We start from the raw sequence: 57,671 nt of genomic DNA on the forward strand, positions 1-57,671 counted from the left end.
GGGGGGGGGGGGGGGGGGGGGGGGGGGGGGGGGGGGGGGGGGGGGGGGGGGGGGGGGGGGGGGTGGGGGGGGGGGGGGGGTGGTGGGGGGGGGGGGGGGGGGGGGCGGTGGGGGGGGGGGGGGGGTCGAGTTGCTGGTGCGGCAGGTGGGGCACTGGCAACAGGGGCGATGGTCGGCTGCCGCCTCGGTCGGCAACGTGTCCCGGGCCGATCTGGTGCACCGGCTGGTCCAGGACATCGCCGACCTGACGGCCGACGTGGAGGGGAAGCCACGGCGGGCCGTACCTCGGCTCGACAACCACCTGGCCCTGCCCGACCAGCTTCGGGTGGTCACGGCCGACCTGCTCGCCGTCGACCCGTCCGAAGAGGCACTGGCCCGGGCCGCGGCCGAGGTGGCCACGACCCGGGCCGCGCTCTAGCGACCGGCGCGTCAGCGGTCGCGGTGCTTGCCGGACCGTCGGTGCTTGCCGGACCGCGCTCAAGGGCCAGCCGGAACCGTCGATCGTGGCGGGTGGCCCGCCAATCCCGGGCCGGGCGGTGGCCCGCCAATCCTGACCGGGCGGCTCAGCTGAGCCGTTCCAGCACCATCGCCATGCCCTGCCCGCCGCCCACGCACATGGTCTCCAGGCCGATGGTCTTGTCGTGCCACTGCAGGGCGTTGAGCAGGGTGCCGGTGATCCGGGCGCCGGTCATCCCGAAGGGGTGGCCGACGGCGATCGCGCCGCCCATCACGTTCAGCTTCTCCTCGGGGATCCCGAGCTGACGGTACGACGGGATCACCTGGGCGGCGAACGCCTCGTTCATCTCGACGAGGTCGACGTCGTCGATGCTCATCCCGGCCCGCCGGAGCGCCTGCCGGCTCGCCTCGACCGGGCCGAGTCCCATGATCTCCGGGGACAGTGCGGTGACGCCGGTGGAGACGATCCGGGCCAGCGGGGTGATTCCCAGTTCGTCGGCCCGCTGGGCACTCATCACCACCACGGCGGCGGCGCCGTCGTTGAGCGGGCAGCAGTTGCCGGCAGTGATCCGGCCGTCCGGCCGGAAGACCGGCTGCAAAGCGGAGACCGCCGCCAGCGTCACCCCCGCGCGGGGGCCGTCGTCGGTGCTGACCACCGTGCCGTCTCCGGTGGTGACCGGGGTGATCTCGCGGGCCCAGAAGCCGTCCGCGATCGCCTTCTCGGCCAGGTTCTGGCTGCGTACGCCGAACTCGTCCATGTCGGCGCGGGACACGTCGTACACCTGGGCGAGGTTCTCGGCGGTCTGCCCCATGGACAGGTAGATGTCGGGAAGCGCACCGTCGGCGCGGGGATCGGTCCAGGTGGGGGCGCCGGCCTCGGACCGGGCCTGGGAACGTTCCTGTGCATCGGCGAAGCGCGGGTTCTCCCAGCGGCCCACCAGCGCCTGCGCCTCCGTGGGCAGCCCGTCGGAGCTACCGCGAGCGTACCGGGAGACGGTCTCCACGCCGGCGGAGACGAAGACGTCGCCCTCGCCGGCCCGGATCGCGTGCATGGCCATCCGGGTGGTCTGCAAGGAGGAGGCGCAGTACCGGGTGGTGGTGGCGCCGGGCAGGCCGTCGAGCCCCATCAGTACGGCGACCACCCGGGCCAGGTTGAAGCCCTGTTCGCCGCCGGGCAGGCCGCAGCCGAGGTACAGGTCGTCGATCTCCCGCGGGTCGAGCTGGGGCACCTTGGCCAGCGCCGCCTGCACGATGGTGGCGGCGAGATCGTCCGGGCGGAGGTCGCGGAGGGACCCCTTGTGGGCCCGACCGATGGGGGAGCGCGCGGTGGCGACGATCACGGCGTCGCGGGACGACTCAATCGGCATGGCACCAACGTTAACCCGCCGGTAACTTGTGGCGGAAGCTGCCCGTCCGGCGGAAGCTGCCCGTCCGGTGGGAGCTGCCCGTCCGGTGGGAGCTGCCCGTCCGGCGGGAGCTGTCACCGGCTGGCGACGCGGGTGACCCCGTCACCACCGGGCGGCCCAGGGCGGACTCAGCGGCGCGGAGGCCACCACTGGGCCCGGGGCGGGCTCAGCGGCGGGGGGCCACCGCGGCCGCGGCCGCCACCGCGGGCAACAGCGCGTGTGCCCAGACCCGGTAGCCGTCGGCCGAGGGGTGGAAGCCGTCGTGGCAGAACGCGCCGGCATCGGCCCGGAACACCGGGCCGGTCTCGGTGGCCAGGTCGACCACCGTGCCACCGGCGTCGAGTACCGCCTTCGTCTGGGCCTGACCGACCCGGCGGCCCATCCAGCCGACGACCTGGCGCAGTGGGGGCGCGATGGCCCGTACGGCGCCGAGATCCGGGCAGGTGCCGACCACGACCTCGACGCCGGCCTGGCGTAGCCGGTGCACCGCCGCGCCGAGGTAGGCGGCGGCGTCGGCGGGCCGGCGCAGGCTGGTCGCGTCGTTCGCGCCGACCAGCACGACCGCCACGTCCGGCCGTTCGCCGAGCAACGCGCGGGCCACCTGGGTGGCCAGGTCGGTGGAGCGGGAACCGGAGACGCCGACGCTGGACAGGCGTACCTGCCGACCGGCCGATCCCTCGGCGAGCAGGTCGGCCAGTTGCCCGCCGATGGTGTCGCCGAGGCGGTCGACGCCGACCCCGAGGGCGGACGAGTCGCCGAGCAGCACCAGGCGCAGTGGCGGTGCGTCGACCCGGCCGACCGTCGCCCGCAGGGCGAGCCCCAGCTCCGGCTGGGCGTACCTGCGGTTGCGGGCCACGACGGCCTGACCGGCGAGCACGGCCGCGCCGCCGAGGGTGCCGGCCAGCAGCGAGACGGCGGCGGTACGCGCGACCCGGGCAGCGGCCCGGGCACCGGGAGACCGGACGATCATCTCGTCGCCGCCCGCCCGCCCGTGCCGGCGGGGTGGTGGTGCCTGTTCCGCTGGGTCATGTGAGTCCCTCCACTGCGGGTGTGTCGGTCGCGGGAGCCGACTGCGCCGCCGCACCGACTCCGAAGAGCCGTCGCCGCCGCAGCTGCGCCCAGCGGCCGCCCGGACCGCTCTCGCTACCCCGGACCTTCGTGCCGCTGACCTCCGTGCCCGGATGCCGCGCGGCGACGTGAGCAGCCTTCGGCAATGACCGTACGCCTTCCAGGCGGGTCGGCGAAGGCCTGCGTTCGGCGCCGTGGCCGAGTGCGGAGAGCACGGTGGGCAGTAGCGCGGCGGCGGCCGCCGCGTACCCCTCGGCGGACGGGTGGAACCGGTCCCAGGCGAACATCCGCCCCGGCTCGGCGTCGAAGCGTGGGCCCAACAGGTCGCCGAGGGAGACCGTCCAGCCGCCCGCCGAGACCACCGCCACCGTCTGCGCGGCGGCCAACTGCCGGCTCCACCGACGGGCCAGCCAGCGCAGCGGCGGTTGGATGGGACGGATCGCGCCCAGGTCCGGACAGGTGCCGACGACCACCTCGGCGCCGGCCGCCCGCAGTGCGCGGACCCCCTCGACGAGGTAGCGCACGGCCAGGGCGGGCGGCGTACGGTTGGTCACGTCGTTGGCGCCGATCAGGATGACCGCGACGTCGGGGTCGCACTCCAGCGCCGCCTCGACCTGGAACCTGAGCGCGGCGGAGATGGCGCCCACCACGGCGAAGCGGTGCAACCGCACCGGCCGCTGGAGCCGCCGGGACAGGCCGGTGGCCAGCAACGCGCCGGGCGTCTCCCGGCGCCGGTGCACGCCGTAACCGGCGGCGGAGGAATCGCCGAGCACGACCATGGTGACGGCGGCACCGGGGAACTTGGCGCCGTACACCCCGTCGCAGCGTGGCGGCGGTGCCTCCGCCATCGGAATGGTGCGGCGGGCCTGCCGGGCCTGGCCGAGCAGCACGCCGGTCGCGGCGGCCCCGGCCGCCGCGGTGGCGCCGGTGCCGAGCGCTGCCAGCCGGGCCACCCGCCACGCGCGGTGCCAGCGCGGACGGTCCGGTACGACGGAACCAGCGACCCCCATACCGCGACACTAGCGCGCCGGTCCGACGCCCCGCTGTCGTCGGGCCGCCGGTCGCGGTGCCTGGAAAACGTCGGATCTGGGTACTTGAATGGCACTGTTGCGTCGGGTCGTCACGCTGCACGTGGAGAGGAGCAGGACGATGGCTAAGACGTTGAAGCGGGGTGCGGCCTTCGTGGCCCTGGCCCGGGCGTTGACCGCCGGTGCCCGGGGTGGCCCGTCGCTCGGCGCCCGGGTCGGCGCGCTGCCCAGGATGATCGCCGCGACCGCCCGCGGGCGGTACGACGGCGGTCTCCGGCTGGCCATGATGACAGCGGCGACGGCGTACATCGTCTCTCCGATCGACGCGGTGCCGGAGATGTTCCTGACCGTCTTCGGGCTGATCGACGACGCGGTGATGGTCACCTGGCTGGCCGGGGCGGTGCTGGCCGAGACCGAACGCTTCCTGGAGTGGGAGTCGCGTGGCGGGCCCGTGGTCCCCGGCCACGTGGTGCCCTGACCCGACGTACCCTGGGCGCGGGAATCTCGCGAGCAACCCGCCCGGCCTGCGACGCCGGCGCCGGAGGAGAAGGGCACAACGAGGTGCAGTACTACGACAACGTCGTCGACATGATCGGCAACACCCCGCTGGTGCGGCTGCGCAACGTGGCCGAGGGCATCCAGGCGACGGTGCTGGCGAAGGTGGAGTACCTCAACCCCGGCGGGTCGGTGAAGGACCGGATCGCGCTGCGGATGGTGGAGGACGCCGAGGCCGCCGGAATCCTCCGGCCGGGTGGCACCATCGTCGAGCCGACCAGCGGGAACACCGGTGTCGGGCTGGCCCTGGTGGCGCAGCTCAAGGGCTACAAGTGCGTCTTCGTCTGCCCCGACAAGGTCAGCCAGGACAAGCAGGACGTGCTGCGGGCGTACGGCGCGGAGGTGGTGGTCTGCCCGACCGCCGTCGCGCCGGAGGACCCGCGCTCGTACTACAACGTCTCCGACCGGCTGGCCCGGGAGATCCCCGGTGCCTGGAAGCCCAACCAGTACGCCAACCCGGCGAACCCCCGCTCGCACTACGAGAGCACCGGTCCGGAGCTGTGGAAGCAGACCGAGGGTCGGATCACCCACTTCGTGGCGGGCGTGGGTACCGGCGGCACCATCTCCGGCATCGGCCGTTACCTCAAGGAGGCGTCCGGCGGCGCGGTCAAGGTCATCGGCGCCGACCCGGAGGGTTCCGTCTACTCCGGCGGCACCGGCCGGCCGTACCTGGTCGAGGGGGTCGGCGAGGACTTCTGGCCGGAGACCTACGACCGGGGCGTGGCCGACGAGATCATCGAGGTCTCGGACAAGCAGTCCTTCGAGATGACCCGGCGGCTGGCCCGCGAGGAGGGGCTGCTGGTCGGCGGCTCCTGCGGCATGGCGGCGGTGGCCGCGCTGCAGGTGGCGCGCTCCGCCGGCCCGGACGACGTGGTCGTGGTGCTGCTGCCGGACGGTGGCCGGGGCTACCTGTCCAAGATCTTCAACGACAGCTGGATGGCCCGCTACGGGTTCCTCGACAACTCCGGCTCAGAGCCGACTGTCGCCGAGGCGCTCGCCAGCAAGCCGGGTGGCCTGCCCGAGTTGGTGCATGTGCACCCGACGGAGACGGTCCGCGACGCGGTCGACTACATGCGTGAGTACGGCGTCTCGCAGCTGCCGGTGCTCAAGGCCGAGCCGCCGGTGGTCACCGGCGAGGTGGCCGGTTCGATCGCCGAACGGGATCTGCTCGACGCGCTCTTCACCGGCCAGGCCCAGCTGCACGACACGATCGAGCGGCACATGGCGGCGCCGCTGCCGATGGTCGGCGGTGGCCAGCCGGTCAGCGAGGCGGTCAACCTGCTGGAGAAGTCCGACGCGGCGCTGGTGCTGATCGACGGCAAGCCCAAGGGCGTACTGACCCGCCAGGACCTGCTCGCCCACCTCGGCGCCCGCTGAGGCGGGTGCGGCACGGCCCCTGCCTGACGCCTCGCGGACGGCAGGGGCCCGGTCGACGTCCGCCGCCGAGTGGCACAGCGGATGCACAAGTGCGGCAAAGTCTCCACCCATCCGTCCTGCCTAGCGTTGCCGCCAGGCACGACGACGGGAGGCAACGATGGGGTACGACCACCATGAGGGTCAGCGGGTCAGTCGGCGGCGGGTGATCGCCGGAATCAGCTCGGTGGGGCTGGCCGGGTTATTGGCCGCCTGTGGGCGGGGCAGCGGGACCGTCACCACCTCGACCGGTGCGACCGCCGCGCCGCAGGCGACCACTGCCAACGACCTGACCGCGCTCTTCGACGGGGTGAACACCTGCACCCTGACGGCGAGCACCACCCAGGGGCCGTACTACTTCGACGCGGACAAGATCCGTAGCGACATCCGGGAGGATCGCGAGGGCACCCTGCTCCGGCTGGCCATTCGGGTGCAGGACAGCGAGCAGTGCGGTCCGCTGCCGAACGCGGTGGTGGAGATCTGGCACTGTGACGCGGCGGGGCTCTACTCCGGGGCCGAGGCGCAGTCGTCCGGCGCGAACGGTGCCTCCGGCGGCGGCACCGCGCCGGGTGGTGGTGCGCCGAGTGGCGCCGCGCCGGGTGGTGGTGTGCCGAGTGGCGCCGCGCCGGGCGGTGGCCCGGGTGGCGCTCCCGGCGGCTCCCCGGGCGGGGGCGACACCCGAGGGGGCGACATGGGCGATCTGACCCCGACCGACGACCAGCGTTACCTGCGGGGTGCGCAGGTGACCAACGCCGACGGCATCGTCGAGTTCACCACCATCTGGCCGGGCTGGTACCGGGGACGTACGGTGCACATCCACGCCATGGTGCACCTCGACAACGCCCGGGTGCTGACCAGCCAGGTGATGTTCGACGAGGCGCTGAACTCGAAGATCTACGCCAGCCAGCCGTACGCGGCGCACACCGGGCGGGACACCTTCAACGACAACGACTCCATCTACGCCGACAGCATGCTGCTGACGGTACGCGAGGACGGCGACGGGTACCTCGGCGTGATCAACTTCGGGGTCGACTCCGACCAGGACGGAACCTGAGATCGACGCCGAGCTTCGGCGCGCGGTGGCCACGAACTCGTGGCGACCGATGCGCGGGCGTATCGGGACGGTTTCCTGCCGGCTGCCAGCGCGGTATCAACGCCGAGCCCGGACGCAACGCCGATCCTGGACAGCAGAGAAGGGTGGCGAGCTGCCCGACATGATCGACGCAATGTTCGAGATCTTGGACAGTTGCCGTCAGCCGCCGACGGAAACTGTCCAAGATCTCGCGGCGTTCGGTCCCGCGCCGATAGGGAATCAGAGGGGGCGGCTGTAGCGCAGTTGCGGGGTTTGCGTGGTGCCGATCAGCTCGATGCGCTCCACTCCGGTGGGGGACCAGCCGCCACGTTCGTAGAAGCGGCGGGCGGTGGTGTTCTCGCGCAGCACCCAGAGCACCGCGTGGCGCCAGCCCCGCGTCCGCATGCCGGCCAGCGCGTCGACCATCAGCTCCCGGCCGACGCCCCGGCCGCGCTCGGCCGGGGCCAGATGAATCGCGCAGAGTAGGCCGGTGTCCGGTTCGTTCTCGTCGTCCGGGCCGGAATAGCTGAAACCGGCCAGGGCATCGCCCCGCATGGCCAGGATCATCCGGTGGCTGTCGCGCTCCCAGGTCCATCGCTCGACCCAGTATTCGCCCATGGCCTCGGGGGTCGGGTCGGCCAGCGCCTCGGGCGGCAGGAACGACGAGTACGCGGCGACCCGGGAACGCTGGTGCAGCCGGCCCACCGCCCGCAGATCGTCGGCGGTCGCGGCACGCAGCGTGACAGTCACCCAGCCGAGGTTACCCGCCGCGGAGGGACCTGCACGGTGGTCAGATCCTCGGCGATCACCAGGTCACCGTCGAACTGGGTACGTGCCTCGTCGGCGAAGCGGCGCGGGTCGGCGTACCGCTGGGAGAAGTGGGTGAGCACAAGTCGGCGTACCCCCGACTCGGCCGCCACGCGTGCGGCCTGGCCGGCGGTGAGGTGCCCGACCTCGGCGGCGAGTTGCGCCTCCGAGTCCAGGAACGTTGCCTCGATCACCAGCAGGTCGGCGTGTTCGGCCAGGGCGTACACCCCGTCGCAGAGGCCGGTGTCCATCACGAAGGCGAACCGCTGCCCGGGGCGGGGCACGCTCACCTCGTCCCGGGTGATGCGGCGCCCGTCCAGGTCGAGGTGGCCGACGCGCTGCAGCTCGCCGACGGCCGGCCCGCCGATGTCGTACGCGGCCAGTTGCTCCGGCAGCATCCGGTAACTGTCCGGCTCCACCAGCCGGTAGCCGTACGTGTCGATCGGGTGCCGCAGCCGGCGGGCCTCCAGCGTGCCGCAGCGCAGCGGGATCCGTTGCCCGTCCGCCTCGATCGGCGTGACGGCCAGTTCGGCGGTCTCGTAGAAGGAGCTGGCGTGCCGCAGCCGGGCGAAGTACTCGGCACCCTCGGCCGGGAAGTGCACCGCGACCGGACGCGACACCCGGTCCAGGGAGAGCCGCTGGATGGTGCCGGGCAGGCCGAGGCAGTGGTCGCCGTGGAAGTGGGTGACGCAGATCCGGGTCAGGTCGGTGGCGGTGACGGTGGTGTGCAGCAGCTGCCGCTGGCTGCCCTCGCCCGGGTCGAAGAGGATCACCTCGTCGTCCCAGCGCAGCACGTACCCGTTGTGGTTGCGGGCCCGGGTCGGCGCCTGGCTGGCCGTCCCCAGCACCACCAGCTCACGCATCGACACGGGGACCTCCAGGGCTGACCCGGACAAAGGGCGACCCCCGGGGTGTCCGCGCTGGCGCGGGCCGACTGGACTGGGTCGGCACCCCGGGGGTCGGGTGGCTTGTCGTGGATTCGCCGCACCGCTGCCACACGGTCTCGACGCTTGTTTCTGCCCGCCTGCGAACAGACGGTCACTGTCGAGGACAGCGGCTAGCGGACAGCCACCTCACGAGTCCGATTGCTATACAAGTCTGGACCACCTCCTTTCACGTGTACCGCCACGTTATCCAGCGGCGGCCCCGCCGGCAACGGATTTCGATCACATCGGTGGGGAGGCCCGTGCCGGGGCGTCGCGGTCAGTCCTGGGCGATGCCGATCGGGCCATTGCGGGGGCCGTCCGCGCTGGCCGGCTGCACCGCCAGTGACGGGAAGTCGGCCAGGTCACCCTCGGGCTCGGCGTCCCACTCCGGGAACACCAGGTCGCTCTGCAGGTAGAGGCAGAGCAGTTGGGTCAGGTGGTGCAACCCGTCGAGGTGGGTGCGTTCGTGCCCGTGGGTGGCGTCGACGCCGAAGCCGAGCAGGGCTACCCGGGCGTGGGCGCCCGCCTCGACCGCCGCCGCCACGTCCGAGCGGTAGTAGTCGAAGACGTCCCGGACCAGTTCCACGTCGTGTTCCCGGGCGATGGCGGCCAGGTTGCGGGTGAGGTGGTAGTCGAACGGGCCGACGCCGTCGCCCATGGCCAGGGTCGCGACGTTCTCCCGGGACTGCTGCCCGGGGGCGACCACCGCGGCGTCCACCGAGACGATCTCGGCGACGTCCGGGTCCAGGCCGTGCGAGGCGCCGTGGCCGATCTCCTCGGTCACGGTGATCAGCAGGTGCGCGGTGACCGCCGGCTGCACCCCTGCGTCGATCATGGCCTTCATCGCGGTGAGCACCGCGGCCACCCCCGCCTTGTCGTCCAGGTGGCGGGACTTGACGAACCCACTGGGCGTGATCGTCGGGTTGGGCAGGAACGCCACGAAGTCGCCCGCGTCGATGCCGAGCGCCCGCAGGCCGGCGATGTCCTCCACCGGCTCGTCGACGCGCACCTCGACCTGCTCCCAGCCGATGCCCTGCTCGTCGACCGCATCGTTGTAGCGGTGGCCGCTGGCCTTCAACGGCAGCACCTGACCGGTGACCACCCGGTCCAGGTCGTCGGTGAAGATCCGTACGTGCGCACCCTCCGCGAACCGGGCGCTGTGCGTACCGATCGGCTTCAGCTCCAGCCGGCCGTTCTCCTTGAGCCGCTTGACCATCCCGCCGATGGTGTCGGTGTGCACCACGATCGCCCGGTCCGCACCGTGCTCCCGAGGGCCGGGCAGGCAGGCGCTGAGGGCACCCCGACGGGTCAGCGTCGAGGGGATGCCGAGCGCCGACAGCCGCTCGCCCACGTACTGCTGCACGTGGTCGGTACGCCCCGACGGGCTGGCGATGTCCAGCAGTTCCACCAGCACCTGGCGGAGGTAGTCGAGGTCGATCGGCAACGGCGTGATCTTGCGTACGGTCATGCCCCAGATGGTGCCGCACCCGCCGGGGTCCAGAGCCGTTGCGGCGCGCGAGTCCCGGGGAAAAGGAGATCCACGAACCGTTCGGCGGTGGGCTGCGGCTCGTGGTTGGCCAGCCCGGGCCGCTCGTTGGCCTCGATGAAGACGTGCTCGGGTCGGTCCGGGGCCGGTACCAGCAGGTCGAGACCGGTGACCGGGATGTCCAGCGCCCGGCTGGCGGCCACACACGCCTCGGCGATCACCGGGTGCAGTTCACCGGTGACGTCGTGGATGGTGCCGCCGGTGTGCAGGTTGGCGGTCCGCCGCACGGCCAGCGTCTGCCCCTCGGGCAGCACGTCGTGCAGCTCGTAGCCGGCCTCGGCGACCACCTCCCGGGTCATGTCGTCCAGCGGGATGCGGGACTCGCCGCCGGTGGCGGCGGCCCGGCGCCGGCTCTGCCGCTCGATCAGCTCGGCGATGTCGTGCACCCCGTCGCCGGTGATCGCGGCGGGGCGGCGTACCGCGGCGGCGACCACCTCGTGGTCGATCACGATCACCCGTAGGTCCTCACCGGTGCACAGCTCTTCGAGCAGCACCTCCGGGCAGAACCGGGCGGCCAACTCGATCGCGGCGGCCAGCGCCTCGGGGCTGCGTACGCCGACGGTGATGCCGTTGCCCTGCTCGCCGCGGGCCGGCTTGACCACCAGCTGACCCACCTCGGTCAGGAACTCGGCGTCGGCCGAGTCACCGGTGGCGGTGCGCCCACGCGGCACCGACAGGCCGGCCTCGGTCAGGATCCGGCGGGTGACCCGCTTGTCGTCGCAGCGGCTCATCGCCACCGCCGAGGTCAGCTCGGAGAGCGACTCCCGGGTGAGGATGGTCCGGCCGCCGCTGGTCAACCGCAGTTCACCCCACTGCGGGTCGGTCACCTCCACCCGGATGCCGCGCCGCATCGCCTCGTCGGCGACGATCTTCGCGTACGGGTTGAGCTGGTCGTAGCCGACCGGCATGGCGGGCAGGAACAGCCGCTCGTTGATCGGGTTCTTCCGCTTCACGCAGAGCGTGGCGGTGCGGTAGAAGCCGAGCCGTTCGTAGAGCCGGATCGCGCCGAGGTTCTCGGCGAGCACCGACAGGTCGACGTAGGCCCGGCCCCGGGCGATCAGCCGGGCGGCCAACTCGGTGATCAGGGCCTGGCCGGTGCCGGGCGGTGCCTGGTTGAAGTCGACGGTCAGGCACCACAGGCTGGCGCCCTCCTCCGGATCGTCGAAGACCGCCACGTGGTCGACGCCGGTGATGGTGCCGACGATCTCACCGGTCGTCGCCTCCGCGACCAGGTGCAGGAACCGGTCGGTGGCGGCATTGTCGACCAGCACCTCGACCGGCGCGGTGACCATGCCGTTGGCGGCGTAGATCCGGTTGACCGCGTCCGCGTCGGCGGCGTCGCGGAGCCGGCGGATGCGTACCCCGGGCAGTTCGGGACGGCCGTCGAAGGCGGCCGGCGGGTCGGCGCGGCCGGCCTCCCCGGCGCGGCCGGCCTCCCCGGCGCGGCCGGCCTCCCCGGCGCTGCCGGTGTCGGGGCGGAAACCGGTCAGCGGCAGCCGGTAGGTCAGCGACGGGTCGATGAACAGCTCGTCGGGCAACCGGGAGACCAGTACGTGCGGGTCACGGAGGTAGATGCAGATGTCCCGGGCGCCCGCGGCCTCGGACCGCAGCACGTCGGCGACGGCGGCCTGGTCGTGGAAGGTCTGGCCGAAGACCAGCCGTCCCCAGCCACAGTCGAGCACCACACCCTCGTCGCCGCGAGGGTGCTGCTCCTCCCCGGCACCGTCGGTGCCGCCGCTCACCGCGACCGGATCACCACCCGGCCCGACCCGTTCGTACCGCCGTCCGGCGCCCCGACCTCGGTCGGTCCGGGCCACCCCGGTCGCCAGGGTGTCGGTCACGCTCAGTCGATTCCGTGGCTCTGGAGCCACATTTCCAGGAGTCCGAGTTGCCACAGCTTGTTTCCGTTCAACGGGGTCAGTTCGGCGTTGGGGGCGTCGAGCAGGGCGTTGACGTAGTCGGTGCGGAACAGGTCTCGGCGGCGGGCCTCGGGCGCGTGCAACGCGTCGCGGACCCGGTCGAGGAGCTTGCCCTCCAGGTGGGTGAGGCCCGGCACCGGGAAGTAGCCCTTCGGCCGGTCGATGACCTCGTGCGGCAGTACCCGGCGGCCGATCTCCTTAAGCACGCCCTTGCCACCCTGGGCCAACTTCAGCTCCGGCGGGCAGGCGGCGGCCAGTTCGACGAACTCGTGATCCAGGAACGGCACCCGGGCCTCCAGCCCGTGCGCCATGGTCATGTTGTCGACCCGCTTGACCGGGTCGTCGGTCAGCATGATCTGGGTGTCGATGCGCAGGCCGGCGTCGACGGCGGTCTGCGCGCCGGGCTGGGCGAGGTGCGCCGCGACGAACTCCCGCGCCGGATCGCCGTCGGCGAGCCAGTCGGGGTTGAGCACCTCGGCCAGGCCGGCCCGGTCGCGGTCGAAGAAGGCCCGAGCGTACGTGTCGAGGGCCTGCTCGCGGTCGACGTGGTGCAGCGGCGGATACCAGTGGTATCCGCCGAGGATCTCGTCGGCGCCCTGGCCCGACTGGACCACCTTGACGTGCCGGGACACTTCCTGGCTGAGCAGGTAGAACGCCACACAGTCGTGGCTGACCATGGGCTCGCTCATCGCGGCGACGGCGGCCTCCAGCGGCGGCACCAGATCCTGTGCGGCGACCCGGATCTGGTGGTGGTCGGTGTCGAACGTCTTGGCGACCACGTCGGAGTAGCGGAACTCGTCGCCCTCCCGACCGCCGACGGTGTCGAAGCCGATGGAGAAGGTGGAGAGCCCGCGCTGCCCCTCACCCGCGAGCAGCGCCACCACCAGGCTGGAGTCCAACCCGCCGGAGAGCAGTACGCCGACCGGTACGTCGGCCACCATCCGCCGACGTACGGCGGTGGTCAGCGAGTCGAGCAACGCGTCCTGCCAGTCCTGCTCCGACCAGTCGGTGTGCTCGGCGCGCCGCAGGAACGGCGGGTTCCAGTAGACCCGCTCGTGGCTGCGGCCGTCGGCCTCGTACACCCGGACGGTGGCCGGCGGAAGCTTGCTGACGCCGCGCAGGATGGTGCGCGGCGGCGGCACGATGCTGTGGAAGCTGAGGTAGTGGGCCAGCGCCACCGGGTCGATGGTGGTGTCCACCCCGCCGCCGGCCAGCAGGGCGGGCAGGGTGCTGGCGAAGCGCACCACGCCGGGGGACTCGGCGAGGTATAGCGGCTTGATGCCGAGCCGGTCCCGGGCGAGCACCAGCCGGCCGGTGTCCCGCTCGCTGATCGCCACGGCGAACATGCCGATCAGGTGGTCGACGAAGTCGAGCCCCCACTCGGTGTACGCCTTGACCACGACCTCGCTGTCGCCCGTGGAGAAGAAGTGGTGGCCCTTCGCGGACAGCTCGGCGCGCAGTTCGCGGTAGTTGTAGATGCAGCCGTTGAAGACGGCCGCCAACCCGGTGGTGGAGTCGACGATGGGTTGCCCGCTGGCGGCGGAGAGGTCGATGATCTTGAGGCGGCGATGCCCGAGCGCGACCGGCCCCTGGGACCAGATCCCGCTGCCGTCGGGCCCTCGGTCGCACATCGTGGCGGCCATCCGCTCGACCGCCGTCACCTCGGCACGCGTCGCGTCCCGTCGGAATTCCCCAGCCAGCCCGCACATGCCAGCCCATGCTGCCAGAGGTTGTTGCGATCCGCCTGTTGAGACCATGACGGTCGGGTAACAGCCTTGCTAGAATCCGCGCCCCACGCGATCAACGTGTGCACCGGATGTTCATGATCGCGGGAGCTTTCATCCGGTAGCTGGCCTTGTTTACCAATCGCCCGACCGGCTGCTCTGTGACGAATGCCCTAATTCTTGCCAGCTCCGCCGCGTACTCGCCCCCGATCGAAGATCGGCAATGCAGGTCGGCCGCCCGAGGGCATCGACCGAACGGTCGGTAATCCATAGTGGATATCGGGATGCATCGAGATCTTGGTGGCCCGTACGGTCTGATCCTCACTGATTGCTAACGGGGGAGGACCAGTGGGTAGTCCCACACGTGTGCCCAGATCGCCGGCGCGGCTGTTGCCCAGGGCGAGACCGGGAATGCGGCGACTGATCGCCGTCGGCCTGTCCGCGGTGCTGACCGCCACCATGGCGGACTGGGTGGTCACCCGGCCGGCGCAGGCGGCGACCGCACCGGAGCCGGTGCAGCCCGCCGCGTCGACCACGGCGCAGATCCTGGAGCGGCCGGACGAGGCCGCCGCGATCCACACCGCTCGACTCACCGGCAGGAAGGTCCGCATCGGCGGACTCACGTCGGAGACGTCCGAGTTCTGGGCGCTGCCCGACGGGCGCGTCGAGGCCGAGGTCCACCTCGGGCCGGTACGGGTCCGCGACGACTCCGGCGCCTGGCAGGCGGTCGACTTCGACCTGGCCCGCCAGCCGGACGGCTCGGTGCGGGCGAAGGTCCACCCGAACGGGCTGCGGCTCTCCGGCCCGGCCGGGGCGGGCGAGCACGACCTGGTGACCGTCGGCCGGGACGGCGACCAACTGTCGCTGGGCTGGTCCGGTGCCCTGCCGGCGCCCGAGGTGGACGGCACCCGGGCCACCTACCCCGAGGTGCGTCCCGGCGTGGACCTGGTGGTCGAGTCGACCCGGACCGGGTTCGAGCAGTACCTCGTGGTGAAGAACCGTCGTGCCGTCGCGCAGGTCCGCAGCATCTCGCTGCCGCTGCGCGGCAAGGGGCTCAAGGCGGTCGCCGACGACCAGGGTGGCTTCGAGATCCGGGACGCCTCCGGCGAGACCGTCGGGGTGTCACCGGAGCCGCTGATGTGGGACGCCCGGGTGGACCCGCTCTCCGGTGAGCGGTTGCGGCAGACCCGGGTCGGCAAGAAGGTCGGCGCCGCCCGGGGCGGCCGGCTGGCGGTGACCCTGACCCCGGACGAGACGTGGCTGGCGGACCAGGCGACGACCTTCCCGGTGACCATCGACCCCGCCGTCACGCTGAAGCCGAACTACGACGCCTTCGTGCAGATCGGCTTCACCAGCGACCAGTCCGCCGCCACCGAGCTGAAGCTCGGCACCTACGACGGCGGTACGACCAAGGCCCGCTCCTTCCTCAGCTTCCACAACATGGAGTGGTTGCAGGGCAAGCAGGTCCAGGCGGCCACGTTGTACCTGTGGAACCACCACTCCTGGTCGTGCACCGCCCGGCAGTGGGAGACCTGGCAGACCAACTACGTCACCACCTCGGCGCGGTGGACGAACCAACCGACCTGGATCAAGCGGCTGGGCTACACCACCGCGACCAAGGGCTACAACTCCTCCTGCGCCGCCGGTCGGGTCAACGCGTCGGTCACCACGGCCTTCGCGGACCTGGCCAACGGGGTCACCTGCTGCAGCACCGTCAACATCGGACTGCGGGCCGCCTCCGAGACGGACAACCTGGGGTGGAAGAGGTTCCACTCGATGGAGGGGGCCAACGACCCGTACGTGACGCTGACGTACCAGACGCTGCCCACGGTGACGGCGCGGGCGACGGTACCGTCGCTGCCCTGCGCGACCGGGACGAGCACGCCGTACGTCAACACCCGGACGCCGCAGCTGCGGGCGCAGGTGACCGACGCGGAAGGTTCGCCGGTGCGGGCCGAGTTCGAGTGGCTCACCGGCGGCGGCACCCGGATCGGCGGCACCACCGTCGGCCCCGGTGCGTCGGGTTCCTGGCTGGCCACGGTGGTGCCGTCCGGTGCCTTCGCCGAGGGCAGCACCTACTCCTGGCGGGCCCGGGGCAACGACGGTAACGGCAACGGACCGTGGACGGGCTACTGCGCGATGATCATCGACACGGTCGCGCCGTCGGCGATGCCGACGGTCACGTCGACCGCGTACCCGGCCGGGCAGTGGGCCGGTGCGGCCGGGACGGCCGGCAGCTTCACCCTCGGCGCGGCGGGCGTCTCCGACGTGTCCGCGTACGAGTACGGGCTCAACGTCAACCCGCCCAACCAGACGGTCAACGCGGCCAGCCTGGGTGGTAACGCCACCGTCTCGATCACGCCCACCACGGATGGGCCGCAGACGCTGTACGTGCGTTCCCGGGACCGGGCCGGCAACCAGTCCGCCATCCGGGCGTACTCGTTCAACGTCGGATCGGGAGCGGTGACCTCGCCCAAGGAGGGCGACATCACGGCGGCGAAGGTGGCGGTCACCGGCGTCGGCCAGGCGGCGGCCACCGGGGTGACCTACCAGTGGCGGCGCGGTGACGCCGACACCTGGGTGAACATTCCGGCCGGCCACGTCACGATCGCGGCCGGCGGTGGTTCGGTCAGCTGGCCGTTGCCGACCACCGGCGGTGGCAACTTCGCCAAGCTGAACTGGGACGTGGAGGCCACCCTCACCGCGGTCGACGCGGAGTCCATTCCCCGCAACGGGCCGTTGCAGGTGCGTGGCACGTTCGTCGGCGGCACCGGCGGCACCTCCAGCCCGGTGAAGATCACCTTCGACCGGGACCAGGCGTCGGCGGCAGCGGAGGAGGTCGGCCCCGGCTCGGTCAACCTCATCACCGGCAACTTCAGCCTGTCCGACACCGACGTGTCGGTGGACTCCTACGGCACCGACCTGACGGTGACCCGGTCCTACAACTCGCGGCGGGCGGCCGAGGCGGACGCGGCGAACATGTTCGGGCCCGGTTGGGTGTCCGGGGTGACCGTGGAGGAGGCCGACGCGCCGTACACGTCGCTCACGGTGTACGGGTCACTGGTGCAGGTGGGGTTGCCGGACGGCGACACCATCGGGTTCACCCGGCGTACGGCCAGCGCGTTCGACCCCGAGGTCGGGATGGAGTTCCTGCGGCTCTCCCACACCAGCGGCAGCGACTCGTACTCGCTGATCGACGAGGACGGCAACCACGTCACCTTCACCCGGGTGGCCGGCACGGCGGCGGGCAAGTACTTCCCGACCTCGGTGCTGGTGCCCGGTAACAACCAGACCACCACGCTGGGCTGGGAGAAGGCCACCGTCGCGGGCAAGGAGGTGGTCCGGCCGGTCCGGATGCTGGCGCCGGTCGTCGACGGGGTCAACTGCGCCACGCTGACCCGGGGGTGCCGGGCGTTGACCTTCAGCTACGCGACCGCCACCACGGCCACCGGCACCGGCGAGACCGGCTGGGGTGACCACACCGGTCGGCTGAAGGAGATCGCCTTCGTCGCCTGGGATCCGGACCTGGCCACCCCGGCCATGCGGACCGTTCCGATGGCCCGGTACGCGTACGACAACGCGGGCCGGTTGCGGGCCGTCTGGGATCCGCGACTGGACTGGAACGACGGCGGCACGGTCCGGCAACTGCGGGAGACCTACGACTACACCGCCGCCGGGATCCTCAGCAGCGTGCGGCCGGTGGCGGAGGAACCCTGGCAGCTGAGCTACACCACCCTCCCCGGCGATCCGGGGGCGGGCCGGCTGCACACGGTGACCCGCTCGGCGCTCACCGCCGGGACGGCGACCCAGACCGTCGTCTACAAGGTGCCGCTCTCCGGCGCGGGCGCGCCGTACGACCTGTCGCCCGCGCAGACCAGCCGGTGGGCGCAGCCCGAGGCACCCACCGACGCGACGGCGGTGTTCCCGGCCAACCAGGTGCCGACCGGCAACCCGGTCACCGGCGCCCTGCCCTCCTCCTACGAGCGGGCCACGGTCACCTATCTGGACGCCAACGCCCGCGAGGTGAACACCGCCACGCCGGGCGGGCACATCAGCGCCACCTGGTACGACCAGTGGGGCAACACGGTACGGACGCTCACCGCCGGAAACCGGGCCCGCGCGCTGAACGCCAGTACGACCGACGACGCGGCGGCGGAGAGCATGCTCGCCCGCAGCCGCTCCACCCTCAACACCTACTCCGTCGACGGGCAGCGGCTCACCAGCACCCTCGAACCGGAACACGACGTCATGCTGAACACCGGCGTGGTGGTCCGCGGGCGGAAGCACACCATGAACACCTTCGACCAGGGTGCACCGACCACCGGCGGACCGTACAACCTGGTCACGAAGCAGGAGGTGGGCGTCCGGATCTGGGACGCGGCCGGCCGGGAGAGCGACCACGACATCCGGACCACCACCACCGCGTACGACTGGGGTCTGCGGCAGCCGACGGTGGTGACCGTGGACCCGGGCGGGTTGGCCCAGGCCACCCGGACGTCGTACGACCCGATCACCGGCCTGGTCACCTCGACCACCACCCCGGCCGGCGGCACCAGCACCACCACGCCGGCCACCCGGCGGACGATCCACTACCGGGCCACCGCCGGCTCCGGCTACGCCGAGTGCGACCTGCGGCCGGAGTGGGCGAACCTGCCCTGCCGGGTCCAACCGGGCGGACAGGCCGCCTCCGGCCCGGAACTGCCGACCCTGGTGACCACCTACGACATGTACCAGCAGACCCGGGTGGTGACCGAGAAGACCAGTACCGGAACGTTGCGGACCGTCACCACCACGTACGACGGCGCCGGCCGCACGTACGAGAGCAGCGTGGCCGTCGCGGCCGGACTCGGCACGGCGGTCCCGATCACCCGCAACGTCCACGACCAGGCCACCGGCCGGCTGAGCCGGGTCCAGTCCGTCGTCGGCGGGCTGGCGACCGCACAGGTGGTCACCGTCCACGACAGCCTCGGCCGGCAGATCTCGTACACCGATGCCGACGGGGTCACCGCCACCACCACGTACGACTTGCTCGGTCGGGTGGTGACCAGCAACGACGGCAAGGCCACCCGGACGCACACCTACGACGGCGGCACCGAGCGGCGTGGCCTGCTCACCTCCGTCACCGATGCACAGGCCGGCACCTTCGCCGGCAGCTACGACGCCGACGGCAACCTGACCACCGAGACCTGGCCCAACGGGGTACAGGTGACCAACGAGACCGACGAGACCGGCACCCAGGTCGGCCTGACCTACGTCAAGCCGGGTTGTGCCGCCGACGACTGCACCCTGTACGCGGAGAGTGTCGTCGAGTCGGTGCACGGGCAGTGGCGCGAACGCGCGTCGACGCTGTCCGAGCAGAGCTACGGCTACGACCAGGCGGGCCGGCTCACCTCGGTCCGGGACACCCTCGGCGGCCAGTGCACCACCCGGTCGTACGGGTTCAGCGCGTCGGCCAACCGCACGTCGGTCACCGAGTACGGACCGGGTGCCGACGGCACCTGCCAGAGCACCACCTCGGCGTGGTCGAGGAGTTGGACGTACGACACCGCCGACCGGGTGAACACCACCGGCTACGGCTACGACGCGCTCGGCCGTACCACCACGGTGCCGTCGGCCGACACGTCCGCGACCGGTGGGCACGTGACGATCACGTACCACTCGACCAATCTGGTCGACAGCATCACCCAGGCTGGCCGGAGCACCGACTACACCGTCGACGTGACCGGTGAGCGGGTCCGGTCGTGGACCGACAACACCAGCGGCACCGTCGTGCAGTCGGTACACCACTATGCTGGCGACGATGACCGCCCTTCCTGGACACAGGAGACGGACGAACGGTTCACCCGACCGGTCGCCGGCATCTCCGGGCTGGCCGGCACGTTCGACAGTGAGAGCGGGCAGGTCGACTGGCAGTTGGCCAACCTGCACGGCGATCTGGTCGCGGCGATCGACGGTGACGACGAGGGTCTCTCCCGTACCAGCGAGGCCACCGAGTACGGCACCCCGCGCGACGCCGCGAACGCCGGCACTCAGCGGTACGGCTGGCTCGGTGCCAAGCAACGGGCGGCCGACACCCCGTCCGGCATGGTGCTCATGGGAGTGCGCCTCTACAACACCGTCACCGGTCGCTTCCTCCAGGTCGACCCGGTACCCGGGGGCAGCTGCAACCCCTACGAATACACCTGCGCCGACCCGGTCAACCAGGAGGACCTGGACGGCAAGGCCATCCCCATCATCGCCGGCCTGGTGCTCCTGGGGCGTGCCGTATGGACCGCGTGCCGGGTGTCGAAGGGATGGTGTGCGCGGGCCGGAAAGTACGTCGCCAAGCAGGCATGGCGGGGTGCGAAGGCTGGTTGGCGGGCCGCCAAGTCCCGTTGGCCCTCGGTCAAGGCATGGGGCAAGCGGAGCTGGGACTACTCGGCCAAGTGGGCGGGCCGTGGTGGCGCCGCGGGCGCGGTCGCGGGTTACGGAAGCTGTGTCTACCGCACCAGGAAGTGGGGCAGATGTGCTGACCAGGCGTCGAGCTGGGGCGGCTACGGTACGGCGTACGGCGCCGGATTCGGTGTGGCCCGCGGTGCGTACAAGGTCGGCCGCCGGTTGTGGCAGCGCTGGCGGCGCTGAGTGATCGGGCGCGAACTGCCGCGCCGGCCCTGGTTTCGTCACCGGGGCCGGCGCGGCGCGCTGTCCGTGTGCGCCGGTCTGCTGCTGCTCGTCGTGGTGCTGATCGTCAGCAGTCGCTGGGAGAGTGCGGACTGGGCCGGCGCCGTTCGGCTCGCCGTCGGGTCGCCGTACGCCTGGCTGGCCGTGCTGGCCTACCTCGTCCGCCATCTGGTCGGTCCGGAGCGACCGGGTTCGTCCGGGCCGTGGCGCAACGCGCTGACCGTCGGCTACTGGCTGCTGCTCGCGCTGGTGGTCTTCACCGCGGTCTTCGCCGGAAGCATCTTTCCGGACCGCTGGTACGGCGACGCCGTCAAGGCGCTGCTCGCCGTCCTGGGTGCCACGTTCGTGGCCGACTCGGCGCATCGGCTGCTGGCCCCGCCCGAGCCGGGGCCGGCCGTCCCCGACGACCGACCCCGATGACTCGGCTGCTGGTCAGCCGGCGGTGCGCGCCACGCCGACCGGGCAGCTCAGCCCGTTCGGGCCGTGGTTGCAGTACCCGTTCGGGTTCTTGGTCGGGGCGAGGTACTGCTGGTGGTAGTCCTCGGCCAGGTAGTAGTCGCCCAGCCGACCGATCTCGGTGGTGATCTCGCCCTTGCCGGCGCGGGCCACGATCGGCGCGAACGCGTCCCGGGACGCCTCGGCCGTGGCCAGCTGGTCGTCGGTGGTGGCGTAGATCGTCGAGCGGTACTGGGTGCCCACGTCGTTGCCCTGGCGCATGCCCTGGGTCGGATCGTGGTTCTCCCAGAAGACCTTCAGCAGGTCCTCGTAGCTGATCTTCGAGGGGTCGTAGACGACCTGGACCGCCTCGGTGTGACCGGTCATCCCGGAACAGACCTCCTCGTAGGTCGGGTTCGCGGTGTAACCACCCGCGTAGCCGACCGAGGTGGTGAACACCCCCGGCAGGGTCCAGAACAGCCGCTCGGCGCCCCAGAAACACCCCATACCGAAGACCGCGACCTGCGAGCCCTCGGGGAACGGCCCCTTCAGCGGGGTGCCGAGCACCTCGTGCCGGTCGGCGACCGGCATCGCGATCGGACGACCGGGCAGGGCCTGGTCGGGAGAGATCATCTCGGCCTTCATGCGGCGGAGGAACACGGTGGGACTCCTTTCGTCCTTCCCCGCGTGCAACACGGGCGGACCCGGTTTCCTTACCCGCCTGGCCGACGGTCAGGCCCGGCTCCGCCGTCGGCCTGGTCACCGCTGTCGGACCGGGCACGCCGTCGGCCCGGTCACCCTGTCGGCCCGGGCCCGCCGTCGGCGGCGGCGCGGAGGCGATCCGCGTACCCGGTGGCCTCGGCGTCGTCGGCGTACCGGGTGCGGGGCCAGAAGAAGCCGCGTAGTCCGTCGCCCCTGGTCCGGGGCACCACGTGGGTATGCAGGTGCGGGACCGACTGGGACACCCGGTTGTTCATCGCCACGAAGGTGCCGCCGGCGCCCAGACCGGCCTCGACGGCGACGGCCAGCCGGCGGACCAGCCCGAAGTAGCCGCCCAGCGCCTCCGGCGGCAGGTCGGCGAGGGTGACCAGGTGGGTGCGGGGCACCACCAGCAGGTGTCCCTTGAACACCGGCCGGGTGTCCAGGAACGCCACCCCGTCCGCCTCGTCGACCACCCGGAACGCCGGCACCTCGCCCGCCACGATCCCGCAGAACACACAGCCTGCCACCCGCCCAGGTTAGGCGTCCGCGTCCGGCCCGGCAGGGTTCCAGACCGTGGGAAGGGGTGGACGACTAACGTCTGCGTAATGACCCACGGCTTCGACACTCTCGCCATCCACGCCGGCCAGGATCCCGAGGCCCGCACCGGCGCGGTGATCCCACCGATCTACCAGACCAGCACGTACGCCCAGGACGCGGTCGGCGCGCCCCGGCTGGGCTACGAGTACAGCCGCTCGGGCAACCCGACCCGCGACGCGCTCCAGGAATGCCTGGCCGCGCTGGAGGGCGGCGCGGTCGGGCTCGCCTTCGCCAGCGGCCTGGCCGCCGAGGACGCGGTGCTGCGTACCGTCTGCGCCCCCGGTGATCACGTGGTCATCCCCGACGACGCGTACGGCGGCACGTACCGGCTCTTCGCGAAGGTCGCCCAGCGGTGGGGTCTGGCGTACACCCCGGCGAAGGTCTCCGACCCGGATGCCGTGCGGGCCGCGATCCGCCCCGGCAGCACCAGGATCGTGTGGGTGGAGACGCCGACCAACCCGCTGCTCGGCATCGCCGACATCGCCACCCTCGCCACCGTGGCGCACGACGCCGGTGCGCTGCTGGTGGTCGACAACACGTTCGCCTCGCCCTACCTGCAGCAGCCGATCGCCCTCGGCGCCGACGTGGTGGTGCACTCCACCACCAAGTACGTCGGTGGACACTCCGACGTGGTCGGTGGCGCGCTGGTCACCGCCGACGCCGCGCTCGGCGAGGAACTGCGGTACCACCAGAACGCGATGGGCGCGATCAACGGACCGTTCGACGCCTGGCTCACCCTGCGCGGGATCAAGACCCTCGGGGTACGGATGGACCGACACTGCGACAACGCCGAGCGGATCGCCGGCTACCTCGACGGGCACGCCAAGGTCGCCCAGGTGCTCTACCCGGGGCTACCCAGCCACCCCGGGCACGAGGTGGCGGCCAAGCAGATGCGCCGGTTTGGCGGAATGATCTCGTTCCGGGCGGCCGGCGGCGAGGAACACGCGGTCGAGATCTGCAACCGGGCCAAGCTGTTCGTGCTCGCCGAGTCGCTCGGCGGGGTGGAATCCCTGATCGAGCACCCGGGTCGGATGACACACGCGAGCGCTGCCGGCTCGCCGCTTGAAGTTCCCGGCGATCTCGTGCGACTGTCTGTCGGCATCGAGACGGTCGAAGATCTGCTCGCCGATCTGGAGCAGGCGCTGGGCTGACCGCTGGCTGGGGAGGGTGGCCGTGCAGGACATCATGCCGACCTGGGTGGGGGCGACCGCCAAACAGATCGCCCGCGGGGTACGCCGAGGCGATGTCTCGGCCACCCAGGTGCTGGCCGACCATCTGGACCACATCGCCAAGGCCGACGCCGACCTCGCCGCGTTCCGCACCGTACGCGGCGGGGAGGCGGTCACCGAGGCGGAGAAGGTCGACGAGCAGGAGGACCTGGCGAACCTGCCGCTGGCCGGGGTGCCGGTGGCGGTCAAGGAGAACACCCCGGTGGCCGGCATGCCCACCTGGAACGGCTCGGCCGCCGTGCGTACCGCGGTGGCGGAGGCCGACCACGAGGTGGTCCGCCGACTACGCGGCGCGGGTGCGGTGATCCTCGGGGTGACCCGGATGCCCGAACTGGGCCTGTGGGCGGCGACCGACGACGACAGCGCGGTGACCCGTAACCCGTGGGATCCGCAGCGCACCCCCGGCGGCTCGTCCGGCGGGGCGGCCGCCGCGGTGGCGGCCGGGCTGGTGCCGATCGCGCACGGCAACGACGGGTTGGGCTCGATCCGCATCCCGGCGGCGTGCTGCGGTCTGGTCGGCCTGAAGCCCGGACGTGGCGTGGTGCCCTGCCAACTCGGCGCGGAGGACTGGTTCGGACTGACCGAGCACGGCATGCTCAGCACCACCGTCGCCGACGCGGCGGTCGGCTTCCAGGTGCTCGCCGGCCGCGCGCAGGAGAAGCTGGTCCCGCCGCAGCGGCTGCGCGTCGGTGTGTCGTTGCGGTCCCCGGTGCTCGGCGTCTCGCCCGACGCGCCGAACCGTGACGCGGTCGCGGCTGCCGGCCGGCTGCTCGCCGCAGCCGGGCACGACACGGTACCCGCCGACCCGGTCTACCCCACCGCCCTCGGGTTGCAGGGCATCGCCACCTGGTTCGCCGCCGCCGCGGCCGATGTGCGGGCCGCCGGGATCGACCGCCGCAGCCTGCAACCCCGCAGTCGGCGGCACGTCGGCTTCGGCGAGTGGGCGTGGCGCCGCGGGTACGTCCGGGAAGCCGACCGGCTCGCCTGGCGTGAGCGTTCCATCGGGTTCTTCGCCGACCACTCGGTGGACGTACTGCTCACCCCGGCGTTGGCGGCCGCGCCGCCACCGGCGGCCAGCTGGTCGGCGCGCTCCTGGCGGGCCAACATGCTGGTCAACATCCGGTACGCCCCGTACGCGGCACCCTGGAACGTCGCCGGCCTGCCCGCCCTGGTGGTGCCGGTCGGTCGCCGACCCGACGGGCTGCCGCTGGCCGTGCAGCTGGTCGGCCCGCCGGGCTCGGAGCTGCTGCTGCTCGGCATCGCCGGGCAGTTCGAGATGCAGGCACCCTGGCCCCGGCACGCCCCCGGCTATCCCCGGGTCGGAACGGGGTCCCCGACCACCGCGTGATCATCTACGCTCCCGGTGCCGAGCACCGAGAGGACGTCGACCATGCGTTGCCATACCTGCGACACCGAGACCGACCCGCGTACCAGAGAATGCCCGAGGTGCCGAACACCGATCGGCGCACCGGCCCTGCACCCCGGCGCCCGGCTCCACCCGGTCGAGGGAGTCGGCCGGGCCGCCGCCGTGGCCGTCGGCGCGGTGGTCCTGGCGTCGCTGGGCGTGCCGACGGTCCAGCTGGTCAACGTGCTGCTCGCCCGGCAGGCGGCCGGCGCTGCCGATGGTGACGAACTCCTGCTCGTGGCCGGTCTGCTCGAACTGGGGGTCGGGCTGGCGCTGACCGTGGCGCTGCTGGTGGCGGCCGTGCTCGTCATCATCTGGAGCTGGCGGGCCCGGAGCAACCTGGACGCCTTCCCGGGCGCCGGCCCCACCCTCGCCAGCGGCTGGGCGATCGCCGGCTGGCTGGTGCCCTTCGTGAACCTCGTCGTGCCCTACCGGGTGGTGGCCAACATCGCGCGGGAGAGCCTCTGGCGGTTGAGCACCCCCTGGTTGGTCAAGCTCTGGTGGGGCGCCTGGCTCGGTTACCTGCTCACCGACCGGATCAGCTCGCGCTCGACGATCGAGGAGTTCGACGCGCTGCCGTACCCGCAGACCTCGGCCGACTTCGAGGCGTACGTCGACTACTACGCCACCACCAGCGGGACGTACCTGCTGCCCACGCTCGCCTGCGTGCTGGCCGGCGTGCCGCTGATCGTGTTGATCCGGCAGATCTCCGCCGCCCAGACCGCCCGGATCGCGCGCGGCATGCCGACCGGCCCGATCATGCCGGGGATGACCCTGGGCGGCACCACCCCCGCCCCGGCCACTCCGGCGCTGGCTGGTTCGGCGTCGGCTGGTTCGGCGTCGGCTGGTTCGGCGTCGGCTGGTTCGGCGTCGGCTGGTTCGGCGTCGGCTGGTTCGGCGTCGGCTGGTTCGGCGTCGGCGGCGAGCGTCTCCCCGGAGACCCCGCCGCCGACGGCCGCCGCCGGCCCGGGTGGCACGATCGGGGCATGACGGAACTGGTCAGCCTGGACGACGTGCGAGCAGCTCGGGAGCTGGTCACCGGCGTCACCCGCACCACCCCGCTGGAGCCCTCCCGCCCGCTGAGCGCCGCGCTCGGCGGCCCGGTCTGGCTCAAGTGCGAGAACCTCCAGCGGGCCGGGTCGTACAAGGTGCGCGGCGCGTACGTGCGGATCGCGCGGCTGTCGACGCAGGAACGGGCCCGGGGCGTGGTCGCGGCGAGCGCCGGCAACCACGCCCAGGGGGTGGCCCTGGCCGCCGGGCTGGTCGGCACCCATGCGACGGTCTTCATGCCGGTGAACGCACCGCTGCCCAAGGTCGCCGCCACCAAGGGGTACGGCGCCCAGGTCGAACTGGTCGGCGCCACGGTGGACGAGTCGCTGGTCGCGGCGCAGACGTACGCCGAACGGACCGGCGCCGTGCTGATCCACCCGTTCGACCACCCGGACGTGATCGCCGGCCAGGGCACGGTGGCGCTGGAGATCCTGGAGCAGTGCCCGCAGGTGCGGACGATCGTCACCGGAGTCGGTGGCGGTGGACTGATCTCCGGGATGGCGGTGGCGGCCAAGGCGCTGCGCCCCGATGTCCGGGTGGTCGGTGTCCAGGCGGCCGGTGCCGCCGCCTTCCCGCCGTCGCTGGTGGCCGGCGAGCCGGTCCGCCTGCCCGCCTTCGCCACCATCGCCGACGGCATCGCGGTGGGCCGGCCCGGCGAGGTCACCTTCGCGCACGTCCGCAAGCTCGTGGACGAGGTCGTGACGGTGTCCGAGGAGGACATCTCGCGGGCGCTGCTGATGCTGCTGGAGCGGGGCAAGCAGGTGGTGGAGCCGGCCGGCGCGGTGGGGGTGGCCGCACTGTTGGCCGGTGCCGTCGAGGTGGAGACCCCGGTGGTGGCCGTGCTCTCCGGCGGCAACATCGACCCACTGCTGATGCTGCGGGTGATCGAGCACGGCCTGGCGGCGGCGGGCCGCTACCTGCGGGTCACGGTGCGCTGCTCCGACCGGCCGGGGCAACTCGCCTCACTGCTGGGGGAGATCGCCGAGCAGCGGGCGAACGTGGTGGACGTGGAGCACCAGCGGGCCAATCCGCATCTGCGCCTCGGCGAGGTCGAGGTGGCGTTGTCGGTGGAGACCCGTGGTGTCGAGCACTCCGACAAGCTGATCAGTGCCCTGCGGGCCAGCGGTTACCAGGTGACCATCGCGCCAGAGGTGTGACCCGGGTCGGCGGCACACCTCTGGCGACGGTGGTCGGACGGCCTCGGTGCGTGGCGCCGGTCAGCCGGAGAACGGCTCGAAGCTGACGACGGTCACCTTGATGTCCGCGCCGCTGGGGGCGGTGTAGGTGCAGGTCTGCCCGGCCTTGCCACCCAGGATCGCCTTGCCGAGCGCCGACTCGGGGCTGTAGACCGTCAGGTCGGTGGTGGCGGCGATCTCCCGCGAACCGAGCAGGAACGTCTCTGTGTCGTCGGCGTCGTCGTCGAAGTAGATCGTCACGACCATCCCGGGCGCCACGGCGTCGACGGTCGGCGCCTCGCCGACCTGGGCGGTGCGGAGCAACTCCTTCAGATAGAGGATGCGGCCCTCTGCCTTGCCCTGCTCCTCGCGGGCGGCGTGGTAGCCGCCGTTCTCGCGCAGGTCGCCTTCCTCACGCCGGGCGTTGATCTCGGCGGCGATGACCGGCCGGTTGGCGATCAACTCGTCGAGCTCGGCCTTCAGGCGGTCGTACGCGTCCTGGGACAGCCAGGTGGCGGGCGCCTCGTTGCCATTGGACACAGGCGGTCCTCCTCGTTCTGCGTGCTGGCTGACAGGTGAACCTTTAAGTTACCAGTGCCGTACGACAAGGAGTGTCGGTGATCACGTCCCGGATGCCCGTCCAGAGGTGCGGCCGACCGGACGGGCGGCGGCCCCAGGTGGACGGTCGGGCGTCCTCAGGCTGGCGGCCGGCAGCGGATGACCTCGCCGATGAAGGGGCGGGCGTCGGTGACGAGGCGGTGTCGGACGGTGATCTGACGTTGCCCGGCTGCGGCAGCCACCGCGACCTCCTCCCGGCCCACCTCGGCGCCGGCACTGTCCCGGGCGCGCAGCAGGCACACCGCCGATCCGCCCTCCGGCAGGTTCACCCGGAAGTCGACCACGACCTGCGTGTCCGTGATATCCGTGTAGGTGATCAGCTGGGTGTCGTACGCGGGATCGCCGTACTGCCGGTAGAGCCGGACCGAGATCGCGGTCAGGACGGCGACCAGGGCCACCAGCAGGATCGCGGTCAGCACCGGGCGGCGGCGACCGGGTTCGCGGCGGCGACCGTACCGGCCGGGCGGGAACATCGGCGTCCCCGGTGGAATTGTGGCGTGCGTCTCGGTCACCGGCGGGTATCTCCCTGGCGTTGTTGTCTGCGGCATCGGCAAGAATGGCGGTGGTCCGTCATTCCTGCCCGGTTCGTGCGCCGAGCCGGTCCGTCAGCGGAGCCGGTCCGTCAGCGGAGCCGGTCCGTCAGCGGAGCCGGTCCGGTCGGCAGAGATGACTGGTCAAATATGACAGGCCGGCGCGGGGTGGTACCGCGACGGGGAGGAATCCGGCAGGTCGACGGTGGGTCCCGGGTGGGCCGACCGGTCTGCAGAGACGAGGAGCGCCGACGTTGGCAGAGCAACTTCGACTCATGGCCGTCCACGCGCATCCCGACGACGAGTCGAGCAAGGGCGCCGCGACCACGGCGAAGTACGTCGCCGAGGGAGTGGACGTGCTGGTCGTGACGTGCACCGGCGGTGAGCGCGGCAGCGTGCTCAACCCCAAGCTCGACCGGCCGGACGTGTGGGCCAACATCGCCGACATCCGCCGGGCCGAGATGGACGCCGCCCGGGCCATCCTCGGCATCGAGCAGGCGTGGCTGGGTTTCGTCGACTCCGGCCTGCCCGAGGGCGACCCGCTGCCCCCGCTGCCCGAGGGCTGCTTCGCCCTCCAGGACGTCGAGGTGGCCGCCGGCCCGCTGGTACGCCTCATGCGTGAGTTCCGTCCGCACGTGGTCACCACGTACGACGAGGAGGGCGGATACCCGCACCCCGACCACATCATGTGCCACAAGATCAGTGTGGCGGCCTTCGATGCGGCCGGTGACGCGGCCCGCTATCCCGAGCTGGGCGAGCCGTGGCAGCCGCTGAAGCTCTACTACGACATCGGCTTCTCCAAGGGCAAGATCCTCGCGCTGCACGAGGCCATCCTGGCCGGCGGCGCGGAGTCGTCCCCGTACGCGGAGTGGCTGACCCGCTGGGACGATCGGCCGGACAAGGGGCCCCGGATCACCACCCGGGTGGAGTGCGCCGAGTACTTCCCGGTCCGCGACGACGCCCTGCGCGCTCACGCCACCCAGGTGGACCCGGACGGTTTCTGGTTCCAGGTGCCGATGGAGTTGCAGCAGCGCGCCTGGCCCACCGAGGACTTCCAGCTGGTCCGGTCGCTGGTCGACAGCCCGCTGCCCGAGTCCGACCTGTTCGCCGGAGTCCGGGAGACGGCCCATGCCCGTTGATCCGGCGGCGGGCTACCCTGGTCGAACACCGCACTCCGGAGGAATCCCATGCTGACCGCTGCCCAGGTGCTCGCCCAGAACAACTTCGGTGACACCCGTACCGGCGGCCTGGCCGGTCCGATGGGCCTGTTCCTGCTGTTGGTCCTGGGCACCGCGACGGTGTTGCTGATCCGCAACATGAACACCCGGCTGCGTCGCCTGCCGGACCAGTTCCCGGCGCAGCGGTCCGCCACCGAGGCGGACGCGGCGGGCCAGACGGTCGGTGATCCGACAGATGAGACCGTCGCGGCGGATTCATCCGGTCCCGCTCCCAATGCACACCAGCAGCACCGCGAGGGCTGATCGGGGCATGATTCACGTCGAACCGGATGGTCGCCCCCTGTTGCGACCACCGGGATTGGCTTAGCCTTCCGCCGGGGGGACCAGAAGTCCCCTGAGCCGCGCGCGGGAGGGGGCGCCGATGACCATGGCACTCGTGTCCGCCCGCCGGGTGTCCGTCGGCGGGCCGGCAGGAGGGGGTCGGTGACCTCCGGCAGGGCCGGTCATCCGAGCGACCGGTCCGCCCGCGGTGGCCCGCCACTCGGTGTCCACCTGCTCACCGCCGCCGTGCTCTGTACCGCGTTGATCGCCGTCGTGGTCGGCCTGAGCCTGCCGGCGCGGCTGCCGGCCGAGGATCCGCTCGGCGGGTCGGCGCGGTTCGGTCTCGCGGTCGCCCTGTTCGCGCTGGCCCAGTTGGCCCGGCTGCGGTTCCGGGCCGCGGCCGGCACCGTCAGCGTCACCTGGGGCGAGGCCGCGTTGATCGTCTGCCTCTATCTGGCACCGCCCGGCTGGCTGCCCGCCGCGGCGCTGATCGGCGTCGGGTTGGCCTGGGCGGTCCTGTCCATCGTCGACGAGGGGCGGACCACCTGGGACGTGGTCCGCATCGCCGGGGTACAGACCGCCGCCGTGGCCCTCGGCATGGCGGTCGCCACCGCTCTCGGCCAGCCGCTGCTGGCCGCCCCGACCCCGTCGCTCGTGCTCGCGGTCACCGCCGGTGCGGTCGCGTACCTGTTGGCCGGCGTCTGGCTCGGTGGGATCCTGCTGGCGTTGCGGCACAGCATGCCGGTCGGTCGCCCACTACTCGCCGCGCTGCGCGGCAAGCTGCTGATGTTCGTCGGCAACCTGGTCGTCGGCGTGCTCGTGGTCGTGCTGATCGAGACCGACCCGCGCTGGCTGCTCCTGCTGCCCGCCCCGCTCTGGCTGCTGCAACAGACCTACCGGCAGCGGCTGCGCGACGACCGGGAACGGCGGACCTGGCGGTCCTTCGCGGAGGCGACGGCCGCACTCAACCAGTTGGACGAGCGCGGCGTTGCCACGGCGGGCGTGACCGGCGCCCTGGCGCTGTTCGAGGCGGAGATCGTCGACGTGGAGGTGGTCCGGGGCGACGGCCGGTGGCGGCGCTACCGGGGTGACCCCGGCGGCCAGGTGGTCGACCGGGAGATACCGCCACCGGGCGACGGCGAGCCCGACCCGGAGGATCTGGTCCGCGACCTGTCGGTGGGCGAGGCGCGGGTCGGACGGCTGCGGGTACGGCTGCCACGGACCGCTCCGGCGACCGGGCGGGAACGCGATGCCCTGGCCGCGTACGCCGACGCCCTGGCCGCCGCGCTGCACGACGCGGCGACGCACCGGGAGCTGCGGCTGGTCACCGCGCGTTCGTCGTACGAGGCGGTGCACGACCCGCTGACCGGCCTGGCCAACCGGGCGGCCATGCTCAGCCAGGGTGACCAGGCACTCCGGCAACTGGCCCACGATCACCCCGTCGCCCTGCTGCTGCTCGACGTCGACCAGTTCAAGGAGGTCAACGACACCCTCGGGCACGCGGCCGGCGACCAGCTGTTGCGGCTCACCGCCAATCGGCTCGGCGCGCTGGCCCGCTCCGGCGACCTGCTGGCCCGGCTGGGCGGTGACGAGTTCGCCCTGCTGTTGACGTCCGTGCCGGTGGTGGCGGATCGGGTCGCGCCGGTGACGTACGCCCTGCGTCAGGCACGGGAGATCGCCGAGCGACTGGCCGCGCCGGCCGAGGTGGCCGGGGTGCGGATGTCCGTCGAGGTCTCCGTCGGGGTGGTGGCGGCCACCGCGGGCACCGCCGATCTGACGGAGCTGCTGCGACGCGCCGACATCGCCATGTACCAGGCCAAGAACGGCGGCGGCAGCGTGGCCACGTACGACAGCACGCGGGACGCGGCCAGCACCGACCAACTGGCGCTGCTGGCCGAGCTGCGCGAGGCGTTGCAGGCTGACGACCAACTGGTGCTGGTGCTGCAGCCCGCCGTCGACCTGAGCACCGGCGCGCCGACCGGCGTGGAGGCGTTGATCCGCTGGCGGCACCCGCGTCGCGGTTGGCTGAGCCCCGGCGACTTCATCCGCCCGGTGGAGAACAGCGACCAGCTGGGCACCTTCACCCGGTACGTGCTGGACAAGGCGCTCGCGGTCGCCGCCGGTTGGGCCCGCGACGGCCTGGACGTTCCCATCTCGGTCAACCTCTCCGCCCGCAGCCTGCTGGACCACCGCCTACCGACGGAGATCGCCGAGGCGCTGCGCCGGCATCAGGTACCGGCCGACCGGCTGGTTCTGGAGATCACCGAGACGGTGGTGATGAGCGATCTGGAGGTCATCGACCAGGTGCTCACCAGCCTGCGTTCGATGGGCGTGCAGCTGGCCGTGGACGACTTCGGCACCGGCTTCTCCTCGCTGGCCTTCCTCACCCGGGTACCGGTGGACGAGTTGAAGGTCGACCGGTCGTTCGTACTCCGGATGGGTGACTCCCCGGAGGCGGCGGCGATCGTACGGACCACCGTGGGACTGGCCCACGAGCTGGGGTTGCGGGTGGTGGCCGAGGGGGTGGAGACCGCCGCACAGCGCTCGGCCCTGGCGGAGCTGGGCTGTACCTCGGCCCAGGGCTACCACTTCTTCAAGCCGATGCCCGCGGACAAGATCGGTGCGGTACTGACCTCCCTGGCCCGCCAGGCCCCCACCAACGTCCTCCCCCTCCGCGCCGACGGCGCCTCCTAACCCCGACCCCCACCCACCCACCCACCCACCCACCCACCCAGCCAGTCGGCTGGTTGATCATGAGGTTGGCGGCGCTCGTGGCGACCAGAACCGCCGCCAACCTCATGATCAACTCGGCCGGGTCGGAGGTTAGGCGTGGGGGAGGGTGCGGGGGAGGGGGCGGGGAGGGGTGGGCAGGCCAGTGCGACCGTGATGGGCGCCGACAGGGACCGGAGTCTGCGCATGACGGGACCTCCTCGTCGCGGCACCGGTGAGAGTCGCCGGAGGTGTGTACAGATATAGATGGATGAAGGTGAACTGCGGAAGACCGTCCGGGGCACGACGTCCGACCGGCGGCCGATGGCCGGGCTGGATATGGTCGTCGGGTGAACCGACTCGCGGACGCCACCAGCCCCTACCTGCTCCAGCACGCCGACAACCCGGTCGACTGGTGGCCCTGGTGCGACGAGGCGTTCGCCGAGGCGAAACGCCGCGACGTGCCGGTGCTCATCTCGGTCGGCTACGCCGCCTGCCACTGGTGTCACGTGATGGCGCACGAGTCGTTCGAGGACGAGGCGGTCGGCAAGCTGCTCAACGAGGGCTTCGTGTCGATCAAGGTGGACCGGGAGGAGCGGCCGGACGTCGACGCGGTCTACATGACGGCGACCCAGGCGATGACCGGCCAGGGCGGCTGGCCGATGACGGTCTTCGCCACCCCGGACGGCACCCCGTTCTTCTGCGGGACGTACTTCCCCCGCCCGAACTTCGTCCAACTGCTCCAGTCGGTCGGCACCGCCTGGCAGGACCAGCGGGAAGCCGTACTGCGCCAGGGGGCCGCGGTGGTCGAGGCGATCGGCGGCGCCCAGGCCGTCGGCGGCCCCACCGCCCCGCTCACCGCCGACCTGCTCGACGCCGCCGCAACCCAGCTGGCCAGCGAGTACGACGAGACCAACGGCGGCTTCGGCGGGGCGCCGAAGTTCCCGCCGCACCTGAACCTGCTCTTCCTGCTGCGTCACCACCAGCGCACCGGCTCGGCGCGGAGCCTGGAGATCGCCCGGCACACCGCCGAGGCGATGGCCCGTGGTGGCCTGCACGACCAACTCGCCGGCGGCTTCGCCCGGTACTCAGTGGACGGGCACTGGACCGTGCCGCACTTCGAGAAGATGCTCTACGACAACGCCCTGCTGCTGCGGGTCTACACCCAGCTGTGGCGGCTCACCGGCGACGCGCTGGCGTTGCGGGTGGCCCGGGACACCGCCCGGTTCCTCGCCGACGAGCTGCACCGGCCCGGGCAGGGCTTCGCCTCCGCGCTGGACGCCGACACCGAGGGCGTCGAGGGGCTCACCTACGTCTGGACCCGGACCCAGCTGACCGAGGTGCTGGGCGCCGAGGACGGCCGCTGGGCCGCCGACCTGTTCGACGTCACCGACGCCGGGAACTTCGAGCAGGGCGCCAGCGTACTGCGGCTGGCCCGCGACGTCGACGACGCCGACCCGGCGGTGCGGCAACGCTGGCAGGAGGTGGTGGGTCGGCTGCTCGCCGCCCGGGACACCCGCCCCCAACCGGCCCGCGACGACAAGGTGGTGGCCGCCTGGAACGGTCTGGCGATCACCGCGCTCGCCGAGTTCGTCCGGCTGGTCGAGACCGCCGGGCGGATCGGCACCGAAGGCGAGGCGAACCTGCTGGAAGGGGTCACCATCGTCGCCGACGGCGCGCTGCGGGACACCGCCGAGTACCTCGCCCGGGTGCACGTGGTGGACGGCCGGCTGCGTCGTGCCTCCCGCGACGGCCGGGTCGGTGAGCCGGCCGGCGTGCTGGAGGACTACGGCTGCGTGGCCGAGGCGTTCTGCGCCATGCACCAGGTCACCGGCGAGGGCCGCTGGCTGGAACTGGCCGGGCAGCTGCTCGACACCGCGCTGGCGCACTTCGCGGCGCCCGGCGGGGCGTTCTACGACACGGCCGACGACGCCGAGCAGTTGGTCACCCGGCCGGCCGACCCGACCGACAACGCCACCCCGTCCGGCCGGTCCGCGATCGCCGCCGCGCTGGTGGCGTACTCGGCGCTGACCGGGCAGACCCGCTACCGGGAGGTTGCCGAGGCCGCCCTGGCCACCGTCGCGCCGATCGTCGGACGGCACGCGCGGTTCACCGGCTACGCGGCGACGGTGGGCGAGGCGCTGCTCTCCGGGCCGTACGAGATCGCGGTGGTCACCGCCGATCCGGCCGGTGATCCGCTGGTCGCGGCGGCGTACCGGCACGCCCCGCCGGGTGCGGTGATCGTGGCCGGTCAGCCGGACCAGCCGGGGGTGCCGCTGCTGGCCGACCGGCCGCCGCTCGACGGCCGGGCCGCCGCGTACGTCTGCCGGGGTTTCGTCTGCCAACGGCCGGTCGGCACCGTCGAGGAGCTGGTGACGCAGCTCGGCTGAGCCGGATCCGGCGGACGGCGGCCGGGCCCGCCCCGATAGGCTGGCGCCGCTATGGATTCCCGTACCGGTCTGCCGGTGGTCGGCATGGTGGGCGGCGGCCAGCTGGCCCGGATGACCCACCAGTCCGCGATCTCCCTCGGCCAGTCGCTGCGTGTGCTCGCCCTCACGCCGGACGACGGCGCGGCCCTGGTCGCCGCCGACGTCCAGTACGGCGACCACACCGACCTGGCCGCGCTGCGTACCTTCGCCAAGGGCTGTGACGTGGTCACCTTCGACCACGAGCACGTCCCGACCGAACACATCCGTACCCTCGCCGCCGAAGGGGTGAAGCTCTTCCCCCCGGCGGACGCCCTGGTGCACGCCCAGGACAAGCGGGCGATGCGGGAACGGCTCGACGGTCTGGGGGCGCCGAACCCGGCCTGGCGGCCCGTCGAGTCGCCGGCCGAGCTGGTCGCCTTCGGTGACGAGCTGGGCTGGCCGGTGATGGTCAAGGCGGCGCGCGGCGGCTACGACGGGCGTGGGGTCTGGCCGGTCGCCGACGCCGCGCACGCCACCGAGCTGGCGGAGACGCTGCTCGCCGGTGGCACGAAGCTGATCGTCGAGGAGCGGGTGCCGCTGCGCCGCGAACTGGCCGTGCAGGTGGCCCGCTCCCCGTTCGGGCAGGTCGCCGTCTACCCGGTGGTGGAGACGGTGCAGCGCGACGGGATCTGCGTCGAGGTGCTGGCGCCCGCGCCCGGCCTGCCCGAGGAGTTGGCGGTGACCGCCCAGCAGCTCGCCATCGACCTGGCCACCGCGCTGGACGTGGTGGGCCTGCTGGCGGTGGAGCTGTTCGAGGTCGCCGACGACTCGGCGGCCGGTGGCGGCCGGATCCTGGTCAACGAACTGGCCATGCGCCCGCACAACTCGGGGCACTGGACCATCGAGGGGGCCCGTACGTCGCAGTTCGAGCAGCACCTGCGGGCGGTGCTGGACTACCCGATGGGCGACACCTCGCTGACCGCGCCGGTGGTGGTGATGGCGAACGTGCTCGGTGGTGAGCCCGGTGGCATGCCGATCGACGAACGGTTGCACCACCTCTTCGCCGCCGAACCGACCGCCCGGGTGCACCTGTACGGCAAGCAGGTCCGCCCCGGCCGCAAGATCGGGCACGTCACGGTGCTCGGGGACGACCTGGGCGAGGTACGGTCCCGCGCTGCGCGGGCGATGTGTTGGCTACGCGACGGTACGGAGGGATCAGCGTGAGCACCGTCGGTTTGATCATGGGTAGCGACTCGGACTGGCCGACCATGAAGGCGGCCGCCGAGGTGCTCGACGAGTTCGAGGTGCCGTACGAGGTCGAGGTCGTCTCCGCCCATCGCACCCCGGTCAAGATGATCGACTACGGCCGGGCCGCCGCCGGACGGGGCGTCAAGGTGATCATCGCCGGTGCCGGTGGCGCCGCCGCCCTGCCCGGCATGGTCGCCTCGGTCACCCCGCTGCCGGTGATCGGCGTACCGGTGCCGCTGAAGCACCTCGACGGGATGGACTCGCTGCTCTCCATCGTGCAGATGCCGGCCGGTGTGCCGGTCGCCACCGTGTCGATCGGCAACGCCCGCAACGCCGGGCTGCTCGCCGTACGCATCCTCGGCGTGTCCGATCCGGCCCTGCTGGACCGGATGTCGGCGTACCAGGCCGACCTGGAGCAGCTGGTCGCCGAGAAGGACGCCGCCCTGCGCGCCTCGCTGGCCTAGCGGGTCGGCCGGACCCCGGTCCGGAACCGCCTTGGCAGGGGCGATCCCCTGCCAAGGATCCGTGCGCCGGGCGGGCGGGTCAACGCATGCCGCGTAGGGCGGTCTGGAGGCGTTCCTGGGCGCGACGGCGTCGCTCGTTGCTGGCGCCCAGGATCAGCAGCAGGAATCCGACCGGGATCAACGCCAACCACGGACCGAGGCTGAACAGCGCGTGTACGGCCGCGATCGCGGTGACGACCGCGCCGACGATCACCGGCGCCTGCTGTTGACTCATCGACCCGAAGACCAGGACGCCGACCGCGCCGAGCAGCAGCAGCACCTGGCGCAGCGTACTCGAGTCGGTGGCCACCACGATGGCCAGCGTCGGTACGAAGGCGGTCACCAGCGCCGGCCCGTACGCCACCCAGCTGCTCAGCTCGGGGCGTTGCCGCAACTCCAGGACGCCGACCAGCAGGGCCAGCGCGGCGAACGGCAGGGTGTATGCCTCGGGCAGCGCCACGTTTGCGACCCACATCAGGATCCACCAGGCGGTGATTTCGCAGATCACCACCGCCCAGAACAGGATCCGTCGCTCGACCGGGCGACGGCCGGGGCGCAGGGCCGCGATGCCGAGGACCGCACCCCAGGCGGCCAGCAGCGCGGCGATGTGCCGGGGCGAGTCGAAGGCCAGGGCCAGCGCGATCAGCGCGGCGGCGTGGGCGCTCCATTCCACCGTCGCCGCCTCACGCTGCGCCTCGGGGCGACGTAGCCGGGGCAGCGTCGCGGCGAAGACCTGGAGGGCGGCGCCGACCGCGAGTACGCCGAACGCGGACCAGACCGCGGCGAGCCCAGCCACCAGACCGGCGGTGAGTACGAACAGCTGCGCCATCAGCGAGGCGAACAGCCAGCCGAGGATGCGCGCCCGGGCGGTGGTGCCGAACAGCGCTGCGACCACGCCGACGCCGACGGCACCGCCGAGGCTCAACAGGGTCAGGTCCCGGGTGGCGAGGCTGCCGGCCAGCCCCGCCCCACCGGCGGCCAGGCCGATCAGGAAGACCAGTACCCGGGCCAGCCGCAACGACCGTGCCCGCTCCACGATGGACGGCGGTGGGGTCAGCGCCAGCCCCAGCATCGAGATGGTGAACACCACCAGTGCCGCCCGGGTGCTCGTCGGCCAGCCACCACCGAGGGCGATCGGGGCGATCAACAGGGTCACCGCGGCGCCGGGCAGCACCACCGGTACGGCCCGGGAACGACGGCCACCGCTGAAGCCGGTGGCCGCCAGCGCCGCCGTCACGGTGAGCAGCAGCGCGGTCAGCACGTGGGTGGGGTTGACCGCGGCGGGCGGGGGATCGAGCAGTTCGGGTGGCGGGCCCTGCCAGATCCGGTCGAGCGTACGGTGCGGGTCGACCAGCGCGGCCAGCAGCGACGGCGCGATGGAGATCAGCGCCAGGACGGTCGGCAGGGCAGCGGCGGCCAGCGCCCCGGCGGCCGGGCTCACCCGCCACCTGCGCCGGGAAGCGTCGTCGGGCGATCGGCGCAGCGCCCCGTCCAGCAGCACCGACCAGCGGCGGATCGGGGTACCCGGGTCGGCGGGTGGTTCGGTGGCGCCGCGGACCAGTTCGGCGAGCACCCCGAGCAGGGCCGCCGCGGCCGCGTAGACGCCGATCGGCAGGTGGACGGGTACGGCCGCCAGCGCGGTCACCACCGCGCCACCGGCCACTCCGGCGCTGGCCCAGGGGAGGTACTGCGGAACCTGCCGGCGGACCACGGCCACCGCGGCCAGCCCGAGGCTCGACGCGGCCAGGCCTGCGGTCAGTACCACCTCGGGCAGGTGACCGAACTCGGCCGCCAGCGCGGCGGTGGCCCCGGGCAGCGCCAACAGCGCTGCGCCCAGCGCGGCGCCGCCGATCTGCGCCAGATGCGGCGGCATGCCCTCGCGGTCGAGGTCGTCGACGAGCGAGACCGCCGTGGACCGGGCCAGCGCCGCCACCACCGTGCCGATCACCGCGATGCTGCCCAGCGCCAGCGCGGTGGTCGACGGGCGGACCAGACCGGCGCCGGCCGCGTGCAGCGCCACCACTGCGGCGACGGTGATCCGGGACAGCGCGGCCCGCGGGTCGTACGAGGCGACGGCGGCCATCCCGACGACGGTCGCGACCATGGCGCCGATCAGGACCGGCGACCACCAGGCCAGGTCGAAGGCGGCGGGGGCGCCGATGGTGGCCAGCACCACCGCCACGCCGGAGACGTCGTAGCGCCACGGCGGTGGCAGCAGGATGCCGGCGGCCAGCGCGAGCAGCAGCAGCGCGATCGGGCCCTGCCAGGTGGTACCGCCGGTCGGCGCGGCCGGCCAGCCGCTGAGGTCACCGTTCCAGATCGGACCGGGGGTGGCCAGGACACCGACCCCGCCACGCAGCGCCATCCAGCCGGCCAGCAGGCCGATCAGCACCCCGCCGACGGCGAGCCCGAGCACCGGCCCGCGTCGCCACTGTTCCGGCATCGCCCGGGCGGCCACCGCGACCACCAGGACGAGCGCGGCGGCGACGGCGAGCTGTCCGCCGGGCGCGACCACCGTGCCGATCCGCAGCAGCGTGGCGACCAGTGCGGCGGTCACCGCCGCGGCGGCCAGGTCGGAGCCGTCCAGCGCCAGGTCGGCGCGGCGGCCGAGGTCGATCGAGGGGGCGAGGAAGAGGAGCACGGCGGAGACCAGCAGCAGCGCGGCGACCCAGGCGTCGGCCACGGTGGCGCCGGGCGCGCCGAACCCGGCGGCGGCGACCATCAGCGCGCCGAGGCCGGTACCCACCGACAGCGGTGCCGGGATCTGCCGCTGGGACACCTGGACGACGGCGGCGTAGCCGAGCGTGACGCAGACCGCGAGGAAACTGGCGGCCAGTACCGGCACGGTCGCCTCGCGCAGGCTCGCCGGGGTCAACACGGGGCCGTCGGGCGCGACGGCCGCGACGAAGGCGGCCACCGCTCCGGGCAGTGCGAACGCCGCACCACCGGCGGCCCACGCCGAGACGGTGTCCGCCGCGGCCGGGGCGAGCCGGATCCGCGGCGCGGCGGCGATCAGGACGCCGGCGAGGGCGAGGGCGAGCAGTACGGCGGCGGTCAGCGCCGGACGGGCCAGGGCGGCTCCGGCGCCGGCCAGCCCGACGCCCGCGGCGGCCACCGCGTGCGCCAGCGCGGCCCGGGTGGTGCGGGCGGAGAGCCCGAGCGCCCCGATGCCGATCGCGGTGAGCACCATCGGCCACGGTGCCACCGCCCAGCCCAGCCCGAACGAGGCGGGTACGGCGAGAGCGGTCAGCGCGGCACCGGTCACCGCGAACTCGCGGCGGATCTCCGGCGGCAGCGCCAACACCGCCGCGACGGTGAGCAGGAAGGCGCTGGCGGCGAGCTGCCACGTGGTCGGTCCCACCGCGGCGGCCAGCTCGGCCGGGTAGCTGTCGAGGTCGGCCGCCCAGGCCGGCAGCGCGGCCTGGATCGGCGCGATGCCGGCGCGCAGGGCGCTGCCCGCGACGACCACGCCGCTGACCGTGAGCGCCACCGCGGAGGCCAGTTGTGGTCCACGGCGGGCCGATTCCGGTACCGCGCGCACCGCCAGGCCGGTGACCGCGATGACGGCCGCGATCAGCAGCAGCGAGCGTCCGGGCAGCGCCACCGAGGCGACCCGGCCCAGCGCGCCGATGACGGCGAGGGTGAGTACGCCGGCACCGATGTCGGGTAGCGGCGCCCGCCGGAGCACCAGCGTGCCGGCCAGGCAGACCGCGGCGGCGAGCAACAGCACCAGCCCGGTGCCGACGGCATCGGGCACGGTTTCGGCCCGCAGCAGCGCGGTCACCGCGGAGCCGAGGGCCAGCACCACGGCGACGCCGTGCAGCGCCCAGGTCAGCTCCCGGAGCCCGGGCACCGGGCGAGCGGGCGTGCTGGCCGCAGTGGCGGCGATCGGGTCCAGCACCTCACCGGACTCTTCCGGGGCGCCCTCGGGGCGGCCTTCGGCCGGCCGCTGGCGCGGGGTGCTCGGCCGGCCGGGCGGGGTGGCCGGACCGTCGACCGGTGGCCGTTCCACGGTGACCGGGGAGCGGGCCAACCAGAGATCGATCACGGCCACCACGGTCAGCACCACCGCCCAGCCCGCGGGGCCGCTGACCCGGTCGTACGCCAGCAGCGGCACCACCGGCTGGGCGGCCAGCACGGTGGCGAAGCGGGGCGCGCGCAGCCGGGTCCAGCCGGCGTACCCGACGGAGACGGCGGCGGTGACCGCGAAGATCACCCCGGCGAAGACCGCGCCGGAGGCGCCGCCGCCGATCCGGTCCACCGCCCACAGCGCGTACCCGGCGAGCGGCACCAGCAGCAGACCGACCGCGGAGATCGTCTCGGCGGTGGAGGTCAGCCCGCGTCGGGTCAGCACCGGTGGGGCGAGCAGCATGAGCACGGTGGCCAGCAGCAGGATGCCGAGCCGGGCCAGCGCGTCCATCGAACTGGTCGCGACCACGGCGAAGACCACCGCGGCCACCCCGAGCAGCAACGCGCCGAGGCCGAGCGGGATGTTCTGGACCTCTCGCGAGGACGCCTCCGGCGGGTGCTCCGGGTCGTCGGCGTCCAGCCAGACGGGCGCGGTACGCGCTGGCGGCGGGTCGTCGGGGCCGGGGGTGGCGCCCTGCCGTGGTACCCGGGGTGGTGACCCGGGGCCGGCGGTCGGCTGTCCCCGCGGCGGCGCCGGGTCAGCCGGTGGCGGTGGGACGGTGCTCCGCTTCGGCTGCTGGGCGGGCGGCACGGTGTCGTTGCCGGACGGCTTGGCCGGTGGCCGACGCCGCAGCACCCGGCGCGGCCGGGCGGTCTGCCGGACCCGTTCGTCACCGACGTTGCCGGCGTGTGCGAGCGTGTCCCGCTGGAAGATCGCGGCCTGCATCTTGGACGCGAGTTGCCGCTGCTCACTGGCGATGGCGGCCTCGCGGGCCTTCATCTCCGCGATGGACCGTTCGATCTCGGCCAGGTGCTCGGCCCACTGTGGCTGGTGGGCGCCGCATCGCGGGCAGCGGACCGCCGGCTTGATCTCCCGACCGCACGAGGAGCACTGAAAGGTCGCCACGACACCCCTCCACCCGCACTGTGGATTCCCACTGTCGCAGCATGCACAATGCCGCCCCGGAATTCGACAGTTGTCGGCGGGTCACCCCCCGTCCGCCGCCGAAGGCGCGGGCCACCTTCACAGATCTTGCACTTTCGGTCGCCGCATTCCGCGCATAAGCCGCCGAACGCCGACCGAAAGTGCAAGATCGCGGGCAGGGGTGCCCCCGGGATCGGCTACGGCCGTCCCAGCCCCCGGTACTCCCAGCCCGCCTGGGTCCAGAGCGTCGAGTCGAGGCAGTTGCGGGCGTCGACCACGCGGCGGCCGGCGACCAGGTCGCCGAGGGCGTTCGGGTCGGCGTTGCGGAAGTCCGCCCACTCGGTGAGAACGCAGACCAGGTCGCTGCCGGCGACCGCCTCGGCGATACCGGACTCGTAGGTCAGCTCCGGAACCGCGCGGCGGGCGTTGTCGATGCCCTGCGGGTCGTAGACGTGAACGTCGGCGCCGGCCTTGTGCAGCAGCGCGGCGACGGCGAGGGCGGGTGCGTCGCGTACGTCGTCGGTGTTGGGTTTGAAGGTGGCGCCGAGCACCGCGATCCGGGTGCCGGACAGGTCCGGGCCGGCGGGGCCGGAGCGGCGGCCGAGCAGCTCGGCGGCGAGTTGCAGGACCCGGGTACGGCGGCGCAGGTTGATCAGGTCGACCTCGTGCAGGAAGCGCAGTGCCTCACCGGCGCCCAGTTCCTGCGCCCGGGCCTGGAAGGCCCGGATGTCCTTGGGCAGGCAGGCGCCGCCGAAGCCGAGCCCGGCCTGCAGGAAGCGGTTGCCGATCCGCGGGTCGTACCCGATGGCGCGGGCCAGCTGGGTGACGTCGCCGCCGGCGACCTCGCAGACCTCGGCCATCGCGTTGATGAACGAGATCTTGGTGGCCAGGAAGGCGTTCGCGGCGACCTTGACCAACTCGGCGGTGGCGAAGTCGGTGACCACCAGGGGTACCTCGCGGTCCTCGGTGGCGGCCAGGTCGAACACGCCCTTGTGCGCCGCGTACAGCATGCTGTTGGCCCACTCGCTCTTGACGCCGACCACGATCCGGTTCGGCCGCAGTACGTCGTCGACGGCGAAGCCCTCCTGGAGGAACTCCGGGCTCCAGGCCACCTCGACGTCGAGGTTGGTGGGGGCGTGCTTGCTGACCAGCTGCTCCACCCACTCGGCGGTGCCCACCGGGACGGTGGACTTGCCGACGATCAACGCCTTGCGGCTGAGGTGCTGGGCGAGGCTGGTCACCGACGCCTCGACGTACGACAGGTCGGCGCCCATCCCGTCGGCGCGCTGCGGCGTGCCCACGCAGATGAAGTGCACGTCACCAAAGTCGGCGGTCTCGGCGATGTCGGTGCTGAACCGCAGGCGGCCGGCGGCGAGGTTGCGCCGCAGCAGCTCGTCCAGGCCGGGCTCGTGGATCGGCACCTCACCGGCGTTCAGCTTGGCGATCTTGTCTGGGTCGACGTCGTAGCCGAGTACCTCGTAGCCGAGTTCTGCGTAGCAGATGGCGTAGGTCGCGCCGAGGTAGCCGGTGCCCAGGAACGTCACCCGGGGGCGGGAGGCACCCGAGGGGGGTGTCACCGCGGCGATGACGGGCATCGGCTGGGTGTTCGGGTACGGGATGGTCACGCCTGTCTCTCCGCTCGTACTGGCGGCGCAATCGCGTCGCGGTCCGCTGCGGCGCCTGGCCGGGCACCGGAGGGGTAGTGCTGGGTACGTCTTCCATCATCGCCGAACGGCGGTGGGCTCCGTCATCGGCGATCCTACGCGCCGGTAACATCGCCTGAACTGTGGTCGTTATCCTTCATTCTGCGCGGTGGGCGTCCCGGTGACGACCTACAGATTGCGCATGATAGCCGTCAAGGGGAGGGGCCGGCATGGCCGCAGATCAGTCGTCGTTCGACGTGTATCGGTTGCCCGAGGAGCATGAGGCGATCCGGGAGGCGGTCCGTGAGGTCTGTGCGGCCAAGGTGGCGCCGCAGGCCGCTGAGGCGGACGAGAGCGGTGAGTTCCCGAAGGCGTCGTACGACGCCCTGCGGGCCGCGGACTTCCACGCTCCGCACATCCCGGTCGAGTACGGCGGCGCCGGGGCGGACGCCCTGGCCACCGCGATCGTGATCGAGGAGGTGGCCCGGGCCTGCGCCTCGTCCTCGCTGATTCCGGCGGTGAACAAGCTGGGCACCATGCCGCTGCTGCTGGCCGGATCGGACGAACTCAAGCGCCGCTACCTGACCCCGGTCGCCGCCGGTGAGGCGATGTTCTCGTACTGCCTCTCGGAGCCGGAGGCCGGCAGCGACGCGGCGTCGATGACCACCCGGGCGGTACGTGACGGAGAACACTGGGTGCTCAACGGCGTGAAGCGGTGGATCACCAACGCCGGGGTCTCCGAGTTCTACACGGTCTTCGCGGTGACCGACCCGAGTGCCCGGTCCCGCGGCATCTCCGCCTTCGTGGTCGAGAAGTCCGATCCCGGCGTCAGCTTCGGCGCGCCGGAGAAGAAGCTCGGCATCAAGGGCTCCCCGACCCGCGAGGTCTACCTGGACAACGTGCGGATCCCGGCGGACCGGATGATCGGCGCCGAGGGCACCGGGTTCGGCACCGCGATGCAGACCCTGGACCACACCCGGGTGACCATCGCCGCGCAGGCGGTCGGCATCGCCCAGGGCGCGCTCGACTACGCCAAGGGGTACGTCGCCGAGCGCAAGCAGTTCGGCAAGGCGGTCGCCGAGTTCCAGGGCGTGCAGTTCATGCTCGCCGACATGGGCATGAAGCTGGAGGCGGCGCGGCAGTTGACGTACGCCGCGGCCGGCCGGTCCGAGCGGGGCGACGCCGACCTCACCTACTTCGGCGCGGCGGCCAAGTGCTTCGCCTCCGACGCCGCGATGGAGATCACCACCGACGCGGTGCAGCTGTTGGGCGGCTACGGCTACACCCGGGACTACCCGGTGGAGCGGATGATGCGCGACGCCAAGATCACCCAGATCTACGAGGGTACGAACCAGGTGCAGCGGATCGTGATGGCCCGCCAGCTGCTCAAGGGCTGACGTGCGACGCCCGCCCGGCGGGGTCGCCACCGGGCGGGCGCGGGTGCGTCCTCGGCTCAGTTGGTGGCGTCGTCGCGGCGGGGCAGGTTGCCCGGCGGCGCCGACCACGGCGACGCGCCACCGATACGCCGGGGCAGCGGCTCGGTCGGCGTCTCGTCCGGTGCGGGGTAGCCGAGGCTGAGTGGTGTGGTCTCGCGCTCCGCCGCCGGGGCCAGCGGCCAGTCGGTCAGCGGCTGCTCCTGCGTCGGAGCCTCCGCCGGCACCGGCTCGGCGACCGGCTGCGGCCAGCGGCGCCACCGTTGACCGCTGAACGTCGCCATCAGCAGCAGCACGCCGATCAGGAAGAGCGTGCCGTTCTCCACGGGCAGCCGCAGCGGTAGCGGGTCGCCGAGGAACTCCCAGTCGCCGGGGATGCGGTCGCGGACCCGGAACGGAGTGACGAACAGCCCCACGTACGGGGTGATCAGTAGCAGCCCGGCCACCAGCGGGCCGAGCGGTGAGATCCGTAGCGTGCCGAGCAGGCCCAGCACGATGCCGCCGACGGCGAGGTAGACGGCCGGTTCGATCAGGTTGGCCGTGTTCGATGTGCCGATCTCCACCCACCGGTTCACGGTGCCGGCCGACCCGTCCTGCCCGAGGGTGATCAACACCCAGGTGATCGGCGCCACCACCAGCCCGGCGAGGAAGCTCCACAGATGTCGCATCCGCGCACCGTACCGTTTCCGCCATGACCGAGCACCCCTGCGCCGCACCGGCGGGTAAACCCACGTCGTACTCCCGGGTGACACTCAGCCGGATCATGACCGCCGTCGACGTCAACCTCTACGGCACCGTGCACGGCGGAGTGCTGATGAAGTTCATCGACGACGTCGCCGGGGCGGCGGCGGCCCGGCACAGCGGCGGTACGGCGGTGACCGCCGCCATCGACGAGATCGTCTTCTCCGAGGCGGTCCGGGTGGGCGACCTGGTGCACGCGTACGCCCAGGTGAACTGGACCGGGCAGACCTCGATGGAGGTCGGCGTACGGGTGATGGCCGAGCGCTGGGACTCGGCCGAGGAGGCGCCGGTGCGGGTGGCCACCGCGTACCTCGTCTTCGTCGGCGTCGAGGTCGGCGGTGCGCCCCGGCCGGTGCGCCCGGTGGCGCCGGAGACGCCCGACGACGAGCGGCGCTGGCGGGAGGCGGAGATCCGCCGGGCGCACCGGTTGGCCCGTCGCCGCGCCATCCAGGCCCACCGCGCGAGTTGAGCCACAGCCGAATGAACCGGATAGCTAATCCACTTGTGCTAGCGTCGGAGCTGAGCGGATGGGGTATCCGTATTTCTGGGATGGGTGGACGGTCATGCGAAGGACAGCTGTGGTCACGGCCGGGACCGGTGGCATCGGCTTCGAGACGGCCCTCGGCCTGGCGGCCGCCGGTTTCGCGGTCACCGTCGTGGGGCGCAACGCGGACCGGGGCGCCGCCGCCGTCGAACGGATCAACGCGACCACTCCGGCACACCCGGCGCGGTTCCGGCGGGCCGACCTGGCCTCGCTCGACGCGGTCCGGATGCTCGCCGGCCAACTCGCCGCCGAGCACCGCGCCTCGGGCGAACCGCTGAGCGTGCTGGTCAACAACGTCGGCGCCATGTTCGCCGACCGACGCGACCTGGCCGGCGTCGAGGCGTCGTTCGTCGTCAACCACCTGTCGCCGTACCTGCTCACCGAGCTGCTGCCGACCCTGACCGCGAGCGCGCCGAGCCGGATCGTCAACGTCACCTCGGCGGCGATCGTGACCGCCAAACGGACCTTCGACGCCGTCGAGCCGCCCGGCGGCTACTACGGCTTCCACTGGTACGGCCGGGCCAAGCTGGCCAACCTCGCCTACACGCTGGATCTGGCCCGCCGGCTGGACGGCACCGGTGTCTCGGTCTTCGCCGCCGACCCGGGCGGCGCGGCGACCGACATGACCAACGGCACGATGACCAGCCCGAAGATCGTGTCACCCGGTCTTCGGCTGCTCTGGCCGCTGGTGCGCCGCACGTTCGAACGATCGACCGCCGGCGCGGCATCCGTGGCGGCCCGATCGTCGATCGTCGCCGCCACCGACGACGTGCTGACCCGCCGTACCGGGATCGTGTTGGACAGCCGGGCCCGGCCGAAGGCGCCGCCACGCGCGGCGGCCGACCCGCGCACCGCCGGAGCCGTGCGCCGGCTCAGCGAACGGCACGCGCCACTCACGGTCGGATAGGGAACGCCGGTCTGGCGACGGTGATCCGGATCCGCGATCCGGTTAGGCTGGGCCGATGGCGACCACGACGCTGCGTAAGGACGCGGCCCGCAACTGGGACCGGATCGTCGCCGTGGCCCGCGACCTGGTCGCCGAGGGCACACCCCTGCAACTCAACGACGTCGCCCGCCGCGCCGGGCTCGGTGTCGGCACCGTCTACCGGCACTTTCCCACCGTCGAGGCGCTGCTGGAGACCGTCGCCACTCCCTGCCTGGAGTCGCTGGCCGCCCACGGCGAGGCGGCCCTGAGCTGTGCCGATCCCGGCCGCGGACTGGAGGAGTTCCTGGCCCGTACGGTAGAGGCCCAGGTCGGCGACGCGTCCCTGGCCATGGTCGTCGCCGCGCCGAACGAGGCGCTGGCCCGTACCACCGAACTCAAACGGTCGATCTGGTCGATCGGCACCACACTGCTCGACCGGGCCGGTGCGGCCGGCGTGATCCGCCCCGACCTCACCGCCGCCGACCTGGTGCCGATCATGTGCGGCATCGCCTACGCGGCCCAGCTGCACGGCGCGACCCCAGCGGAGCGGATCGCCAGCGCGCAGCGCTACCTGACCACCTTCCTCGAGGGCTTCCGCGTCCAACCGCCGCAGCGCTCCTGAGCAGCCCGGCCTGTACCCACTCGGCCGGCCGTTTCATGTGGGGTGGGCACATGCGCCGGGCGGGGTCGGCTGCGGAGAATGGCGCTTCGGGGTAGGGCAAGATGGCGCCACGGCCCACCGCACAGCGCCGTGCCGGGCCAGGGGAGGAGTGACCAGTGACTGACGTGCTGTGGACGCCGCCGGCGGACGTGCTACAACGCTCGCGGATCGGGGCGTACCTGCGCTGGCTGGCCGAGCACCGTGGGCTGGAGTTCGCCGACTACGACGCGCTGTGGCAGTGGTCGGTCACCGACCTGGACGCCTTCTGGCGCTCGATCTGGGACCACTTCGAGGTCATCGCGCACACCCCGCCGACGGCCACCCTGTCCGGCCGGGACATGCCGGGCGCCCGGTGGTTCCCCGGCGCCACCCTCAACTACGCCGAGAACGTGTTGCGGATGCCCGGCCGGTCCGCCGACGACCCGGTGGTGCTCGCGTACGGTCAGACCCGTGCCCCGGTCACCCTGACCGCCGCCGAGCTGCGGGAACAGGTCCGCCGGGTGGCGGCTGGCCTGCGCCGGCTCGGTGTGACCACCGGCGACCGGGTGGCCGCGTACGCCCCGAACATCCCCGAGACGTACGTGCTGCTGCTCGCCACGGCCAGCCTCGGCGCCATCTTCTCGTCCTGCGCGCCCGAGTTCGGTACCCGCAGCGTCACCGACCGGTGGCAGCAGATCGAACCCAGGGTGCTGGTCGCCGTGGACGGCTACCGGTACGGCGACAAGCCGGTGGACCGCCGCGCCGAGGTGGCCGCCATCCAGGCGGCCCTGCCCTCGTTGCGACACACCGTCACCATCGCCTACCTCGACCCGAAGGCGGCCCCGCCGGACGGCGCCCTGACCTGGACCGAGCTGGCGGCACCCACCGACGAGCCACTCGCCTTCACCCCGGTGCCCTTCGACCACCCGCTCTACGTGCTCTACTCCTCCGGCACCACCGGACTGCCCAAGCCGATCGTGCACGGCCACGGTGGCATCCTGCTGGAACACCTGAAGATGCTCGCCCTGCACCACGACCTGGGCCCGACCGACCGCTTCTTCTGGTTCACCACCACCGGCTGGATGATGTGGAACTTCCTGGTCTCCGGCCCGGCGGTCGGCGCGGCGATCGTGCTCTTCGACGGCAACCCGGGCCACCCCGACCTGGGCGCGCTGTGGCGGCTGGCCGAGCAGACCGACACCACCTACTTCGGCACCTCGGCACCGTTTCTGCTGGCCTGCCGCAAGGCCGGGCTGGTACCCCGGGAGATCGCCGACCTCTCCGCGCTGCGTGGACTCGGCTCGACCGGAGCGCCGCTACCCGTCGAAGGTTTCCACTGGGTGTACGACACCGTCGGCCGCGACCTGCAACTCCAGTCGCTGTCCGGTGGCACCGACGTGTGCACCGGCTTCGTCGGCGGCGTCCCGCTGCTGCCCGTACACGCTGGCGAGATCACCTGCCGGGCACTTGGCGCGAAGGTGGAGGCCCGCTCGTCGGACGGTACGCCGGTCCTCGGCGAACTGGGCGAGCTGGTGATCACCGAGCCGATGCCGAGCATGCCAACAGGTTTCTGGCACGACCCGGACGGCGTCCGCTACCGGGAGGCGTACTTCGACGTCTACCCCGGAGTGTGGCGGCACGGCGACTGGATCACCATCAACTCCCGTGGCGGCTGCGTGATCACCGGCCGCTCCGACGCCACCCTCAACCGTGGCGGCGTACGGCTAGGCACCGCCGAGTTCTACTCCGTGGTGGAGGCGCTGGACGAGATCGTCGACTCGGTCGTGGTGCACCTGGAGGACGACGAGGGCGGCGCCGGTGAGCTACTGCTGTTCGTGGTGCTCGCGGACGGACTCTCCCTTGACGACGAACTGCGGAAGAAGATCTGCCGCGAGCTGCGTACCGCCCTGTCGCCCCGACACGTCCCCGACGAGATCCACCAGGTACGCGCAGTGCCGCGGACCCTGTCGGCGAAGAAACTGGAAGTCCCGGTCAAGAAGATCCTCACCGGCACCCCCGTCGACCAGGCCGCCGCCAAGGGCGCCCTGGCCAACCCCGACTCCCTGACCGCCTTCGCCACCCTCGCCCACCACCGCACCCGACCCTCCTAACCCCACCCCACCCCGCTCTCGGCAGAGGGATCGGGGGCGGGGAGGGTGGGTGTCAGGGGAGGGGGGTGGTGATTCGTTCGGTGGTTCGGCGGGTGGGGAGGTGGGCGGGATCGGGGTGGGCGCAGAGGACCAGGGTGGCGCCCGCGGCGAGCGGGGCGAGGAGCCAGTCGAGGGGGTCGGGGTACCGGTCGACGTCGATCAGAACCCGTTCGCCGGGGACGAGGCCGAACTCGGCGGCCCGGGCGGTCGCCCGGGTGCGCAGCTCCGCGTGGGACGGGCCACCCGGGGGGTACGCGCCGAAGTGGTCACCGTGGCTGCGTACCTCGGTCACGTAGTCGGCGAAGCCGGCCGGGACCTCCCGCATCGGTAGGGCGAGCGGATGCAGCGCGAGCACGTAGGAGTCGCCGGCGGACCAGGCGTCCGCCTCGGTGATCCGGTCGGCGGCGGCGAAGAGCACGTCCACCGGGCCCGGTCGGTTGGCCACGGTCAGCCCGGCCGACCAGCAGCCCAAGAGTACGGCGGCGGTCTGCCAGTGCGGGGGCAGCAGCACGGCCGCGGTGCCGCCCGGTTCCAGCGCCAGTTCGTCGACGAGCAGGTTGGCCGTCTTGGCCACCCAGTTGGCCAGCGTCGCGCCGGACAGTTCGGTGCGCTCGCCGGTGGCGTCGTCGTACCAGGTCAGCAGGGGTCGGTTCGGGTCGGTCGCGATCGCGTCGGCGAACACCCGGGCAATGTTGTCGGCCATCGACGCGAACGATACGCGGCCGGCGGCCGTACTCGATGACAGCGACAAGTCGACGTACCGTCGGGTCGCAGTCAGCGTCCGTACCCGGCTCCGGCGTAGGCTTGCCGGAGTGTTGTTCCCCACAGTCCCGCCATCGCAAGGAGCCGCCCTGTGACCGCCGGCCGCCCGCCCCGCGTGCTCATCGACGCCACGAGTGTCCCCGCCGACCGTGGCGGCGTCGGTAGATACGTCGACGGCCTGCTCGGCGCGCTCGGCAAGGTGTGTGGGCCGGCGGTGGACCTGGTGGTGGTCAGCCTCCGCACCGATCTGGAGCGGTACCGCCGGAAGCTGCCCGCCGCCGAGATCATTCCGGCGCCGGCCGCGGTCGCGCACCGCCCGGCCCGGCTCGCCTGGGAACAGACCGGCCTGCCGCTGCTGGCCCAGCAGGTCGGCGCGGAGGTGCTGCACTCGCCGTTCTACACCTGTCCGCTGCGGGCCGGTTGCCCGGTCACGGTCACTGTGCACGACGCGACCTTCTTCACCGAGCCGGAGCACTACGACAAGTCCCGCCGGACGTTCTTCCGCAGCGCGATCAAGACGTCGCTGCGCCGGGCCGACCGGGTGATCGTGCCGAGCAAGGCGACGCGCGACGAACTGATCCGGTTGCTCGACGCCGACCCGACCCGTATCGACGTCGCGTACCACGGTGTCGACCACGCCGCCTTCCACGCCCCCGGCGACGAGGAGAAGGCCCGGGTGCGCGCCCGGCTCGGCCTCGGCGGCAGCAGCTACGTCGCGTTTCTCGGCGCGAAGGAGCCCCGCAAGAACGTGCCGAACCTGATCCGGGGTTGGGCCCGGGCGGTGGCCGACCGGCAGGATCCGCCGGCTCTGGTCGTCGCCGGTGGTCAGGGACACGACGACGACATCGACCGGGCGGTGGCCGAGGTGCCGTCGCACCTGCGGCTGTTGCGCCCCGGTTACCTGCGCTACGCCGACCTGCCCGGCTTCCTCGGTGGCGCCCTGGTCGCGGCGTACCCCTCGTACGGTGAGGGGTTCGGTCTGCCGATCCTGGAGGCGATGGCGTGCGCCGCGCCGGTGCTCACCACGCCCCGGCTGTCGCTGCCGGAGGTGGGTGGCGACGCGGTGGCGTACACCAGCGAGGACCCGGATCAGATCGCCGCCGACCTGGCCGCGCTGCTCGACGACGAGCCGCGCCGGCTGTCGCTGGCCAAGGCCGGCTTCGACCGGGCGAAGGAGTTCACCTGGGAGTCCAGCGCCGAGGTGCACATCGCCGCGTGGTCGCGGGCGCGGGCCTGAGGCCGCCAAGCGGCGCGTCCCGGGTGGGCGGGTCGGGCATGATGTCCTGGTGATCTATGTCGTCATTCCGGCGGGTGGCAGTGGCACAAGGTTGTGGCCGCTGTCCCGTGCCGGCCATCCCAAGTTTCTCCACCCCTTCACCGGCACGTCCGCGTCGCTGTTGCAGGCGACGGTGCGGAGGGCGGCGCCGTTGACCAGCCCGGACCGCACCATGGTGGTCACCGGCGCGGCCCACGCCGCCGCCGTGGCCCGCCAGCTGACCGGGCTGCCGGAGGAGAACATCCTGGTCGAGCCCTCGCCGCGGGATTCCTGCGCCGCCATCGCGCTGGCCGCCGCGGTGATCGCCGTACGGGATCCGGACGCGGTGATGGGGTCGTTCGCCGCCGACCACCTGATCGGTGACCCGCAGCAGTGGGTGAGCACGGTGCGGGAGGCGATCCGGGGGGCCGAGCAGGGACTGTTGATGACCGTCGGGATCAAGCCGACCCGGCCGGAGACCGGATACGGGTACCTACAGACCGGTGATCCGGTCGGCGACGGCCCGATGCGGCCGGTGGTCGAGTTCAAGGAGAAGCCGAACGCCGAGGTCGCCGAGGCGTACGTGAACTCCGGTCGGTACCTGTGGAACGCCGGCATGTTCGTCTGGCGGGTGTCGGCGTTCCTCGCCGAACTGGCCCGCCAGCAGCCCACCCTGCACACCGGGGTCACCGCGATCGCGGCGGCCTGGGACAGCGACGAACAGGACGACGTGCTCGGCGCGGTCTGGCCGACGCTGCCGAAGATCTCGGTGGACTACGCGGTGATGGAGGGGGCGGCCGGTGCCGGTCGGGTGGCGACCGTACCGGGTGACTTCCGCTGGAACGACGTCGGCGACTTCCACACCCTCGGCGAGGTGTTGCCGGCGGACGCCGACGGCAACGTGGTGCTCGGCGCTGACGCCGAGGCCGAGGTGCTGTTGCGGGACAGTACCGGCATGGTGGTGGTGCCGCAGTCCGGTCGGTTGGTGGCCTCCGTCGGCGTCCGCGACCTGATCGTGGTCGACACCCCGGACGCGTTGCTGGTCTGCCCGCGTGACCGGGCTCAGGACGTGAAGACGATCGTGGACGCGCTCAAGGAGCGGGGCGAGGAGAAGCTCGTCTGAACGCGGCCAGTCCCGGCGCGACGAGCCGGGCCGTCCCGCCGGCCAGTGGATGCGGCAACTGGTCCGGCGGGAACCAGCCGAGCGCTTCGGACTCGGCGCTGACCTGTGCCACCGCTTCCGCCGGGGCGAACACGGCGAAGCGTACGTCGTGGTGCACCGACACCGACCCGCCCTGACAGTTGACCGGGTGCAGGTTCACGTCGATCGGCACCGGGTCGATCCGCAGGCCGGCGATGCCCGACTCCTCGGTCGCCTCGCGTAGCGCCGCACCGGCCAGGGTCAGGTCGCCCAGCTCGCAGTGCCCGCCGAGCTGCACCCACTTGTGCAGCTTGCCGTGCAGGCAGAGCAGCACCTGGCTGCCGGTCGTGTCGAAGACCAGCGCGCTGGCGGTGACGTGGCCGGGCAGATGCTCGCGGCTGAGCGCGAGCGGCCCGTCGGCGAGCAGGTCGAGGGTGTGCTGCCGGGCCGCCGCGGCGTCCGGGCTGGTCGGCTGCCAGCCGGCGAGCACCGTCACCGTGTCGGCGTACAGTGCCGTCCAGTCGCCCTCCGGGCCTGCCGTGGGCTCGTCAACCACCTGGGATGTCGACAACCGGCCCTCCTCCTTCGCCACCGGATCAGGGTAGCGGAGCGTGGCTTCCGGTTCGTCGGTTGGAAACGCTGAACGGGCGACACCCCTGCGGAACCAGGTCCCACAGACCCTCGTGTAGTGCCGCCCGTCAGCTTCCCCGACCCCGACGCGGCCCAGGTCTGGGCGCGTCCGAGGTGCGTCGCCCCTGGCGACACGGGAAGCATGGCTGACCCGACGGTTAGGAGTCGAGGTCTTTTAGCCCAGGCTTAACGGCCCAGCCCGGAGGTGGCCCAGGTAGAGTGCGGGGAGTCGCCGGGTGGCCCCCAACCGGGCGGCAGGGAGTCGTTCCATGCTGAAGATCCATTTCTCCGGCGAGGACATCCTCCGGACCCGGGTGGCCCCGGCGGCCAATCCGGTCTGGGAAGTGGTGCTGAGCCTGCACCTGTTGCCCGAGCGCGGCCGTGACCCGTTGCTGTCCGGTTGGCGCCGCGAGGTCATGCGCGACCTGCGTCGGCAGGAGGACGCGGCCGGCCTGCGGCTGCTGCTGGCGTTGAACCCACCCCGTGGCTACTTCCCGGACTTCCTCACCCCGTACGAGAGCGTGGACGGGTTCGAGGCCGGGATGGAGGCGGTCCGGCGTACGCCCGTGTCGCTGCTGCAACGCGACCTGACGTTGCTGGGCAACGCCCGGAACCTGCCCGCCGGGGCCGGTGCCCTGGCCCGGGGCGAACCGGACGCGCTGGCACACCTGACCACGGCCATGGGGCGCTACCGGGAACTGGCTCTCGGGCCGTACTGGACCCGGGTGCAGGCCGCGGTGGAGGCGGACCGGGCCCGGCGGGCGCGGGCCATGCTCGACGGTGGCATCGAGGGGCTGCTGACCGGCTTGCGGCCGGGGGTGCGGTGGGACTCCGGCGTCCTGGAGATCCCCGACTATCCGAGCAGCCGTGAGCTGCACCTCCAGGGGCGCGGACTGCTGCTGGTGCCGTCCTTCTTCTGCGCGAACACGCCGGTGGCGCTGGTCGACCCGAAGCTGCCGCCGGTGCTGGTGTACCCGGTGGACCGGCTGGGTGGGCTGGCGCCGGACGAGGCGCGGGAGCCCGACGCGGACCGGGCGGCGCTGGCCGCCTTGCTCGGCCGGACCCGCGCCGCGGTGCTGGCCGCCAGCGACGACGGTTGCAGCACCGGCGAACTGGCCCGCCGGCTGCACATCTCACCGGCGGCGGCCAGCCAGCACGCCACCGTCCTGCGCAACGCCGGCCTGCTGGTCAGCCACCGCGACCGCAACACCGTCCTGCACACCCTCACTCCGCTGGGCCGCGCCATCCTCAACGCCTAGGCCGACGGCGGCGAGGAGCGGCCGGGCGAGGAGCCGGTCAGAGCGCGAGGGCGGCGGCGGCAGCGGTGTGCGCGGGTGGCGGGAGGAGTTGGGAGGGTACGCCGTGTGCCGCCAGGGCGGTGCGGAGGCGCTGTACGTCGGCACCGAAGCGGACCAGTTGGACCGGGCCGACCGGGGTGGGCGGCGAGCAGAGCACCAGCGCGCTGGCCCGGGTGGGCCAGCCGGGGATGGTGGCGACCAGACCGGTGCGTACGTCGTCGTCGCGGACCGGGGTGAAGAGCGTGCCGGGCGCGACCACGTCGGCCACCGTGGCGATCGCCCGGTCGACCAGCGCCGGATCGGGTGCCGCGTCGCCGGGGCGGTCCGGCAGGGTGGCGGCGGCGGTGAACCCGGCGGCCTTCGCCTCGGCGGTGCCGAGCGAGAACAGATCCATCGAGGCGTCCCGGACCAGGACCGTCGCCCCCTCGCCGTCACCGGCCGGCGGTGCGCCCAGGTAGCCGCGGATCACCGCGACCGGCATCTGGTCGCACTTGCCCTTGATCAGCTCGCCGGCCGCGGCCAGCTCGTCGACCACCGCCATCTGGGTCAGCACCAGTTCGTTGCCGTACGGGTCGACCTCGCCCCGGTGATCGCGGATGGCGTCCATCCCGGCGACGCCGAGGGCGACGTCGGTGAGCCCGTTGCGCCAGGGGCGGCCCATGGTGTCGCTGACGATCACGGCCACGTTGACGCCGTACCGCTGGTGCAGCCCGGCGCGGAGCGTCCGGGCGGAGGCGTCCGGGTCCGTCGGCAGCAGCACCAGTCGGGTCTTGTCGACGTTTGAGGCGTCGATCCCGGCCGAGGCCATCACGAAGCCGTGCCGGGTCTGCACGATCCGGGTGTTGCCGCGGCTGGCCACCACCCGGACGGACTCGGCCGCGAGCACCTCGTCGCGGGCCGCGTCCCGCTCCGGGCCGTCGGCGGGGACGTCCACCAGCCGGCCCTCGGCCTTCGAGATGATCTTGCTGGTCACCACCAGCACGTCGCCGTCGCGCAGCCAGGGCGCCGCTGTCCCGATCAGCGCCGCCAGGTCGTCGCCCTCGGTCACGTGGCCGATGCCGGGCACCGGCAGGATCTCCAGTCTCATGCCATCTCCACCGCGGCGCGGACCATCGCCGCCGTCGCCGCCTCGTCGGTCATCCGCAGCGGTACCGCGCGTACGGTCACCTCCGGCACCAGCGTGCCCGCGTCCTCCTCGGCGACCAGCCAGCCGTCGAGCAGGCCACCGGCGCTGCGCCCGCCGTACAGCCGACCCACCCCGGCGGCGCTGCACTCGGTGCCGACCGCCGCCAGGCAGCGATCCGCCATGCCCCGTACCGGCGCGCCGCCGATGATCGGCGAGACACCCACGACCGGAGCCGGCCCGTCCGTCACCGCCTCCCGCAGGCCCGGCACGGCCAGGATGGGCGCGATGCTGACCACCGGGTTGCTCGGCGCGATCAGTACCAGGTCCGCCTCGGCGATCGCCTCGGTCACGCCGGGCGCCGGCTTGGCCGCGTCGGCGCCGACGAAGACGAACCGGTGGGTGGGCAGCTGCGCCCGGTACCGCACCCACCACTCCTGGAAGTGGATGGCCCGCTGCGCGCCGTCGAGGTCGACCACCACGTGCGTCTCCAGCCGGTCGTCGGTCGCCGGCAGCAGGCGTACGCCGGGCTGCCAGCGGGCCGACACCGCCGCGGTGACCTGGTGCAGCGGATAGCCGGCGTCCAACATGGTGGTGCGCACCAGGTGGGTGGCGATGTCCCGGTCGCCCAGGCCGAACCAGCTCGGCTCGGCACCGTAACCGGCCAACTCGGTCTGGACCGTCCAGCTCTCGTCGACCCGGCCCCAGCCGCGCTCCGGGTCGGCGCCGCCGCCCAGGGTGTACATGACGCTGTCCAGGTCCGGGCAGATCCGCAGGCCGTGCAGGCGCAGGTCGTCGCCGACGTTGACCACCGCGGTCACCTCGGCGCCCACCTCGCGGGCGTGCGCCCGCACCCCGAGCAGGAACCGGGCACCGCCGATTCCGCCGGTCAGAACCACGATGCGCATCCGCCCATCCTTGCCTACGTGACGCCTGCGGCGTGCGGTCGCCCGGGGAGACTAGGCTCACGTCGGCATCTGTCCGCTTTCGCCCCTGGGAGAGTTCGTGACCAGCCCCGCCGAGCCGCCGCCCACCGATCCGACCCCGGCAAGCCAGGTGACCCGGCCGCTGCGGGAGCTCGCCGCCTTCGTGTTCCTGGGCGCGAACGCCCTGCTCCTGTTCGTCGGTCTGATCCGGCTGCTCGCCCCGCAGGGCGCCTACAGCACGGTGACCGGCCGGGCCGGCAGCGCCTTCTTCGCCTTCCTCGGGCTGGAGGCGGTCGTGTTGCCGGTGCTCGCCGTGCTGCTGGCCACCCATGTGGCCCCGGTGGTACCGAGGGCGAAAGCGATCACTCAGGTGGCGCTGGCCCAGTACGCGGTGAGTGCCGTTCTGGGCGGGCTGACGCTGCTGGTCTGGATGGTCGGTCGGCTGGCCGAGGCGCAGCTCTTCGACGCGCTGACCGGCATGCTCACCCGGGCCGCCTGGGTGGCACTGTTCGGGGTGGCCGGGTACGTGGTGTGGAGCATCTGGCAGCGGCTCTACCACGTGTCCCGGCCCAAGTCGGAGCCCGGCCTGTACGGCACCCCGCAGCCGAGCTGGCCGGGCCAGCCGAGTCACCCGGGCCAGCAGGGCTACCCGGACCAGCCGAGTCATCCGGGCCAGCAGGGATACCCGGGCCAGCAGGGCCAGCCGAGTCACCCGGGCT

Annotated in this window: 44 protein-coding genes (1 of these 44 running past the window's edge); 25 read left to right on the plus strand and 19 right to left on the minus strand. The window is 72.6% G+C overall.

Going from position 1 to position 57,671, the window contains the following annotated elements; genetic code table 11:
* Positions 1 to 82: 82 nt before the first annotated feature.
* Positions 83 to 418 (plus strand): hypothetical protein, encoded by a 336-nt coding sequence (locus tag D2L64_RS22725; protein WP_119579291.1) that lies wholly within the window; start codon positions 83 to 85, stop codon positions 416 to 418.
* A 145-nt stretch (positions 419 to 563) separates the two neighbouring features.
* On the opposite strand, the gene D2L64_RS22730 is transcribed toward D2L64_RS22725, so the two are convergent.
* The 3 genes from D2L64_RS22730 to D2L64_RS22740 form a co-directional block, all read right to left on the minus strand.
* Positions 564 to 1,823 (minus strand): acetyl-CoA C-acetyltransferase, encoded by a 1,260-nt coding sequence (locus tag D2L64_RS22730; protein ID WP_119579241.1) that lies wholly within the window; start codon positions 1,821 to 1,823, stop codon positions 564 to 566.
* A gap of 205 nt (positions 1,824 to 2,028) precedes the next feature.
* On the minus strand, positions 2,029 to 2,832 hold the full coding sequence (locus D2L64_RS22735) for an SGNH/GDSL hydrolase family protein (protein WP_119579242.1): 804 nt from the start codon (positions 2,830 to 2,832) through the stop codon (positions 2,029 to 2,031).
* A 55-nt stretch (positions 2,833 to 2,887) separates the two neighbouring features.
* Positions 2,888 to 3,940, minus strand: a complete 1,053-nt coding sequence (locus tag D2L64_RS22740; protein WP_119579243.1) for an SGNH/GDSL hydrolase family protein — start codon at positions 3,938 to 3,940, stop codon at positions 2,888 to 2,890.
* A 139-nt stretch (positions 3,941 to 4,079) separates the two neighbouring features.
* Here D2L64_RS22740 and D2L64_RS22745 point away from each other — a divergent pair, with 139 nt between their 5' ends.
* From D2L64_RS22745 to D2L64_RS22755, 3 genes are all read left to right on the plus strand, one after another.
* Positions 4,080 to 4,436, plus strand: a complete 357-nt coding sequence (locus tag D2L64_RS22745; RefSeq protein WP_119579244.1) for a YkvA family protein — start codon at positions 4,080 to 4,082, stop codon at positions 4,434 to 4,436.
* 83 nt (positions 4,437 to 4,519) lie between these two features.
* The gene (locus D2L64_RS22750; protein ID WP_119579245.1) at positions 4,520 to 5,890 is read left to right on the plus strand and encodes a cystathionine beta-synthase; all 1,371 of its coding nucleotides are present in this window, start codon (positions 4,520 to 4,522) and stop codon (positions 5,888 to 5,890) included.
* 157 nt (positions 5,891 to 6,047) lie between these two features.
* On the plus strand, positions 6,048 to 6,980 hold the full coding sequence (locus D2L64_RS22755; protein WP_119579246.1) for an intradiol ring-cleavage dioxygenase: 933 nt from the start codon (positions 6,048 to 6,050) through the stop codon (positions 6,978 to 6,980).
* A gap of 258 nt (positions 6,981 to 7,238) precedes the next feature.
* Here the strand turns inward: D2L64_RS22755 and D2L64_RS22760 are convergent, their stop codons facing one another.
* From D2L64_RS22760 to D2L64_RS22780, 5 genes are all read right to left on the minus strand, one after another.
* The gene (locus D2L64_RS22760; protein ID WP_119579247.1) at positions 7,239 to 7,748 is read right to left on the minus strand and encodes a GNAT family N-acetyltransferase; all 510 of its coding nucleotides are present in this window, start codon (positions 7,746 to 7,748) and stop codon (positions 7,239 to 7,241) included.
* Positions 7,745 to 8,674, minus strand: coding sequence for a ribonuclease Z (locus D2L64_RS22765; protein ID WP_119579248.1), 930 nt, complete (start codon positions 8,672 to 8,674; stop codon positions 7,745 to 7,747). Before D2L64_RS22765 ends, D2L64_RS22760 begins: the two co-directional genes overlap by 4 nt.
* A gap of 334 nt (positions 8,675 to 9,008) precedes the next feature.
* Positions 9,009 to 10,199, minus strand: coding sequence for an osmoprotectant NAGGN system M42 family peptidase (locus D2L64_RS22770; protein WP_119579249.1), 1,191 nt, complete (start codon positions 10,197 to 10,199; stop codon positions 9,009 to 9,011).
* A complete protein-coding gene (gene ngg / locus D2L64_RS22775; RefSeq protein ID WP_119579250.1) occupies positions 10,196 to 12,118 on the minus strand; it encodes an N-acetylglutaminylglutamine synthetase in 1,923 nt (640 codons plus the stop codon). The genes D2L64_RS22770 and ngg overlap by 4 nt, the downstream gene beginning before the upstream one ends.
* A gap of 2 nt (positions 12,119 to 12,120) precedes the next feature.
* Positions 12,121 to 13,905, minus strand: coding sequence for an N-acetylglutaminylglutamine amidotransferase (locus tag D2L64_RS22780; protein ID WP_119579251.1), 1,785 nt, complete (start codon positions 13,903 to 13,905; stop codon positions 12,121 to 12,123).
* A 426-nt stretch (positions 13,906 to 14,331) separates the two neighbouring features.
* Here D2L64_RS22780 and D2L64_RS22785 point away from each other — a divergent pair, with 426 nt between their 5' ends.
* Positions 14,332 to 20,541, plus strand: a complete 6,210-nt coding sequence (locus D2L64_RS22785) for a DNRLRE domain-containing protein (RefSeq protein ID WP_119579252.1) — start codon at positions 14,332 to 14,334, stop codon at positions 20,539 to 20,541.
* A 66-nt stretch (positions 20,542 to 20,607) separates the two neighbouring features.
* The gene (locus tag D2L64_RS22790) at positions 20,608 to 21,000 is read left to right on the plus strand and encodes a hypothetical protein (RefSeq protein WP_147376291.1); all 393 of its coding nucleotides are present in this window, start codon (positions 20,608 to 20,610) and stop codon (positions 20,998 to 21,000) included.
* Positions 21,001 to 21,012: 12 nt separating this feature from the next.
* Here D2L64_RS22790 and msrA read toward each other — a convergent pair whose 3' ends face one another.
* Together msrA and D2L64_RS22800 are read right to left on the minus strand one after the other, a co-directional pair.
* A complete protein-coding gene (gene msrA, locus D2L64_RS22795) occupies positions 21,013 to 21,675 on the minus strand; it encodes a peptide-methionine (S)-S-oxide reductase MsrA (RefSeq protein WP_119579254.1) in 663 nt (220 codons plus the stop codon).
* 134 nt (positions 21,676 to 21,809) lie between these two features.
* Complete coding sequence (locus D2L64_RS22800; protein ID WP_119579255.1) at positions 21,810 to 22,244, minus strand: HIT family protein; 435 nt, start codon at positions 22,242 to 22,244, stop codon at positions 21,810 to 21,812.
* Between the two features lie 78 nt (positions 22,245 to 22,322).
* Here D2L64_RS22800 and D2L64_RS22805 point away from each other — a divergent pair, with 78 nt between their 5' ends.
* From D2L64_RS22805 to ilvA, 4 genes are read left to right on the plus strand one after another with little or no spacing between them, the layout of a single operon-like run.
* On the plus strand, positions 22,323 to 23,465 hold the full coding sequence (locus D2L64_RS22805) for a cystathionine gamma-synthase (protein WP_119579256.1): 1,143 nt from the start codon (positions 22,323 to 22,325) through the stop codon (positions 23,463 to 23,465).
* A gap of 16 nt (positions 23,466 to 23,481) precedes the next feature.
* Positions 23,482 to 24,891 carry an amidase gene (locus D2L64_RS22810; protein WP_119579257.1) on the plus strand — a complete coding sequence of 470 codons (1,410 nt, stop codon included), beginning with the start codon at positions 23,482 to 23,484 and terminating at the stop codon, positions 24,889 to 24,891.
* Positions 24,892 to 24,933: 42 nt separating this feature from the next.
* On the plus strand, positions 24,934 to 25,938 hold the full coding sequence (locus D2L64_RS22815) for a DUF4328 domain-containing protein (protein ID WP_119579258.1): 1,005 nt from the start codon (positions 24,934 to 24,936) through the stop codon (positions 25,936 to 25,938).
* Positions 25,935 to 27,155 (plus strand): threonine ammonia-lyase, encoded by a 1,221-nt coding sequence (gene ilvA / locus D2L64_RS22820; RefSeq protein WP_119579259.1) that lies wholly within the window; start codon positions 25,935 to 25,937, stop codon positions 27,153 to 27,155. The genes D2L64_RS22815 and ilvA overlap by 4 nt, the downstream gene beginning before the upstream one ends.
* Positions 27,156 to 27,215: 60 nt before the next feature.
* Here ilvA and greA read toward each other — a convergent pair whose 3' ends face one another.
* Positions 27,216 to 27,713 carry a transcription elongation factor GreA gene (gene greA / locus D2L64_RS22825; protein WP_119579260.1) on the minus strand — a complete coding sequence of 166 codons (498 nt, stop codon included), beginning with the start codon at positions 27,711 to 27,713 and terminating at the stop codon, positions 27,216 to 27,218.
* Between the two features lie 155 nt (positions 27,714 to 27,868).
* Positions 27,869 to 28,303, minus strand: a complete 435-nt coding sequence (locus D2L64_RS22830) for a DUF4307 domain-containing protein (protein WP_119579261.1) — start codon at positions 28,301 to 28,303, stop codon at positions 27,869 to 27,871.
* A gap of 272 nt (positions 28,304 to 28,575) precedes the next feature.
* Between D2L64_RS22830 and mca the strand changes: the two genes are divergently transcribed.
* From mca to purE, 6 genes are all read left to right on the plus strand, one after another.
* Positions 28,576 to 29,460, plus strand: a complete 885-nt coding sequence (mca, locus tag D2L64_RS22835) for a mycothiol conjugate amidase Mca (RefSeq protein WP_119579262.1) — start codon at positions 28,576 to 28,578, stop codon at positions 29,458 to 29,460.
* Positions 29,461 to 29,508: 48 nt separating this feature from the next.
* Complete coding sequence (locus tag D2L64_RS22840; RefSeq protein WP_119579263.1) at positions 29,509 to 29,802, plus strand: hypothetical protein; 294 nt, start codon at positions 29,509 to 29,511, stop codon at positions 29,800 to 29,802.
* A gap of 180 nt (positions 29,803 to 29,982) precedes the next feature.
* The gene (locus D2L64_RS22845; RefSeq protein ID WP_119579264.1) at positions 29,983 to 32,514 is read left to right on the plus strand and encodes an EAL domain-containing protein; all 2,532 of its coding nucleotides are present in this window, start codon (positions 29,983 to 29,985) and stop codon (positions 32,512 to 32,514) included.
* Between the two features lie 365 nt (positions 32,515 to 32,879).
* Complete coding sequence (locus D2L64_RS22850) at positions 32,880 to 34,919, plus strand: thioredoxin domain-containing protein (protein ID WP_119579265.1); 2,040 nt, start codon at positions 32,880 to 32,882, stop codon at positions 34,917 to 34,919.
* Positions 34,920 to 34,970: 51 nt separating this feature from the next.
* Positions 34,971 to 36,161 (plus strand): 5-(carboxyamino)imidazole ribonucleotide synthase, encoded by a 1,191-nt coding sequence (locus D2L64_RS22855; RefSeq protein ID WP_119579266.1) that lies wholly within the window; start codon positions 34,971 to 34,973, stop codon positions 36,159 to 36,161.
* Positions 36,158 to 36,649 carry a 5-(carboxyamino)imidazole ribonucleotide mutase gene (gene purE / locus D2L64_RS22860; protein WP_119579267.1) on the plus strand — a complete coding sequence of 164 codons (492 nt, stop codon included), beginning with the start codon at positions 36,158 to 36,160 and terminating at the stop codon, positions 36,647 to 36,649. The genes D2L64_RS22855 and purE overlap by 4 nt, the downstream gene beginning before the upstream one ends.
* Positions 36,650 to 36,728: 79 nt before the next feature.
* On the opposite strand, the gene D2L64_RS22865 is transcribed toward purE, so the two are convergent.
* Both D2L64_RS22865 and D2L64_RS22870 read right to left on the minus strand, forming a co-directional pair.
* On the minus strand, positions 36,729 to 41,723 hold the full coding sequence (locus D2L64_RS22865; protein ID WP_119579268.1) for an SCO7613 C-terminal domain-containing membrane protein: 4,995 nt from the start codon (positions 41,721 to 41,723) through the stop codon (positions 36,729 to 36,731).
* A 215-nt stretch (positions 41,724 to 41,938) separates the two neighbouring features.
* On the minus strand, positions 41,939 to 43,366 hold the full coding sequence (locus D2L64_RS22870; RefSeq protein ID WP_119579269.1) for a UDP-glucose dehydrogenase family protein: 1,428 nt from the start codon (positions 43,364 to 43,366) through the stop codon (positions 41,939 to 41,941).
* Positions 43,367 to 43,614: 248 nt separating this feature from the next.
* On the opposite strand from D2L64_RS22870, the gene D2L64_RS22875 reads away from it, so the two are divergent.
* Positions 43,615 to 44,781, plus strand: a complete 1,167-nt coding sequence (locus tag D2L64_RS22875; RefSeq protein ID WP_119579270.1) for an acyl-CoA dehydrogenase family protein — start codon at positions 43,615 to 43,617, stop codon at positions 44,779 to 44,781.
* A 56-nt stretch (positions 44,782 to 44,837) separates the two neighbouring features.
* On the opposite strand, the gene D2L64_RS22880 is transcribed toward D2L64_RS22875, so the two are convergent.
* Positions 44,838 to 45,485 (minus strand): hypothetical protein, encoded by a 648-nt coding sequence (locus D2L64_RS22880; protein WP_119579271.1) that lies wholly within the window; start codon positions 45,483 to 45,485, stop codon positions 44,838 to 44,840.
* Positions 45,486 to 45,508: 23 nt separating this feature from the next.
* Between D2L64_RS22880 and D2L64_RS22885 the strand changes: the two genes are divergently transcribed.
* The 4 genes from D2L64_RS22885 to D2L64_RS22900 all read left to right on the plus strand — a co-directional run bounded on the left by D2L64_RS22885 (position 45,509) and on the right by D2L64_RS22900 (position 49,778).
* The gene (locus D2L64_RS22885) at positions 45,509 to 46,027 is read left to right on the plus strand and encodes an acyl-CoA thioesterase (RefSeq protein ID WP_119579272.1); all 519 of its coding nucleotides are present in this window, start codon (positions 45,509 to 45,511) and stop codon (positions 46,025 to 46,027) included.
* Between the two features lie 94 nt (positions 46,028 to 46,121).
* Positions 46,122 to 47,009 carry an SDR family NAD(P)-dependent oxidoreductase gene (locus D2L64_RS22890; RefSeq protein ID WP_119579273.1) on the plus strand — a complete coding sequence of 296 codons (888 nt, stop codon included), beginning with the start codon at positions 46,122 to 46,124 and terminating at the stop codon, positions 47,007 to 47,009.
* Positions 47,010 to 47,064: 55 nt separating this feature from the next.
* On the plus strand, positions 47,065 to 47,649 hold the full coding sequence (locus tag D2L64_RS22895; RefSeq protein WP_119579274.1) for a TetR/AcrR family transcriptional regulator: 585 nt from the start codon (positions 47,065 to 47,067) through the stop codon (positions 47,647 to 47,649).
* Positions 47,650 to 47,804: 155 nt separating this feature from the next.
* Positions 47,805 to 49,778, plus strand: a complete 1,974-nt coding sequence (locus tag D2L64_RS22900; protein WP_119579275.1) for an acetoacetate--CoA ligase — start codon at positions 47,805 to 47,807, stop codon at positions 49,776 to 49,778.
* A 52-nt stretch (positions 49,779 to 49,830) separates the two neighbouring features.
* Here D2L64_RS22900 and D2L64_RS22905 read toward each other — a convergent pair whose 3' ends face one another.
* Positions 49,831 to 50,520, minus strand: a complete 690-nt coding sequence (locus D2L64_RS22905) for a TIGR03089 family protein (RefSeq protein WP_119579276.1) — start codon at positions 50,518 to 50,520, stop codon at positions 49,831 to 49,833.
* 150 nt (positions 50,521 to 50,670) lie between these two features.
* Between D2L64_RS22905 and D2L64_RS22910 the strand changes: the two genes are divergently transcribed.
* Both D2L64_RS22910 and D2L64_RS22915 read left to right on the plus strand, forming a co-directional pair.
* The gene (locus D2L64_RS22910; RefSeq protein ID WP_119579277.1) at positions 50,671 to 51,816 is read left to right on the plus strand and encodes a glycosyltransferase family 4 protein; all 1,146 of its coding nucleotides are present in this window, start codon (positions 50,671 to 50,673) and stop codon (positions 51,814 to 51,816) included.
* Between the two features lie 49 nt (positions 51,817 to 51,865).
* Positions 51,866 to 52,957 (plus strand): mannose-1-phosphate guanylyltransferase, encoded by a 1,092-nt coding sequence (locus D2L64_RS22915; RefSeq protein ID WP_119579278.1) that lies wholly within the window; start codon positions 51,866 to 51,868, stop codon positions 52,955 to 52,957.
* On the opposite strand, the gene D2L64_RS22920 is transcribed toward D2L64_RS22915, so the two are convergent.
* Entirely contained in the window at positions 52,926 to 53,531 is a 606-nt protein-coding gene (locus D2L64_RS22920; protein ID WP_233559101.1) for an NUDIX hydrolase, read from the minus strand. The two genes, D2L64_RS22915 and D2L64_RS22920, sit on opposite strands and share 32 nt — an antisense overlap.
* Before the next feature lie 343 nt (positions 53,532 to 53,874).
* Between D2L64_RS22920 and D2L64_RS22925 the strand changes: the two genes are divergently transcribed.
* Positions 53,875 to 54,864, plus strand: coding sequence for an ArsR/SmtB family transcription factor (locus tag D2L64_RS22925; protein WP_119579279.1), 990 nt, complete (start codon positions 53,875 to 53,877; stop codon positions 54,862 to 54,864).
* 37 nt (positions 54,865 to 54,901) lie between these two features.
* Here D2L64_RS22925 and D2L64_RS22930 read toward each other — a convergent pair whose 3' ends face one another.
* Both D2L64_RS22930 and cofD read right to left on the minus strand, forming a co-directional pair.
* Positions 54,902 to 55,990, minus strand: a complete 1,089-nt coding sequence (locus D2L64_RS22930) for a coenzyme F420-0:L-glutamate ligase (RefSeq protein WP_119579280.1) — start codon at positions 55,988 to 55,990, stop codon at positions 54,902 to 54,904.
* Positions 55,987 to 56,934: a 2-phospho-L-lactate transferase gene (gene cofD / locus D2L64_RS22935; protein WP_119579281.1), complete on the minus strand. Its 948-nt coding sequence runs from the start codon at positions 56,932 to 56,934 to the stop codon at positions 55,987 to 55,989. Before cofD ends, D2L64_RS22930 begins: the two co-directional genes overlap by 4 nt.
* Before the next feature lie 97 nt (positions 56,935 to 57,031).
* Between cofD and D2L64_RS22940 the strand changes: the two genes are divergently transcribed.
* Positions 57,032 to 57,671 carry the 5' portion of a hypothetical protein gene (locus tag D2L64_RS22940; protein ID WP_119579282.1) on the plus strand. 416 nt of this gene lie beyond the right edge of the window, so only the first 640 of its 1,056 coding nucleotides appear in the window; the start codon lies at positions 57,032 to 57,034; its stop codon lies off the right edge, out of view.

Origin of the sequence: Micromonospora radicis (assembly GCF_003583405.1) — a bacterium.
Taxonomy (GTDB): Bacteria; Actinomycetota; Actinomycetes; order Mycobacteriales; family Micromonosporaceae; genus Micromonospora; species Micromonospora radicis.

Coding starts and splice junctions, on each gene's coding strand:
- D2L64_RS22740 (WP_119579243.1), bottom strand. CDS start 3,940: ATGGGGGTCGCTGGTTCCGTCGTACCGGACCGTCCGCGCTGGCACCGC.
- D2L64_RS22805 (WP_119579256.1), top strand. CDS start 22,323: ATGACCCACGGCTTCGACACTCTCGCCATCCACGCCGGCCAGGATCCC.
- D2L64_RS22745 (WP_119579244.1), top strand. CDS start 4,080: ATGGCTAAGACGTTGAAGCGGGGTGCGGCCTTCGTGGCCCTGGCCCGG.
- D2L64_RS22925 (WP_119579279.1), top strand. CDS start 53,875: ATGCTGAAGATCCATTTCTCCGGCGAGGACATCCTCCGGACCCGGGTG.
- D2L64_RS22770 (WP_119579249.1), bottom strand. CDS start 10,199: ATGACCGTACGCAAGATCACGCCGTTGCCGATCGACCTCGACTACCTC.
- D2L64_RS22785 (WP_119579252.1), top strand. CDS start 14,332: ATGCGGCGACTGATCGCCGTCGGCCTGTCCGCGGTGCTGACCGCCACC.
- D2L64_RS22855 (WP_119579266.1), top strand. CDS start 34,971: ATGGATTCCCGTACCGGTCTGCCGGTGGTCGGCATGGTGGGCGGCGGC.
- D2L64_RS22880 (WP_119579271.1), bottom strand. CDS start 45,485: ATGCGACATCTGTGGAGCTTCCTCGCCGGGCTGGTGGTGGCGCCGATC.
- D2L64_RS22730 (WP_119579241.1), bottom strand. CDS start 1,823: ATGCCGATTGAGTCGTCCCGCGACGCCGTGATCGTCGCCACCGCGCGC.
- D2L64_RS22755 (WP_119579246.1), top strand. CDS start 6,048: ATGGGGTACGACCACCATGAGGGTCAGCGGGTCAGTCGGCGGCGGGTG.
- D2L64_RS22840 (WP_119579263.1), top strand. CDS start 29,509: ATGCTGACCGCTGCCCAGGTGCTCGCCCAGAACAACTTCGGTGACACC.
- ilvA (WP_119579259.1), top strand. CDS start 25,935: ATGACGGAACTGGTCAGCCTGGACGACGTGCGAGCAGCTCGGGAGCTG.
- D2L64_RS22735 (WP_119579242.1), bottom strand. CDS start 2,832: ATGATCGTCCGGTCTCCCGGTGCCCGGGCCGCTGCCCGGGTCGCGCGT.
- D2L64_RS22930 (WP_119579280.1), bottom strand. CDS start 55,990: ATGAGACTGGAGATCCTGCCGGTGCCCGGCATCGGCCACGTGACCGAG.
- cofD (WP_119579281.1), bottom strand. CDS start 56,934: ATGCGCATCGTGGTTCTGACCGGCGGAATCGGCGGTGCCCGGTTCCTG.
- D2L64_RS22895 (WP_119579274.1), top strand. CDS start 47,065: ATGGCGACCACGACGCTGCGTAAGGACGCGGCCCGCAACTGGGACCGG.
- D2L64_RS22780 (WP_119579251.1), bottom strand. CDS start 13,905: ATGTGCGGGCTGGCTGGGGAATTCCGACGGGACGCGACGCGTGCCGAG.
- D2L64_RS22885 (WP_119579272.1), top strand. CDS start 45,509: ATGACCGAGCACCCCTGCGCCGCACCGGCGGGTAAACCCACGTCGTAC.
- D2L64_RS22890 (WP_119579273.1), top strand. CDS start 46,122: ATGCGAAGGACAGCTGTGGTCACGGCCGGGACCGGTGGCATCGGCTTC.
- D2L64_RS22905 (WP_119579276.1), bottom strand. CDS start 50,520: ATGGCCGACAACATTGCCCGGGTGTTCGCCGACGCGATCGCGACCGAC.
- D2L64_RS22815 (WP_119579258.1), top strand. CDS start 24,934: ATGCGTTGCCATACCTGCGACACCGAGACCGACCCGCGTACCAGAGAA.
- D2L64_RS22875 (WP_119579270.1), top strand. CDS start 43,615: ATGGCCGCAGATCAGTCGTCGTTCGACGTGTATCGGTTGCCCGAGGAG.